This is a genomic window from Amycolatopsis sp. NPDC114503 (assembly GCF_055633655.1).
Window position 1 is genome coordinate 810,454 of record NZ_JBVKDT010000001.1, and the last position, 55,111, is coordinate 865,564.

Consider the following 55,111-nt stretch of genomic DNA (forward strand, 5'->3'; position numbering starts at 1 on the left):
GAGATCAAGGGCCACACCGCAGCCAACGGTGACCAGAGCCTCGCCCAGCAGGGCATGGAAAACCTTCTGCAGCGCACTACCGATATCAACGCGGTGTACACGATGAACGAGCCGATGGGCCGCGGCGCGTACGCGGCACTGAAGGCGCGTGGGCTCAACGGACAGCTCACCGTCGGCTCGATCGACGGCGGTTGCGAGGGCGTGCAGAACGTCAAGAACGGCCAGTTCGCCGTCACCGTGATGCAGTTCCCGCGGAAGATGGCCGAGCAGGGCGTACTGGCGGCGGTCGACTACGCGAAGACCGGGAAGAAGCCGAGCGGGTTCGTGAACACCGGCTCGACCGCGATCACTGACCACCCGATGCCGGGCGTCCCGAGCAAGGACACCGCGTGGGGACTGCAGAACTGCTGGGGAGGCGGGAAATGACCACCGCTACGGTCAACAACCGCGAGCGCGAGACGCTCGGCGAGTTCTTCCTGCGCGCCCCGGCGGTCGGTCCGGCGCTGGCGCTGGTCGTGGCGATCGTGGTGTTTTCCTTTGCCACGGACACCTTTTTCGACCTGGACAATCTGTCCACAGTGGTCCAGCAGTCACTGGTGGTCGGCACGCTCGCACTCGGCCAGACGCTGATCATCCTGATCGCGGGCATCGACCTTTCCAACGCGTCGTCGATGGTCGTGGCGACGCTGGTGATGGCGAAACTGGCGGCAGTCACGAACGTTTTCTTCGCGCTGCTGGCCGGGGTCGCGCTGACTGTCATCGTCGGCCTGTTCATCGGCACCCTGGCGACGCGGATCAAGTTGCCCGCCTTCATCATCACGCTCGGCACGTTCACCGGCCTGACCGCGGTGGCGAAGCTGATCGCGGGCGGACAAGCGGTTCCGGTGTCCGACGGCCTGCTCACCTGGCTCGGCACGAAGCGGTACCTCTTCGGCGGCATCCCGATCACCTACGGCATGACGCTCGCGCTGCTCATGTTCCTCGCCGTCTGGTACGCGCTCACGAAAACCGCGTGGGGCAAGCACGTTTACGCCGTCGGCAACGCGCCGGAGTCCGCGCGGCTGTCCGGGATCAAGGTCAACCGCACCGTGCTGTCGGTCTACCTGGTCGCCGGTCTGTGCTTCGGCATCGCCGCGTGGCAGGCGCTCGGCCGCACGCCGAACGCCGACCCGAACCAGTTCCAGCTAGGCAACCTCGACTCGATCACCGCCGTCGTGCTGGGCGGCACGAGCCTGTTCGGCGGCCGCGGTTCGGTGCTGGGCACGTTGTTCGGCGCGCTGGTCGTGGCGGTGCTGCGCTCGGGACTGACGCAGATGGGCGTGGACGGCAACTACCAGGACCTGGCGACCGGCGCGTTGCTGATCGCCGCCGTGGTCGTGGACCGGATCGCACGGAGGCAGCAGCAGTCATGACCACTACGCAGCAGCAGCCGACCCTTTCCGCGCGCGGCCTGGTGAAACGCTACGGCCGGGTCACCGCCATCGACGGCGCCGATTTCGACCTCTACCCCGGCGAAGTGCTCGCCGTGGTCGGCGACAACGGGGCCGGAAAGTCCAGTCTCATCAAGGCTTTGTCCGGCGCGGTGGTGCCGGACGCCGGAGAGATCAAAGTGGACGGAAAGACCGTCCACTTCAAGTCCCCTTTGGACGCTCGGCACTACGGAATCGAGACGGTGTATCAGGATCTGGCGGTCGCGCCGGCGCTGGACATCGCGTCGAACATGTTCCTCGGCCGGGAAAAGCGGCTGAAGGGCCCGTTCGGCATCGGGCTGCGCAAGCTCGACACCGCGACCATGCGCACCGAAGCGCAGCGGATCCTGGACGACCTCGGCATCAAGGTCAAATCCATTTCACAGCTGGTGGAAACGCTTTCCGGCGGGCAGCGGCAAGGTGTCGCGGTGGCGCGTGCGGCGGCGTTCGGCCGCAAAGCGGTGATCATGGACGAGCCGACGGCCGCGTTGGGCGTCGCGGAATCCGCGAAGGTGCTGGAGCTGATCGGCCGGATCCGCGATCGCGGTCTGCCGGTGGTGCTGATCAGCCACAACATGCCGCACGTCTTCGAAATCGCCGACCGCATCCACGTGCACCGGCTCGGCAAGCGCGTCGCCGTGGTGACGCCGAAGACGCACAGCATGAACCAGGTCGTCGGTCTGCTCACCGGTGCGCTGAAGCTCGATGACAACGGCGAAGTCGTCGAGGTCGCGTCCACCACGCACGCCGGGTTGACCTGACGTGCGAGTGCTGCTGGCGGGATTGTGCACCGTCGATGTCGTACAACGAGTCGCGGAATTCCCGGAGCCGAGCGAGAAAGTGCAGTCGCTGCAGGTGGATGTCGCGGCCGGTGGGCCGGCGACGAACGCCGCGGTGACCGTCGCGGCGCTCGGTGGCGAAGCGACTCTCGTGACGGCTCTCGGCGCACACCCGCTGGCTGCACTCGCGCGCGCTGACCTCGAAGCCTGCGGCGTCGACCTGGTCGACCTCGCCCCAGCGCGTACCCAGGCACCGCCGGTCAGTGCGGTCGTCGTGCGGGACGGCGACGGCGAACGCACCGTCGTCTCCCGCAACGCCGCCGCCGACGAACCGCTGGAACTGCCTGATCTCGCATCGGTTTTCGACGGAGTAGCGGCCGTGCTCGTCGACGGGCACCATCCCGAGCTAGCGCTTGCTGTCGCCCGGGAAGCCCGCGCCCGCGAGATACCGGTAATCCTCGACGCGGGCAGCTGGAAACCGGTACTGGACCAGTTGCTGCCACTGGTCCGCGTGGCAGCCTGTTCCGCGCGGTTCCGTGCTCCCGCACCGAGTTTGGCCGAACGCGGAGTGTCAGTGACGATCACGACGGCGGGCCCGGAGCCGGTCGCCTGGAGCACTACGGAAGACTCTGGGCAGGTCCCCGTGCCGCTCGTCGAAGCGCGGGACACCCTGGGGGCCGGAGACGTGTGGCACGGCGCGCTCGCGTACGCCGTGGCGAACCGGGACAGCGCCGTCCCCGACTGGATCGGATACGCGAACGCGGTGGCCGCGGAACGCGTCCGGCACGTGGGTCCGCGTTCGTGGACCGGGCCGGTCGGAGAACTGGCGAAGAGCAGAGAAGAGGGAGTGCGATGACGGCGTTCGAGGACCTCCTGGCGCGGGCCGAAAAGCTGGCCAAACCGCGGGAGCGGCACGTGCTCGGCATCATCGGCGCGCCCGCCTCCGGCAAGACCACGCTGGCCTGGGCGATCGCCAACGCGCTCGGTTCGCGGGCCGCGGTCGTCGGGATGGACGGTTTCCACCTGGCCCAGGTCGAACTGCAGCGGCTCGGCCGCACCGACCGCAAGGGCGCGCCGGACACCTTCGACGCGGCCGGCTATGTGCACCTGATCCGCCGGCTCGCCGAGGGCCGCGAGACGGTGTACGCACCGGAGTTCCGCCGCGAGATCGAGGAGCCGATCGCCGGCGCGGTCCCGGTCGCGCCCGAGGTGCAGCTGGTCATCACCGAGGGCAACTACCTGCTGCTTCCGGACGACCCGTGGAGCGGCGTGCGGCAGTACCTCACCGAGGCGTGGTTCCTCGCCCCGGACGAGCCGGAGCGGATCGAGCGGCTGGTCTCCCGGCACCGGCGCTACGGCCGTTCGCTGGTCGAGGCCCGGCAGCGCGCGCTCGGCTCCGACCAGCGCAACGCGGACCTGATCGCGAACACCCGCGACCGGGCCGACCTGGTGCTCGAGAACCTGCCGCTGACGAATTTCGCCCTCTGAGCGGGTTCTGAGCAGGTGATGTTCGACGATCCGGCGACGACGGATCCCTACGCCGGCGCGGTCACCTGGGATCGCGCCGGCGACGCCCGGATCGCCGTGTTGTACCCGCTGTACGTCCCGCTCGTGCGCACGCACCTGAACGGGCTGCGAGCGCTGGTCGACCGTCGGCTGACCGAGCCGGCGGAACCCGCCGCGGACCCGAGGCTGGCGCTGTTGGTGGAGCGGATGCAGGACACCACCAGCGAACCGCTGCTCGAACCGCAGGTGCTCGCTGACGTCCGGACCCGGCTGGACTGGGCGTTGTCGGTGCTGCCGGAGCACGGCGGGGTCCTCGAACTGCACACCCCGATGCACCAATGGTGGTGGGGACGGGCGCTGCTCGACGTGTGCACGGCGATCACCGCGCTGCTGGGAGCGTGGCTGCGCGGCGAGGCGGTCGACGGGCAGCACTGTCCGGACGACGCGACGTGGTGGATGTGGATGGCGCAGATGCGCTGGCTCGACGCCCAGTTCGTCGAGCCGCTCAAACCTCGTTCGTAAGGAGTGACCTGTGGGGGTTTTGGTCGTCACCGGCGGCAGCCGGGGCATCGGGGCGGCGATCTGCGAGCTGGCCGCGACCCGCGGTTACGACGTGGTGGTGAACTATTCCGGCGACCCGGCCCCGGCCGAGGAAGTCGCCGAGCGGGTGCGTTCCCATGGGGCGCAAGCGCTTGCGCACCGCGCCGATGTTTCCGACGAACAGCAGGTCAGCGACCTTTTTTCGGCGGCGGCCGAGCTAGGGCCGATCGTCGGCCTGGTGAACAACGCGGGCATCACCGGCAACACCCCGGGCAGGCTCGACGAGCAGAGCGTCGAGACCGTGCGCCGGGTGCTGGACATCAACGTCACCGGCGTTTTCCTGTGCTGCCGGGAGGCGGTGCGGAGGCTGTCGACGCGCTACGGCGGGTCTGGCGGAGCGATCGTGAACGTCTCGTCCACGGCGTCGCGGAACGCGTCAGCGGGCGAATGGGTGCACTACGCGGCGTCCAAAGCGGCGGTCAACACGCTCAGCCTCGGCCTCGCGCGGGAGGTCGCCGACGAGGGAATCCGGGTCAACGTGGTGTCCCCCGGCCTGGTCGAGACCGGATTGCACGCCGCGGCGGGAATGCCGGACCGGCTCGAGCGGCTCAGCGCGAACATCCCGCTCGGCCGCGCCGGCCAGCCGGAAGAGATCGCCGCGGCGGTGCTGTGGCTGTTGTCCCCGGAAGCCTCCTACGCGGTGGGTTCGGTGCTCGAAGTCGGCGGCGGCCGCTGATCTGTCTCGGACAGTGAGACGCCCGGAGACGGGCAGATCACGATTGACCCCGGAACTCGGTGAACTCGCCCGTGGCGGTTGTGCCGGTGTGCGAGTCTGGAACGAGGGGTTGAAAGGACGGCCGCGAAAGTCATGCCCAAGCTCACGTCTGTGCACCATCTGGCGCTCACCGTGACCGATGTGGACCGAAGTGTTCCCTGGTACGTCCGGGTGCTCGACCTCGAGGAAAGCCATCGGCGCGAAGACCCGGAAACCGGGGTGCGCAAAGTAGTTCTGCGTTCGGCGGGAGACGGTTTCTCCGTGGTGCTGGTCCAGCATCCGGACACCGGGAGACCCGCGTTCGACGAAAGACGCACTGGTCTGGACCATGTCGCGTTCTCGGTGTCGTCGCGCGCCGAGGTCGCCGAATGGGAGGACCGCCTGCGCGAGTACGGCGTCTCCTACCTGCCCGCGACGGAATCGCAAACCTTCGCGGGTTCCGCGGTGATCGTGTTCCGCGATCCGGACGGCATCCAGCTCGAAGTCTGGTCCGACCCGGCCTGAAAACTCAGGCGTGCGCGTCGTCGGGTTCGTCGACCGGACGCCGCATTTCCTGGCGGTAGCGCAGCACTCCGTACGCGGTGCCGAACACGAAGAACGCGATGCTCACCCACAGCGCCGCGGTCTTGACCCACGGGATCGCGTCGAGCAGGCCCGCGCCGTAGTAGCCGAGCAGCACCAGCGTCGGCACCCACAGCAGCCCGCCGACGGTGGTGGCGAGCAGGAACCGGCGCGAATCCATCCGCGCGGCACCGGCGATGAGCGGGGCCAGCGTGCGGATCCACGGGATCCACCTCGCCGCGACGATCGCGAAGAATCCCTTGCGGTCCAGGAAAGCTTGCGCGCGTTCGAGGTTGTGCCGGTTGAGCATCCGGCCGCCGCGCCGGGCGATCAGCGTGGTGCCCGCGCCGCGGCCGATGTAGTAACCGATCTGGTTGCCCACCACGGCGGTGAGCAACGCGGCCGCCGACAGCAGCCACGCGTTCAGGTCCGAGCCGTGCTGCGCGAGCACCACGCCCGCGCCGAACAGCAAGGAATCGCCCGGCAGGAACAGCCCGATGATGAGCGCGCATTCGATGAGCACGAACGACAGCACGATGACCCAGACAAGCACCGGGCCGGCGGTGTCCAGCCAGCTCAGGCCGATCCCCGCGGCGTGCGCGGGCTGGGCGGCGTCGAGGTTCACGCGAAGAGCCTACGTGGCTGGGACCGGCTGCAGTACGCAACCATCGAATCCTCCGCATTCGGTGACTTTGGGTATTCCTGGGGTAACCAGACTGTTCACCCTTTTCGCCCAGGACAACGAACAGGCCGCCCGGAACAGTTCCCGGGCGGCCTGTCGCGGTTTTCTCTAGAACTGCGGCAGGGACTCGCCCTGCACCGCCTCGATGTCCAGCTCCACCTTGACGGTCGTGCCGATCGCGGCCACGCCCGCCCGCACCATCGCGCTGTAGTTGATCGCGAAATCGTTGCGGTGCAATTGCGTTTCGGCGTGGAACGCGGCACGCACGCCGCCCCACGGGTCCGGGCCGTGCCCGGTGTAGCGCAGGTCGAGCGTGACGTCGCGGCGTTCGCCGTGCAGCGTCAGCACGCCGCGCAGCGCCCAGTTGTCCGTGCCGAGCTGGGAAAGCCCGGTGCTTTCGAACGTGATGAGCGGATACGCGTCGACGTCGAGGAATTCGGCCGAACGCAGGTGGTCGTCCCGCATCTTGATGCCGCTTTCGATGCTGCCCGCCTTGATCTCGGCGTGCACCGTCGACCGCTCCGCCGGGCGAGCGACCTCGATCCGCCCGGCCACGTCCGGGAACCGCACCTTGATGCTCGCGATGCCCATGTGCCGCGCGGTGGCGACCACCGACGAGTGCATCGGGTCGATCGTCCACGGCCCCTCCGGCGGCAGCTCGACCGCGCCGGAAACCGGCACGAGCGCGATGTCGCCGAGCAGCCCGGCCCCGTCGGAGCCGATCTGCACGGTGCGGGCCAGCGGCGTGTACCCCGGCGCGGTGATCACGGCGGTGTAGACGCCCGGGGGCAGCGGATCGGTGACCACTGCCCCCTTCGCGTCCGTGACCTGCCGCGCGACCTGGCGACCGTTGAGGTCGGTGACCGTGAGCACCGCGTTCTCGACCGGCCATCCGCCGTTCGAGCGCAGCTGTGCGCGCAGGCCCCCGCTCATGACCGGTCGACCAGCTCGTCGAGCGCCTGGTCGTAGCCCAGCCGCACGTCGTGCTGCGCCTCGCCGTCGTTCAGCGTCACCTGGCTGGTGGCGGGCGGGTAGCCGCTCGCCACGACCGTGTAGGACCCGATCGGCAGGTCGCTGACGACATACCGGCCCTCGCTGTCGGTGCGGGCCACCGCCGCGACGTTGCCGTTCGCGTCGAGCACGGTGATCCGCGCGTCCGGCACGATCCGGTCGCCCTCGGTGCGCGCGACGCCCTGGAGCAGCACCGCGCCGGCGAGTTCGACGTCGTGGCGAAGCACGCCGCTGTCCGGCACCGTCAGCGTGACCGCGACCGGGCGGTAGTGCGGGCCGCTCGCGACCAGCGTGTACTGCCCGGCGCCGACGCCGCTGAAGGTGTAGACGCCGTCCTCGGTCGTGATGAACGCGCCGTTGACCTCGCCGCGCGAGTCGGTCAGCGTGACCGTCGCGTTGGCCAGCGGGGTCGCGGTGCCGATCGAACGGACCACGCCGGTCAGCTCGCCGGATCCGGTGAGCGTGACGTCCAGGTTCGCCGGGTGCCCGCCGACCACCACGCTGGAGGCCTGCGGCTGGTGCCCCGGAGCGGACACGATCAGCACGTACGTTCCCGGACCCTGGGTCGGGATCGAGTAGCTGCCGTCGCCGTTGCCGGTCGCCCGCGCCACCTGACGGCCCTGCTGGTCGATCAGGGTCAGCGCGGCCGCGCTCACGTGGCTGCCGTCCTGGCGGCGCACGTGGCCGGTGACCGGGACGCCGCCCGACCCGGTGGTCGTGCCGAATTCGGCGTCGGCCAGCGAGTTGGTGATCGGCATCGGCCGGGCGTCAGCCACTGCCTGCGCGTCGCCGTGGCCGTTGGTCAGAGCGTGCTTGCCGCCCGCTCCGACGAGCACCGGCTCCTTCGGGGCCTCCTCGAACAGCGAACCCGTCTTGAGCTCCGCGGTGTCGTCCGCGGCCGGGACCGGCTCGTCCAGGTTTTCCAGCAGCGCCTCGCCGCCTTCGACCGCGGCCGCCGCCGGGTTCATGCCCGCGAGCGGGATCTCCTTCATGAACAGCAGCACCAGCGTGGCCAGCAGCGCGACGCCGCCGGCGACCCAGAACACCGTGGTGATCGACTCGGTGAAGCCGATCAGGATCGGCGTGCGCACCGCTTCCGGCAGCGTCTGGATGACGCTCGTGTTGCTCGACAGATCGCCGAGATTGGCGCCCCCGCCCGGAGGCAGGTGGCCGCCGAACGCCTTGGTGATGTTGCCCGGCAGCACGTTGAACAGAATCGTCAGGAACACCGCGACACCGGCGGTACCGCCGATCTGGCGGAAGAACGTCGCCGACGCGGTCGAGACGCCCATGTCCTTGCGCGGGCCCGCGTTCTGCACCGCGATGATCAGCGTCTGCATGCACTGGCCGAGGCCGAGGCCGATGATCAGCGCGGCCACCAGCGGGTGCCAGATCGGGGTGTCGTACTTGACCATGGCGAAGAAGAACGCGCCCGCCGCGATCAGGATCGTGCCGACGACCGGGAAGATCTTGTAGCGCCCGGTCTTCGAGGTGATCTTGCCGGAGATGATCGAGCTGGACATGATGCCGACCATCAGCGGCAGCATCAGCAGACCCGATTCGGTCGGCGTGTAGCCCTGCACGACCTGCAGGTACTGCGGGATCATCGTGATCGCGCCGAACATCGCCACACCGACGATCACGCCGCCGATGATGGCCACGGTGAAGGTCGAGTTCTTGAACAGCCGCAACGGAATCAGCGCGGCGTCCTTCATCAGCTTCTCGACGACGATGAACAGCACGACGCCGACGCCGCCGATGATGTACATCCAGATCGACTTCTGGTCGCCCCAGCCCCACTTCTGGCCCTGTTCGGCGACGATCAGGAACGGCACCACGGCGACGACCATGGTGAGCGCGCCCCACCAGTCGATCTTGTGGTCGTGGCGGTTGTGCGGCACGTTCAGGACCTTCGCGACGACGAACATCGCGACGATGCCGATCGGCACGTTGATCAGGAAGACCCAGCGCCAGCCGTGCAGGCCGCCGAGGGTGTCGAAACCGGCGAAGAAGCCGCCGAGCACCGGGCCGAGCACGGTGGACGTGCCGAACACGGCGAGGAAGTAGCCCTGGTAGCGAGCGCGTTCCCGCGGCGGGACCACGTCGCCGATGATCGTCATGGCCAGCGACATCAGACCGCCGGCGCCGAGACCCTGCACCGCGCGGAACGCGGCCAGTTCGTACATCGACGTCGAAGCCGACGCCGCCGCGGAACCGACGACGAAGATCGCGATCGCGGCCAGGTAGAACGGCTTGCGGCCGTAGATGTCGGAAAGCTTGCCGTAGATCGGCGTGGCGATCGTCGAGGTGATCAGGTAGGCCGTGGTCGCCCACGCCTGCAGGTCGAAACCGTGCAGGTCGTTGGCGATCCGGACGATGGAAGTACCCACGATCGTCTGGTCGAGCGCGGCGAGGAACATGCCGCACATCAGGCCGCTGATGATCGTGACGATTTGGCGGTGAGTCAGCCGCGGACCGCTCTCGCCGTCTTCGGCGGGCGCTCCCCCTCGCGACTGAGGTTGCTTTTCAACGGTGGTCATGCGTTCGAGGCCCCCTTGGCCTGTGACACCCCTGAAGTGTCTGACAGAGACGGATTGTTCTTTTCGATACCTGTGTTGAGCCGCGTGAGAAGCCTGTTGAGCGTCTCGCGTTCCTCCTGGCTCCAGTCGTCGAGCACGTCGGCCAGCCACCGGGCGCGGTGCTTGCGGTTTTCGTCGAAGACGCGCAGGCCTTCGGCGGTCGGGGCGAGCAAGCAGGCGCGGCCGTCCTCGGGGTCGGCCTGCCGTTCGACGAGTCCGTGCTGCACGAGCGAGCTGGACTGCCTGCTGATCGTGGAGATCTCGGAGTGCAGGAATTCGGCCAGCTTGCTGGTGCGTTGCGGGCCCTCGTGGACGAGGCAGAAGAGGATCGCGTACGCGGCCCTTTCGATCCCGTCCGGCCCGTGTTTGGCGACCTGTGACTTCGCCTTGGTGATCAAGCGCATGAACCGGACCAGCTCGTGTCCGAGCTGGTCGGCAAGGTCGAGGTCGGCCTCGGGCCTGACGGCGGAGTTCTGAGGTGCCATGTGGGTCTTCCTTGGGATGGAGCAAACCATTGGTTGGCGACTGCAACTAGTTGCCTCAAGCAAGAGTGTGCCCGTACGGCGTATTTCGCAAGCGGCCGACCCCTGGTTGTGTCACATGACACTTTAGTTGCCGCATGCAAGCAGATTTCAACCGGATGGGTATCGTCCGGTTTCTCCCGGTATGCGGACGCCGCTGGTCACTCGGGGTTTCGGGGCGGGAACAGATCCTTCTCGCCGGGCCTTGGTAGGGGTATGACTGACGACACAGCGCTCTACGACCTCATCGCGGCGGGCAAGCAGGGGGTCCTGGCGACCCTGAAGCGGGACGGCCGTCCCCAGCTGTCGACGGTGACGCACTACTTCGACCGGGACGCCCGCCAGCTGCAGGTGTCGATCACGGACACGCGCGCGAAGACGAAGAACATGCGCCGGGATCCGCGGGTGAGCTACCACGTGGCGTCGTCGAATGGGTGGTCGTACGCCGTGGCGGAGGGGCGGGCGGTGCTGTCGCCGGTGGCCTCGTCGCCGGACGACGAGGCGGTGGAGGCGTTGATCGCGCTGTACCGCAAGGTCGCGGGCGAGCATCCGGACTGGGCGGAGTACCGGGCGGCGATGGTGGCGGACCGGCGGCTGGTGCTGACGGTGGAGATCGAGCGGGTTTACGGGCTGGCTCGCTGAGTTTTTCTCCGCGGCGGGGGTTTGCTTGGGCCGGTTCGGGGCTGGCTCTGTGCCGGTTTGGCGGTGAGCGGGCCTCGTGCTGGTTCTGGCGGCGAGGGGCTCGCGTCGGTCCGGCCGGGCTGTCTTCTCGCCGGTTTTCCGGTGCCCTGCCGCGAGTGCCGAGGCCTTAGTCCTTCTGGCGTCCCGCCGCGAGCGCGGCCTTGGCCGGAGTCCCGGCCTCGATCCGATCGGCGATTTCCTCGATCTGCTCCAGCAGGCTGTCGGTCACCTCTTCGCCCAGCGCCGCGCGCATGTAAAGGCCCTCGCCGACCAGCATCACCAGTTCGGCCGCCACCGGGTCCTCGACGTGCTCCAGCATCAGCTCGCGGGTGCGCTCGGTGCAGCGGCGCGACACCTCCGCCGCGACCGGGTCGTTGAGCACCAGGCGGAGCGCGGCCATCGTCGTGCGGTGCAGTGCCAGGTCGCGCGTGACGTCGGTGATCGACGAGCGCAGGTAGTGCCGGACCACGCCTTCCGGCGCGTTGCGCGCGCGTTCTAGGTCCTCGTCGGTCAGCCGCTCCAGGCGTTCGAGCAGGCCGTCGCGCAGGGCGTCCTTCGAACCGAAGTGGTAGAGCAGGCCGCCTTTGGACACCCCGGCGTGCGCCGCGACGGCGTCGAGAGTGATCTCGGCCGGGCCGCGGTCGGCGAGGATGACCTCGTACGAACCGAGGATGCGTTCACGTGCTGAAGGTTTAGGCATCGCCTTGACTATACCGTCCGGACGGTTTACCTTCTACCTCAGGAACGAAACTGTACCGTCTGGACGGTATAAGAAAGGAAGAGTGCGCCATGGTGCGGCGCGGAGGCCAGTGGTGGGCTTTGGCAGTTCTGGTGCTGCCGGTCCTCTTGATCAGCGTGGATGCGACAGTCCTGGGTTTTGCCCTGCCCTACCTCAGCGAGGATCTCGGGCCCACGGGCGCGGAACAGCTGTGGATCGTCGACGTCTACTCGTTCGTCCTGGCCGGATTGCTGGTCTTCATGGGGACGCTGGGCGACCGGATCGGCAGGCGGAAACTGCTGCTCATCGGCGGGGTGGCGTTCGGCGCGGCCTCGGTGCTGGCGGCGTTCGCCACGTCGCCGCTGATGCTGATCGTCGCGCGGGCGCTGCTGGGCGTCGGCGGTGCGACGCTGATGCCGTCCACGCTGTCGCTGATCCGCAGCATCTTCACCGAGGACCGCACGCGGCGCACCGCGGTCGCGATCTGGAGTGCGGCGTTCTCCGGCGGCATGGCGGTCGGCCCGGTCGTCGGCGGCTGGCTGCTCGAGCACTTCTGGTGGGGTTCGGTCTTCCTGATCAACGTGCCGGTGATGGTGCTGCTGCTCGTCGCGGGCCCGTTGCTGCTGCCGGAATTCCGCGACCCGAACCCGGGCCGCTTCGACCCGTGGTCGGCGCTGCTGTCGCTGGGCACGATGCTGCCGGTCGTGTACGGCGTGAAGATCGCCGCGACGTCGGGGATCACCTGGTCGGCCGGTGCCGCGATGGTGGTCGGGCTCGGGCTGGGCGTGGCGTTCGTGCGCCGGCAGCGGCGGCTTGACCAGCCGATGCTGGACCTGGGGCTGTTCGCCAACCGCAAGTTCGCCGGTTCGGTGATCACGAACCTGCTGGGCGTGTTCGCCCTGGTCGGGCTGCTGTTCCTGCTGCCGCAGTACCTGCAGCTGGTGCTCGGACTGAAGCCGCTGGTCGCCGCCTTGTGGATGCTGCCCGCGACGGTCGCCGGCGTCGTCGGCGCCCTGGCAGCCGCCTGGCTCGCCCGGCGGGTCCGGGTGCCGGTCCTGGTCAGCCTCGGCCTGCTGCTCGGCGCGGCCGGCTTCCTGGTCCTGACGACCATCGGAGCCGACGCCGGACTGGCTGCGGTCGTGGTGGCGTTCGTCCTGGTCGGCGGCGGGGTGGCGCTGTCGGAAACCCTCACGAACGACCTCGTGATCTCCGCCGCCCCGGTCAACCGCGCCGGCGCCGCGTCGGCGATCTCGGAAACGGGCTACGAACTGGGCGGCGCACTGGGCACGGCCCTGCTGGGCAGCCTCGCCACGGCGGTCTACCAGTCGGGCCTGCCCGCCACCGCGCCCGCAGCGGCCCACGACACCCTCGGCGGCGCGGTAGCCACCGCGCACGGCATGCCCGCCGCCGAAGGTGCGGAGTTGCTGAGCACCGCCCGCGAGTCCTTCGTGACGGCGTTGCACACGAGCGCGTGGGTGGGCGCCGCGATCCTCGTGTACACGGCACTGCAGGCGTACTTCCTGTTGGGCCGCCGCCGAAACCGTCCCCAGGCGGCTCAGCCGGAGGAGGCCGCAATGTCCGCGTGATTCGGTCCCGTCAGGCAGGCAAACGGTATCCGCCTGCCTGGCGGGCGGCGCAGTTCCGGTTGCGAGGCAAGGAAATGCTCGCAGCCGGGCGGCTGTCCGCCGACGTTTGGCCAGTGCGGGTGTCGTGCCGCGGCCTGCGGGAGTGGCCGCTTGAAACAGGTGGATCGGCTGTCCGGTCGGTCAGCGAGATGCTCGCCGTCCGAGGTTTGGCCGTGCGGGTTCCGTCCGGTCCGCGGAGCGCCGGGATTGGCTGCTGGGTCGAAGTGGGCTCGGCTTTCCTTTGGCCAGTCCAGTGAAGTGCTTGCGGCTCCGCCAGCGTGACCACTAGGCAGGGCGCTGCATCGGCGTCATCTCCGTGGACGGTTTCGGGCCGCTCGGAATAACACTCTGGCCAGCGCCCCCGAATGCCGTCCGGTCTCAGGCGTGCGGGCCTGGGCGGGCACGGATCCCGCCTGTTCAGCCCAGCGAAGCGCTCGCCGCTCGAAGCTCGTCCAGCGCGGCCACCAGATACTCCGCCGGATCGGCGTCATCCCCGCGATCGCTCTCCGACCACTCGAAATAGCCCCGCTTAAAGGCCAGCACTCCCAGTTCGCTCGCGAGCGCCGCCGTCGCCTCGGGCAGGTCCCGGGCGGTCAGGGCGGCGGTCATCGCGGCAGCGAGGCCGACGCTCTTCAGCGCATCCCGCTCCTGGAGCTCCGTGCTGGCCGCGACGGCGGCCTTCAGCCGAGGGGCGAGTTCCCGGTTCATCGGGCCCATCGCGGTCGCGGCGCGGCGCAGGCCGCCCGCGACTGCTTCCAGCGGGCTGGCGTCGGCGGGGGCGTCGGCGATTCCCTCCGCGAGCAGTCTGCTCAGCGTTTCCTGCCCGGCCACCAGCAGCTCTCGCTTGTCCGGGAAATGCCGGAAGAACGTGCTCTTGGTGACGCCGGCGCGCTCAGCGATCTGCGCGACCGTCGTGGCGTCGTAGCCCTGTTCGGCGAACAGGTCGACGGCCGCTACGACCAGCCGTTCGCGTGCTCCGGGTTCCCATCGGGCCATGAAGCCATCCTATGTGACGGGACCTTTATCCCGTCACTCTGGTAGCGTGTGACGGGACAAAGGTCCCATCATTCTAGGGAGAGATCCATGCGCGTGTTCGTTACCGGTGCGACCGGTTTGGTCGGCTCCGCTGTCGTCGCCGAACTGCTGAACAGCGGCCATTCCGTTCTCGCGCTCGCTCGGTCCGCCGCCTCCGTCGCGGCGGCCGAGAAAGCCGGTGCCGAGCCGGTGCGGGGTGCGCTGGCTGATCTGGACGTCATTCGCGAGACCGCGGGCAAAGCCGACGGGGTGATCCACCTCGCCTTCGCCAATGCGTTCAGCAGCGCCGAAGCCCTCGCGAACGCGGTCGCCGAGGAAACGGCGGCGCTCAAGGTGCAGGCTGAGGCGCTCGTCGGAAGCGGCCGGCCGTTGGTCGCGGTTTCGGGGACTCCGTATGCGCCGGGCCGCGCGTCGACTGAGGCTGATCCGGTTACGACCGATGGGCCGGTCGGCGGGCGGGGGCGCACGGTCGCTGAGGTTTTGGGGTTCGCGGATCGCGGGGTCCGGACGTCTGCGGTGCGCCTGCCGCGCACGGTGCACAACAACGGTGAAGGCGGGTTTGCCGGGCTGCTGACCAACATCGCCCGGCAAACGGGAGTGTCCGGTTATCCAGGCGACGGCACGCAGCGTTGGCCGGCGGTACACGCGCTCGACGCGGCGGTTCTCTTCCGGCTCGCTTTGGAGAAGGCGGAACCCGGTACGTCCTGGCACGCTGTCGCCGACGAAGCCGTTCAGGTCGCTGACGTCGCGGCAGTGATCGGACGGCGGTTGGGGCTCCCGGTCGAATCGGTACCGGAGGACACGTACGGCCCGCTCGGTCCGATCTTCGCGACCGATCAACCTTCTTCCAGCGCACACACCCAGCAAGCGCTCGGCTGGGTACCGAAACACCCCCGTCTGCTGTCAGACCTGGAGAACATCCAGAACTGAGTTTGCGGTTCCGGCAAAGAACCTTGTCGTTCAGCGCGGTCAGCGGAATCGTGAACGGTGGAGGTGGTAACGAAAATGGCTCCGTCCGGAGAATCCGAAGCACCGCACGACGCACAGTTCTGGGAAGACCTCTACCGCAGCCGCGAGCAGGTCTTCAGCGGCGAGCCCAACGGCGTGCTCGTCACCGAGGTCGAGGGGTTGCCGCCGGGGCAGGCGTTGGACGTCGGGTGCGGCGAAGGCGGCGACGCGCGGTGGCTGGCCGCGCGCGGCTGGCAGGTGACGGCGCTCGACATCTCGCGCACCGCGTTGCAGCGGGCGGCCGCCGCCAATGCCGGGATCGCTTGGGTGTGTTCGGATCTGGCCGCGAGTCCGGTTCCGGCGAGGGCGTTCGACCTGGTCAGCGTTCAGTATTTCCCGCTGCGGCACGACGACGGCGTATTGCGGAAGCTGCTCGACGCGGTCGCGCCCGGCGGGACTTTTCTCTTCGGGAGTCACGACCCGCGCGACCTGGGGCTGGAGCACTCCGGTTACTGCCAACCCGACGACATCGTGCGGGTTCTCGGCGAGGGTTGGACCGTCCTCGTCAACGAGAGCCGGCCGCGGGTGTCCCCGGCCCCGCCGGGCACGGCGCACACCCGCGACGTCGTGCTGCGCGCCCAGCGGACCAGCTAATATCGGAATTAATATTCCGCACTGCGAACATCCCGGTTTACCATGCGGGAATGAGCAACGACGCCCTCCTCCAGCGGCTTCGGGACGACCTCGGCCCGGCCGCGGTGCTCACCGACGCTGACGTCACCGACGCCTACGCGCGCGACATGATGCCGCTCGCTCCCTCGGGAAAACCGCTGGCGGTAGTGCTTCCGGCGGATACCGCGGGAGTGCAGGCGACTGTCCGTGCCTGTGCCGAAGCGAGAGTCCCCATCGTGCCGCGCGGGGCGGGCAGCGGGCTCTCCGGCGCGGCCAACGCCATCGACGGCTGTGTCGTGCTTTCGCTCGTGAAGCTGAACGAGATCGTCAAGGTCGACGCGGGCAACCGGCTCGCCGTCGTGCAACCGGGCGTCGTCAACCTCGACTTCCGGTCCGCTGTCGAGAAACACGGCCTGTTCTATCCGCCCGACCCGTCCAGCTACGACTGGTGCACCATCGGCGGCAACCTCTCCACCAACGCCGGCGGCCTGTGCTGCGTGAAATACGGCGTGACCACCGATTCGGTGCTCGGCCTCGAAGTCGTCCTCGCCGACGGATCGCTGCTGAAAACCGGCCGCCGCACGGTGAAGGGCGTCGCGGGGTACGACCTCACCAAGCTGTTCATCGGCAGCGAGGGCACGCTCGGCGTCATCACCCAGGCGACCGTCTCGCTGCGGCCGCTTCCGCAGGCCCCGGCCACTTTTGTCGCCGGGTTCACCACCACCGAGGCGGCCGGCGAAGCGGTCGCGCGGGCGGTGCGCGAGGGGCTGGTGCCGTCGCTGCTGGAGATCATGGACGCGGCGTCGATCAAGGCGTCCGAGGCCTACCTCAACACCGACCTCGGCGCGGGCTCGGACTGTCAGGCCCTGCTGCTCGGCCAGTCCGACGCGGGAGGCGAGGCCGCTCGGCGCGAGCTGGCGTTGCTCGAACAGATCTGCACCGACTGCGGTGCCGACCTCGTCTACGCCACAGACGACCTCGAAGAGGGCAAGATGCTGCTGCAGGCCCGCCGCGTCGTGCTGACCGCGCTGGAGACCTACGGCGTCTGGCTCACCGACGACGTCAGCGTGCCCCGCACCCGGATCGCCGAACTGATCCGCGGCTGCGAACGGATCAGCGAAAAGGTCGGGCTCAAGATCGCCGTCGTCGGCCATGCCGGGGACGGGAACATGCACCCGACCATCGTGTACGCGCCCGATTCCGAGGACGAGTTCGCACGCGCTCAACAGGCGTTCGACGAGATCCTCGAGGTCGGCCTGTCCCTCGGCGGCACGGTGACCGGCGAGCACGGCGTCGGCAAGATCAAGCGCGAATGGCTCGCCCGCGAGATCGGCCCGGTCGGGATCCGCGTGCACCGGCAGATCAAACAGGCCCTCGACCCGGAAAACCTCTTCAACCCGGGTTCGATGTTCTCGATGACCGACTGAACCCCCGGCACGACGAAGCGGCGTCCGGAAAGTCCGGACGCCGCTTCGTCGTGGAACCAGGAATCAGTCGCGCACGCGCGGAATCTGCTGCGTGACGTCGGCGGAATCGTCGGCCGGGCGGGCCTTCTTCTCGCGGCGGCTCTTCAGGTACTCGATGGCGATCGGCACCACCGACACCAGCACGATGAGGACGAAGATCGCGTCGACGTTGTCCCGGATGAAGCCGATGTTGCCCAGCAGCGACCCCAGCACGGTGATGCCCGCGGCCCAGAGGATGCCGCCGAGGACCGTGTAGGTGAAGTAGCGCTTCGGGTCCATCCGGCCGATGCCGGCGATCCAGGTGATGAACGTCCGCACGAACGGCACGAACCGGGCCAGCACGACGGCCTTGGGCCCGTGCTTCTCCAGGAAGCTGTGCGTCTTGTCGACGTACTCCTGCTTGAAGAACTTCGAGTCCGGCCTGCTGAACAGCTTCGGCCCGGCGAAGTAGCCGAGGTAGTACCCCACGACGTTGCCCAGCAGCGCGGCGACCGTGACCAGCACGCACACCAGCCACAGCGGAGCCTTCAGCGTGCCGTTCGCGATGAACAGGCCCGCGGTGAAGAGCAGCGAGTCGCCGGGCAGCACCGGGAAGATGCTGCTCTCGATGAAGATGATCAAGCACAGCACGGCGATCACGGGCGCCGTCAGCCCGTTCAGCAGATGCTGCGGGTCCAGCCACGACGGCAGCAGGGACATGGTGGTCACTGTGTTCTGGGCGAGAATCACACCGAAAACGGTACAGGGTGACTCACGGTGGCCTCATCGGGCAAGGAATCGCAGGTCATCGGTGTGGGATCGAGGTTAAGAACTCGGCCCGGGAGTGCCTGCCGGAGTGGCCGTCCGGGCAAGCCGGGGCGGATCCGGGGCTCAGATCAGCGTCAGCAGGCCGATGACGGACCCGGCGGCCAGTCCCAGCAGCACCGCCAGCAGCAGGACCCAGTGCGCGGGCAGCGGGCCGCTCTGCGCCGTCTGCACGGGGCGGCGGACGGTCGCGTCGTCGGCCCCGACCGGCGGGATCGAGCCGGTCGTGCCGGGCGAGGTGTAGTCGGCCGCGTCGAGGGCGGCGCGCTCGCGGGCGAGCGAGTCCGCGCCCGCGCCGGACAACAGCCCGTAGTTGGGCGGCAGTTCGGTGGTCGGGCCGGTCTGCGACGGCGCGCCAGTCTGGGCGGACGACCCAGTGCCCGAGGCGGCGCCGAACGATCCGGTGCCGGAAGCCGGAGCGGCATTGAAGGAGCCGGTTCCGGCGGTACCGGGGCCGGAAATGCCAGGACCGCCCGCCGCGCTGAACGAGCCCGTGCCGGAGGCGCCGGGCTGGACCGTGCTTCGCGCGCCGGTCCCGGAACCGGCGTCGCCCTGCTCTTCGACCGGGTTCGCCGCGACGTGCGGAGCGAAGACGGCTTGTGCACGCAGCGCGTCGGCCAGTAACCGTTCCGGGTCTTTCGGCTCGCTCATCCGCTCCGTCCGCCTGTCGAAGTGCTAGCTCGTCACGTACTCAAGGTAGCCCGGCCCGCCTCGGCCACCCATTCGCCCCGGTGCAGTACCCGGGACGGGCGCAGGTCGTCGTCCAGGATCACGGCGTCCGCGGCGAGGCCGGGGCGCAGTGCGCCGGTGCGGTCGGCGATGCCGAGCAGTTCGGCCGGTCGCGCCGACGTCGCCCGGACGGCGTCCAGCACGTCGAGTTTCGCACCCTTCACGAGGTTGCGGAAGGCGTTGTCCATGGTCAGCGTGCTTCCGGCGAGCGAACCGTTGTCCAGGGTGGCGACGCCGTCGTGGACGTCGACCTCCAGCCTGCCGAGGGTGTAGCGGCCGTCGGCGGCGTCGGTGGCCGACATCGCGTCGGTGATCAGCACCGTCCGGCCGCGGCCCGCGTGTTGCGCGGCCAGCCGCACGACGGTCGGGTGCAGGTGGACCAGGTCGCAGATCAGTTCGACCGTCACGCGCTCGTCGTCGAGCAGCACCCCGACCGGACCCGGCTCGCGGTGGTGCAGCGGGCGCATGCCGTTGAACAGGTGGGTGGCGACCGTCGCACCGGCGTCGATGGCCGGAACCAGCTGGTCGGCGACCCCGTCGGTGTGGCCGATCGCGGCGATCACACCCGACTCGGCGAGCTGCCGGACCGCCTTGACGCCGCCGTTCAGCTCCGGCGCGAGCGTGACCATCCGGATCGAGCCGTGGCCGGCGCGCAGCAGCTTCTCGACGGTGCCGGTGTCCGGCTCGCGCAGAGTGTCCGGATCGTGTGCGCCGCAGCGGGCGCGCGAGATGAACGGGCCCTCCAGGTGGATGCCCGCGAGGTCGCCCTCCTGCACGAGTTCGCGCAGTGCGGCGATCTGCTCGGTGAGCAGGTCGACCGGGTCGGAGACCAGACTCGCGAGCATGGTCGTGGTGCCGTGCCGCCGGTGCGCGCGGACGGCGGTGCGGATCTCGTCCGGGTCGAGCGTCGAGAACGAGGCGCCGCCGCCGCCGTGGCAATGGGTGTCGATGAAACCGGGCACGACCAGTGCCCCGGCGACGTCCACCGTCGCGGCGTCCGGGCTGCTCGGGGGCGTTCCGGTGCCTACCGCGGCGATCTGTCCGCCGGACACGGCGAGCCAGCCGTCGTCGAGTACGCGGTCCGGGGCCACGACGCGGCCGCCCGTGATGACGAAGTCTCCGGGGTGCTTCACGCGGTCCAGCATATATTGGTCTGGACCAGAGAGGGCCGACCAGCGCGAGATTGGTCCGGCCAGGTCACTGAGGCGGCTGCATTGCCTTCTGCAACGCCTCAAGCGCTCGGCTGGCGGTTGACTTCACGGTGCCCTTCGAAATGCCCGCGGCTTCCGAAATCTCCGCTTCGCTCAGCCCGCCGTAGTAGCGCAGTACGAGCACCTCGCGCTGGCGCGGCGGAAGCTTCGACAGCGCGTTGACCACGGCCTGGTGCTCGCTGGAGAGCATCGCGAGGCTTTCGGCGGACCGGGCGTTCACCGCGTGCGGGGGCACGTACTCGCGCGCGGTCTTGCGCCGCCGCAGCACGCTGCGCGATCCGTTGACCACCGCGGTGCGCAGGTAGCCGACCGCCGCGGCGGCGTCGCGCAGCCTGCCCCAATTGCGGTGCAGCCCGGTGAAGGCCTCCTGCACGACGTCCTCGGCCGTGGCCGGCTCGTCGACCAGCAGGATGGCGAGCCGCACGAGCCGCATCCGGTGCTGCCGGTAGAGGTCTTCCAGGTTCAACGGGGCGGTCGGCGGCTGCGCCGGGACCGGCCCGTCCATGGTCCGCAGGTGGCCGAGGGTCGCCTCGACGCTGCGTTCCGCGTTCCCCTCCAGCATGTATCCCCGCCTGTCCTCGACGTGTCCGCTCCGCAGGCCCCAACGCGTGCGCGATAGGCACAGCGTGCACACAGGTTCCGCCCGCGCCTAGCCTATCGGGTTGGCCTCCCGCTGCCACCGCTCGCATGGTGCGTCCGCCCGGCCGTCACCGGTAGCGTCTGCGGCGTCACCGTCGTGTTCACCCCGGGAGTAAGCGCATGGCCTGGTACCTCGTCGAAATCCGCTACGTCCAGGAGAAGCTGGCCGACGTCCGGCCGCGGCACCGGGACTACCTGAAAGAGCACGTCGAGGCAGGCCGGGTCGCCGTCGCGGGCCCGCTCGCCGACAACTCCGGCGGGCTGGTGCTGTGGCAGGCCGAGGACGAGTCGGCGCTGGCCGAGCTGATCGACAACGACCCGTACGCGCTCGAGGGCGTCGTGGCCGAGCGCACCGTCCGCGAGTTCAAGCCGGTGCTCGGCAATTGGGTCCCTGAGCAGGGCTAAAGCTCCAGGACGGCGGGCCCGCGGTCGACGCAGATCCGCACGCGCCCGCCGTCTTCGGCTGCCACTTCGCAGGTGCCGCAGAAGCCTTGGCGACACGAGTACGGCACGTCCGGCAGCACCTCTCGCACAACGTCGAGCGTGGAGCGGTCGGCGGGCACGTCGAGGGTGCGGCCACTGCGGCGCAGGACCACGCGGAACGGTTCGCCGTCCACGATCGGCGGCGGCGAGAACCGTTCGAAATACACCGCGGCGGCGCCCGTGCGGGCCAGGTCGACGCGGACGCCGGTGATCATCGGCACCGGGCCGCAGCAGTACACCGAAGCGCCGGCGGGCATTTCCTCCAGCAGCTCCGCGCCGGACGCCGGGATGCCGAACTCCTTGTCCGGCCGGATCCGCACCCGCTCGGCCGGAAGTTCGTCGAGGAACGGCATCGACTCCCGGTCGCGGCCGGTGTAGACCAGCCGCCAATCCGCGCCGCTCGCCTCCGCGCGGTGCACCATCGGCAGGATCGGCGTGATCCCGATTCCGCCCGCGACGAAGTGGTACGCGGGCGCGTTGACGAACGGGAAAGCATTACGTGGGCCGCGTACCGTGACGCGAGTTCCGGCGGTGAGCGCGTGCACCTCAGCGGACGCGGAACCGATGTAGCGCACGGCAATCCGGTAGTGCGAGAGGTCTGACGGCGAGCCGCACAGCGAGTACTGCCGCACGACTCCCGAGGGCAGGATCAGATCGATGTGCGCGCCGGGACGCCAAGCGGGCAACGGATTTCCGTCGGGACGCACGAGACGCAGGCTCACCACGCCGTCGGCCTCGGCGCGCACGGCGTCGACGACCAACGGCAGCCGACGGTCGACCTCCCGCACCGGCGGACGCCGCCGGCCGGAAACCTCGGCCAGCTTTCGATAAGCCGCGCCGACCGCGACCAAAGTGGACATCAGCCGGTCGCGCCTGCCGCTGCCGTCGAGTCTCGGCGGGAACTGCGGTGCGGTCATCGCGGAGCGTCGGCGGCCTTGGCCGCGGGCGAACTCGCCAGGTACGCCACCGCCTGGTCGGTGTCGCCGGTTTCGGTGGGGTGATAGGACTTCCGGAAGTACGGCCGGATCTCGCGCAGCAGTTCACGCGGTCCCGGCAGCAACCCGAGGCGGGCGGCGCGGCGGTAGGCCCGCCAGTTCGCACGCCCTGGGCGCGTCGGGTCGTTCTTCATCAGGAATCGCGTCCCGCGAAGGAAAACCCATGCCAGTACCGGCGTCACCACGATCATCGAGCGCACTCGCCGACCGTAACGGCCGTCGAGGTGGCAGAACAGGTCGTAGGCCACCGATCGGTGCTCGACTTCCTCGGCACCATGCCAGCGAAGGAGATCCAGCATTGTCTCGTCGGCACCCGCCGCGTCGAGTTCCTTCGCGTCGAGGATCCACTGGCCGAGAAACGCGGTGTAGTGCTCGATCGCGGCGACCAGTGCGAGCCGTTCGATCAGCCACTCCCGGCTCGCTCCGGGCCGGTCGCCGAGCAGCCGCCGAAACATCCACTCCATCTGCGCGATGTAGGGCCGCACGGAAACCCCGGCGGACTCGAGGTGTTCGGCCGCGCCGTCGTGCGCCTGCGCGTGCATCGCCTCCTGGCCGATGAACCCGAGGACGTCCTCCTTGAGCCGCTCGTCGCGGATCAGCGGGACGGCCTGCTTGAACACCTCGACGAACCAGCGTTCGCCTTCGGGCAGCGCGAGATGCAGCACGTTGATGCTGTGCGTGGCCTGCGGCTGCCCGGGAATCCAGTGCATCGGCAGCTTCGACCAGTCGAACTCCACGTCACGCGCGTGGAGCACGATCTGTTCGTGGTCGGCACTCATGACCGGCCGCTCAGCTCGTAGTCGCTCGGCTCGACGCGCCGCGTCTCCAGCCAGTACCGCCAGGTGAAGCCCGGCCAGATCGTCCGGTTGACGCCCTTCGCGTCGAGGTACCAGCTCTTGCAGCCGCCCTGGGTCCACACGCCCTTGACGAGCTTGTCCTGGATCTGCTCCTGGAATTCGTCCTGCACCGACGGCCGCACGTCGAGCGCCGCCGCGCCGCGCGAATCGGCCAGCCGGATCGCGTCGACCACGTAGCGGGATTGCGATTCGATCATGAACACCACGGAGTTGTGGCCGAGCGCGGTGTTCGGGCCGAGCAGGAAGAACAGGTTCGGGAACCCGGACACGGTGATGCCCTTGTGCGTCTGGATTCCTTCGGTGGCCCAGGTTTTCGCGAGATCGCGGCCGCCGACGCCGGTGATGTCGAGGTACTCCAGCGCGTCGGTCACCTTGAAGCCGGTGCCGTAGATGATCGCGTCGACCTCGTGCTCGACTCCGGCGGTGTCGACGATGCTGTGTGCGCGAACCTCGGCGATACCGTCGGTGACGACGTCGACGTTCGGCCGGTCCAGCGCCGGGAAATAGTCATTCGACAGCAGGACGCGTTTGCAGCCCATCGTGTAGTCGGGCGTGACTTTCCGGCGCAGCGCGGGGTTTTTGATGCCCTTCGCGATGTGCCTGCGCGCGAGGATCTCGGCGGCCTGCATGAGTTTCGGATGCCCGTTGAACCCGATCGCGCGGGATTCGAGCATCCAGTACAACGCGTTGCGGTACAGCCGCTGCGTGCCCGGCACGCGCTTGAACAACTGCCTGGCCCAGCCCGGCATCGCGTGGTCCGGCTTCGGCATGATCCACGGCGGCGTGCGCTGGAACAGCGTCAGTTCGCCGACCTCGGGCGCGATCTTCGGCACGAACTGCACCGCGCTCGCGCCGGTGCCGACCACCGCGACCCGCTTGCCCGCCAAGTCGAACTCGTGGTTCCACTGCGCCGAATGCCAGGTCTGGCCCTTGAACTTGGAGATTCCGGGCAGTTTCGGGATCTGCGGGATGTGCAGTCCGCCGACGCCGGCGACGAGGAACTGCGCGGAAAACTCGGCGCCGCCCTTGGTCTCCACCGTCCAGCGGCGTTCGCTCTCGTCCCAGGTCGCGCCGGTGATCTCGACGCCGAACCGGATCTTGTCCCGCAGCCGGTATTTGTCGGCGACGCCCTTGAGGTAGTCGAAGATCTCCGGCTGCGGCGAGAACGACCGGCTCCAGTCCGGGTTCTGCGCGTAGGAGAACGAGTACATGTGCGACTGCACGTCGCACGCGCAGCCCGGGTACGAGTTGTCCCGCCAGGTGCCGCCGACCTCGTCGGCCTTCTCCAGGATCACGTAGTCCCGGATGCCCGCTTTTTCGAGCTGGATCGCCTGGCCGAGCCCGGAAAATCCGGTGCCCACGATCACGACCTTGAACCGCTCGGTCATCTTGTCGGCCTCCGCTGCGCTGGGGGTCTGGCAGCGTTGATGTTACCTCAGGTAACAGTTACTCGAAAGTACTTCCTACTCGTCAGTACTACTCGGCAGGCGATAGACCACCAGTGTCTGCTCCGGCCGCTCGGCCACGTGGAACGCGGCGTGCGTCGCGGTGACCACGCCCAGCCGGGGGTGTCGAAAGCGCTTGTGACCTGCGTGGCTGAACTGGATTTCGTAGTGCGGCCACCACTCGCGCACCTCGGGGCTCGCCTCGGTCAGCTCGGCCACGAGCCGGGTCACGCGCGGGTGCTCGGGATGCCGTCCGGCGATCGCCCGCAGCCGGGCCAGGATGTTGCGCGCCTCCTGCTCCCAGTCGACCAGGACCTCGCGAGCGGCGGGCTCGGTGAACATCCAGCGGACGACGTTCGCGCCCGGTTCGATGTTCCGGAACAGCTCCGCGGCGGCGTCGTTGTACGCGAGCAGGTCGTAACAGATCCCGGTGACGTATGCGGGGTTGTCGCCCAGCATCGCCGGGACGCCCGCCACCTCGGGCGCAGCCTCCTCGGGAGCGTCTTCGGGGGTCTTTCCGCCATCGGCGAGACGGCGTAGGTGGTCCTGTTCGGCGCTGGTCAGCCGGAGCGCGCGGGCGAGGGCGTCGAGCACCTGGTCGGACGGGCGGACGTCGCGGCCCTGTTCGAGGTAGGTGAGCCAGGTGGCGCTGATTCCGGCCAGCAGGGCCAGCTCTTCGCGGCGCAGCCCGGGTGTGCGGCGGCGTCCGGTGATCGGCAGGCCCGCATCGGCCGGGGCGATCCGCTCGCGGCGGCTGCGCAGGAAGGTGCCCAGTTCGACGCTCACCCTAGAACCTCCAGTACCAGAATAAAGCGATTCTGGATACCAGCTTAACGGCGCGTCAGGCTGGTGGCATGCGAGCTTGGACTGTTGCCTCACAAGACGACGACCTGCGTCTCTCCGAGGTCCCGGAACCCGTTCTCCAGGGCGGCGGCGTGGTCGTGGAGGTGCTCGCCGCGCACCTCCCGGCGTATACGAAAGCGGTCGTGACGGGCGGTCGCGGCGGCCTGCTGACCCCGCTGATCCTCGGCCCCTCGTGCATCGGACGCGTGGCCGACGTCGCGCCGGACGTTCTCCACGTCGCGCCGGGCGACATCGTGCTGGACACGGCGCTGCTCAACGCGGGCGACGGCGACGAGATCCTGGTCGGCTGGGTCGGCCTTGGCGGTTCCGGCGGCAACGAGCGCACGGACCGCATGCGCGAGGTGTGGCGCGACGGTGCCTTCGCGGAGAAAGCGTTGTGCGCCAAGGAAACGATGGTCAAACTGCCCGGTGCGGAGAATTACCCCGACCCGGCGCGCCTGGCTTTCTTGCCGTGGCTCTGCGTTGCCGCTGCGGGGCTGCGCACGGCAGGTCCGCTGGCTGGACGCGACGTCGCGGTGATCGGCGCGACCGGTCAGATGGGCGGGGCGGCGGTGATGCTGGCGCTGGCCGAAGGCGCGGCGACGGTGACCGCGGTGGGCCGCAACAAGGTGGCGCTCGACCGGCTGGCCGAACTCGGCCCGCGCGTGCGTGCCCACCAGCTGACCGGCGATCGCGCGACGGACGCGGCGGCGATCGGACCGGTCGACATTGCCCTCGACACTCTCGGTGCCACGCCGACGGCGGACGCGACGATGGCCGCCTACGACAGCCTGCGCGTGCGCGGCACCCTGGTGCTCGTCGGCGGCGTACGCCAGGACCTGACCATTCCGTACGGCGACTTCATGCACCGCAGGCTCACCTTGCGCGGCTCCTGGATGAGCGACGACGAGACGGTGACGAGGGTGTGGAACTTGGTCCGCTCGGGCGTGCTGGACCTCTCCGCGGTGGAGCTGCTGAAGGTGGGCCTCGACGACCCGGAAACCGCGCTTGACCTGGCGGAACGCACTTCCGGGCTGGGCTTCGTGGCCCTCGTCCCCTAGTAGGTGCCGCCGAGTTTCGAGTGGTCCCAGCTCGCGATTTTCGTCGGACGCAGGATCAGCCCGAGCCGCTTCGGCGCCTGCCGTTCGATGAAGGTCCGCAGCTCGTCGGGCACCGACGCGCCCGGTTCGGCTCCGGAGTAGCGCATCATCAGCGCGATTCCCATCGCCGTGACCTGGTCGGTGTCCTCGACGAACTCGACGTCCGCCTCGAACGAAAGCCCGCGCAGCTGGTCGTACGCGTCGCCGCTTTCGATCAGCACAGTCGCTTCGGGCAGCCGTCGCAGGTTCTTCGCCTTCTGCGAGGTGCCATACGTCCACGTCGCGACCCCGCCCTCGTGCGGGTAGTACCAGAGGGCGGTGAGGTGCGGCCTGCCCTTCGGGCCGACCGAGGCCACGTTGATGACCTTCTGCTCGGCCAGGTAGGCCTGCACCTCGTCCGGAGTCATCCGGATCTGGTCGCGACGGGACATGGCGCTCCTCAGTTGCGCTTGGTGGCCGCGCGCCCGCCGTGGCCGTTGACCGACGACTCGAACGCGCCGCGCTCCTCGACGTCCTTCAGCGCGGCCCGGTCCGCTGCCGGCACCCGGGTCCGCGCGCCGAGTTCGACGATCGGCGGCAGGAACGAGCGCAGCAGCTTCAGTCCGCCGACCCAGCGTGGCACGTGGATCGTCCTGGCGCGGCGCAGAATCCCGGCCTCCAGGTCGTCGAGCGCGACGTCCAGCGGGTAGGTCTTGCCGAGCAGGCCGGGCATGCCGGAACGCAGCTTGCCGAACACCGGGTGCGCGTCGGCGCTTTCGACCAGGTCGGTGCGGATCCACGTCGGGTGCGCGACGCCGACTTTCACGCCGAGGTGCGCGACCTCCGCGCGGAGGCTGTTGCAGAACGCCTCGACGCCGGCCTTCGCGGCGGCGTAGTTCGCCATGCCGGGCGCGTGCGTGATCGCGGCGAGCGAGGAAATGCCGAGCAGGTAGCCGCGGCGTTCGATCACGTGCGGCATCGTGACGCGGAACGTGCGCCACACGCCGAGCAGATCGACCTCGATCACCCGCTCGAACGCGGCGCGGTCCACCGAGCGCACGAAGCCGGCGGTCGCGATGCCCGCGTTGGCGATGACGATGTCGATGCCGCCGAAGTGCTCGACCACGCCCTCGGTGACGCGCTCGAGGTCGTCCCAGCTGGTCACGTCGGCTTCCCAGGACTTCGCGTTCGGCCCGATCCGCTTGGCGACCGCCTCCTGCTCGGCGGCTTCGAGCCCGACGAGCGCGACCTTGGCACCGCGCGCGGCGAGCCGCTCGGCCAGGCCGGCTCCGATCCCGCGAGCGGCTCCGGTGATGAGCACGACCTTGCCGTCGACCTGCTTCTGAGCCACGGTGCCCTCCTGAGCCGGTTTTGCCTGTCCGGAGGGCACCGTACAACAACCTACCCGCAGTAAGCTACTGTTCGGTAAGTATCAGTTCGACGCTTCGCCCAAAGCGGTGAGTTCGGCGTCGGTCAGGGTCAGCTCGACCGAAGCGAGCAGGTCAACGAGCTGCTCCGGGGTGCGCGCGCTGGCGATCGGCGCGGCGACGGTCGGCTGCTGACGGAGCCACGCGAGCGCGACACTGGCGACCGAAGCGTGGTGCGCGGCAGCCACTCCGTCCAGCGCGGCGAGCACTCGTTCGCCCCGGGCGTCGAGGTATTTCAGTGCCCGCGGGGCTCGCGGCGAATCGCCCGGCTCGTCCTTCGAGCGGTACTTGCCGGTGAGGAATCCCATGGCCAGCCCGAAATACGGCAGCGTCACGAGGTTCTCGCGGGCGACGAGCGGGGCCAGCTCCCGCTCGTAGTCGCGCTCGACCAGGTTGTAATGCGGTTGCAGGGCAACGTATCGGGCGAGGTTGTTCTGGTCCGAAATGGACAGTGCGGACGCGAGCCGGTCCGGTTCGTAGTTGGACGCCGCGATGTAGCGAACCTTGCCGTCGCGCACGAGCTGGTCGAACGCGACGAGGGTTTCTTCCAGCGGGGTGTCGAGATCGTCCTTGTGCGCGTAGTACAGGTCGATGTGGTCGGTTTGCAGGCGGCGCAACGATTCTTCGACCGCCTCGGCGATGTTCTTCGCGGCGAGGCCGGGCCGCTGATCCCCCGCGCCGACCTTGGTGGCGATCACGACGTCGTCGCGGCGGCCGCGTTTGGCGAGCCAGTTGCCGATGATCGTTTCGGAACCGCCACCGCCGCCATAGGTGTTGGCTGTGTCGAGGAAATTGCCGCCGGCCGCGGTGTACGCGTCGAGAACAGCGAATGACGTGGGTTCGTCCGCTGTGTGGCCGAAGACGTTGCAGCCGAGGTTGAGGCCGTGGATGTCCAGTTCCGTGGAGCCGAGCTTGGTCATGCTTTCGAACCTAATCCGGCCGGGGCGGGAGGAAAACCGGGTTCTCGTGCGTTGGGCGGGACATGGCTATCGAACTGGGCAAGCTAGGCGTTTGGCGGATGTCGACGGCAGTGGACGGCGAGTTCGCCGCCGAGGTGGAGAAACTGGGCTACGGCACGATCTGGCTCGGCGGGTCCCCCGGCGGCGACCTGGCGATCGTCGACGAACTGCTGGCCGCGACCGAGCGGATCAAGGTCGCCACCGGAATCGTCAACATCTGGGCCGACACGCCTGAGGACATCGCGAAGGCCTTTCACCGCATCGAGGGCAAACACCCGGGACGGTTCCTGCTCGGCGTCGGCGCGGGCCACCGTGAGCACACGCAGGAGTACAAGAAGCCGTACGCGGCGCTGGTCGAGTATCTGGACGCACTCGACGCGGCCGGGGTGCCCAAGGAGTCGCTCGCGCTGGCCGCGCTCGGCCCGAAGGTGCTCGAACTCGCCCGTGACCGCACCGCCGCCGCGCACCCGTACTTGACCACTCCGGAGCACACCCGGGCCGCGCGCGAGATTCTCGGGTCCGCCTTGCTCGCACCTGAGCAGAAGGTCGTCTTCGACACCGATCCGGAGCGGGCGCGGGCGACCGGTCGCAAGACCGTGCAGTTCTATCTCGGCCTGTCCAACTACACCGCGAACCTGTGCAAGCACGGCTTCTCCGAAGAGGACATCGCCGGCCACGGCAGCGACCGGCTGATCGACGCGCTCGCCGTCCACGGAGACGGAAAAGCGCTGGCCAAGGGCCTACAGGCGCACCTTGACGCGGGAGCCGACCACATCAGCGTGCAGTCCTTGGACGACGATCCGTTCCCTGCCTACCGGGCAATCGCGGCGGAGCTGCTCTGAATCGCTCCAGTCGGTTTCGTCTCGTGTGAGGTAGGACCGGTCGGCGCGGCCGGTCCACCTCGTACGATGCCGCTGTAGAAGCCAGTCGTCTCGAGGAGGAACCGATGCCCATCGCCACCCCCGAGGTGTACGCGGAGATGCTCGACCGGGCGAAGGCGAACGAATTCGCCTACCCGGCCATCAACGTGACCTCGTCGGAAACCGTGAACGCCGCGATCCGCGGGTTCGCCGAGGCGGAGAGCGACGGGATCATCCAGTTCTCCACCGGCGGCGCGGAGTTCGCGTCCGGGCAGAAGGTGAAGGACATGGTTGTCGGCGCGACCGCGCTGGCCGAGTTCGCTCAGGTGGTCGCGGCGAAGTACGACGTCAACGTCGCGCTGCACACCGACCACTGCCCGAAGGACAAGCTGGACGGCTTCGTCCGCCCGCTGATCGAGATCTCCGCCGAACGCGTCCGCGGCGGCGGGCTGCCGCTGTTCCAGTCCCACATGTGGGACGGTTCGGCCATCGACCTGGACGAGAACCTGGAGATCGCGCAGGAGCTGCTCGCCAAGGCCGCGGCGGCGAACATCATCCTCGAGGTCGAAATCGGCGTCGTCGGCGGCGAGGAAGACGGCGTCGAGGCGGAGATCAACGAGAAGCTGTACACCGCCGAGGGCGACTTCCTGAAGACGATCGACGCGCTCGGCGCCGGCGAAAAGGGCCGCTACCTGCTGGCCGCGACGTTCGGCAACGTGCACGGCGTGTACAAGCCGGGCAACGTGAAGCTCCGCCCGGACGTCCTCAAGGGCGGCCAGGAAGCGGCGGCGAAGAAGCTCGGCCTGGACGCCGGCTCGAAGCCGTTCGAACTGGTCTTCCACGGCGGCTCGGGCTCGCTGCCGGAGGAAATCCGCGAGGCGGTGTCGTATGGCGTGGTGAAGATGAACGTGGACACCGACACGCAGTACGCGTTCACCCGCCCGATCGCGGACCACTTCTTCAAGAACTACGACGGCGTGCTGAAGATCGACGGCGAGGTCGGGAACAAGAAGGTCTACGACCCGCGCAGCTACCTGAAGGCCGCGGAAGCGGGCATGGCGACCCGGGTGGTCGAGGCCTCGCAGGCGCTGGGCTCGGCTGGCCAGAAGCTGGGCTGACAGGGGTTTGTGGCGGGGAGGCCGTCTCGATCTTGTGATCGGGGCGGCCTCCTGCTTTTAGCCCACGAGACCGCTCTTCGCCGCATTCCTGAAACGGCCACTGGGGTGATTTTCGGGTACTTTGGCGGGCTTTTGCGCTGCACCCAGGTCATAGTGTGATCGGAGGGTCACAATGTGCGGGGGGTGCGATGAGTGGGTTTGAGGTCGTGATCGATGCGATCGAGAAGTCGTCTGAGGCCGCGAAGCGGTCCGCAGACGGTGCACGGTCTGTTGATCTGGCGGGCACTCTGGTTGGTGTCGCACAAGGGTTGCCCGGCGGGACGGCCATCGAGGCGGCGCGGATGCTCGGCGACAGGTGGGGGCGAGAGCTGCTTGCCTGGACGAAAAACATGGACGAGTACGCCGACCAGCTTACGGCGGCGGCCCGCCGCTACCGGACGGACGACCAGGCAGCAGCACATGATCTGCGGGTTGTCCCGGTGCACGGCGGACCGAGGCCGGTCTGATGGTCGTGTGGGCGGATGTGCGGCGCTGGAACGCCGCGGCGATCGGCGGAGTTTCTGATGCGCTTAACCAGCGCTGCAACCAGTTGCTCGCGCTGAACGATGATGTGGAGAACGCGGCGAAGTTCGATGGCTGGACGGGTGATGCCGCAGGTGTTGCGTCAGCCAGGGGCAACTCGCTGATCTCGACTCTGGAACGGCGGGTAGCCGAGGCGTCCGCAGTCCGTCGAGGCGCGCACGAGGCGCAAATCGCGGTCGAGCGTATTGCGGCCGTGGTGGCTGAGACCGACGAGCTGGCCCGGACGAACTCGTGGGTGATCGGAGGCGACGGCGCGGTGGTCGCACCGCCGACATCCGGTCCGCCCCCGCCCCCGGACGTGGCAGCACAGCGCGAGAAAATCCGGGTTGAACTCGTGGACCGGGTCGAACAGGTCCTCCGCAGAGCGAACGACGTGGATGCTGACCTAGCCGCGATCCTGACCCGGACGCTGCGCGGGGAGATAACCGAGCGGTATGCAGGCACACTCGCTCAGGCTGCCGCAGCGGGTGCCGCGCAAAGCGGGCTCTCGATCATCGGTCCGCCCGAAGGCGGAACTCCGGGCGACAACAAGGCCTGGTGGGACACCCTCTCCGACACCGCGAAGGCTACGATCCTGCGGGATTCGCCCGATCTGGTCCGCAACCTGGACGGCGTCCCGATCGTGGATCGGGACGCGGCCAACCGGGCGGTGCTCCAGCGGGAGATCGGCAAGCTCCAGGCAGAAGCGACGGAGATCTCCAGAGCCAATCCGAACGACCCGCGGTCCCCGCATCAGACCGATTGGCCAGGCAAGGAAAAGCTCGACGAGATCGCGGGCAAGCTCAACGGCCTGCGTGCGATCGAGGAACGGCTCAACAACATCGGCCCGGGCGGGAGGCAGACTTTCTTGATTGGCTTGGACGCGAGCGGGGACGGCAAGGCAATTGTCTCGGCAGGCAACCCGGACACGGCGAAGAACGTCGCCACCTACGTTCCCGGTACCGGCGCGGAACTTGGCAAGATCAAAGGCGAGATGGACCGTTCCGACCGCATGTTCGACTCCGCGGCGAAGGCCGGGTCGGAGTCCACCGCGGTGGTTTCCTGGGTCGGTTACGACGCACCGGATGATGTGGTGCCCAACGCGATGAGCGGTGACTACGCGGACGACGCGAAGAAAGACCTCGACCGCTTTCAGGACGGGCTCCGGGCGACCCACCAGGGTGCGCCGTCGCACAACACGATGATCGGCCACAGCTACGGAACCACCGTCATCGGCCATGCCGCACGCGACGAGCACCTCAATGTCGACGACATCGTTTTCGTCGCCAGTCCTGGCGTCGGCGTCAACCAGGCCAGCGAACTCGGGATTCCGGCAGAGCACGTTCACTCCACGGTGGATTCGCACGATCCGATCCAGCTCGCGCCTGTGCACGGCATCGAGCCGCAGAACTTCAGCGACGCCGACACGTTCAGCTCGGGACCAAGCGATCCGAAGCAGAGCACCGAAGGGCCGTGGTACGCATTCGGTTACAACGCAGCCGCTCACTCGATGTATTGGGATCCCGGAAACAAGGCGCTCAACAACATGGGGCGCGTTATCGCCGGCCAGCCAACCTTCTAACCGTGAAAAGCCGCCGGAAACCCACCGCCGTGATCTACCTGGCGGCGGTCGCCGTCCTGACGTGGTCTGTGAGCGCGTGCGGTACGGGAGGAGACGGAATGCAACCAACGATCACCCTCGAACAGGCCAACCAGCAGGTTGAGGAGTACTCGAAGAAGGCACGCGAAGCGCTGCCCGCGGAGGCTCGGTACTCGTTGTTCGCATCGGAACAGCGGGGCGACTGCAACGACCCTAGCGACAACGGTCCCAAGAACAGGGTTCTCGCCAGTCGGACCTACCAGGTCGAAGGGCTGGCGAAGGACAAGATCCCCGCGTATTTCGACGCCCTTCGCACCTGGTGGCAGAACCACAACTTCCGGGTGCTCGACAACAATCCGCCGAACGAGTACCTCTGGGTCGAGAACAACGCGGACAGTTTTCGTATGGCGCTTGAAGCTAACCCGCAAGGTGGCTTGTTCCTCACCAGCACTTCACCTTGCGTATGGCCGAACGGAACGCCGATCCCTGAGGCACAGGGGCCCGCCGAACCAATGACCGGAACCGGCGTTGCTCAGGGGGACCCGCGGCCGCCCGAGCCTGCTGCTGGAGCGGAGCCCGGACAACCACGTAAGGCCCGCCAGCGGCCGCGACCAGCAGCCGACGATGAGGAGGATTTCTCACAGACTGACTGGACTGACGACAGCGCGTACTGACTCGTCTGATCAAGTGTTTCCGTTTGCTCGGGAAGGTTGCTCGGCCGCGCGCAATCGTTTTGATCAGTTCGGAGAATGGACTGCCCTGGTTGACGGCTTTGCACCGCATCGGTTGGCTGGACCGTGACGAGGGAGGAACTCCATGGCCTACACCGGAGTAGTGACCACCGGCGGCCCCGCTGACGTGCGGGAGACCAGTGGCTTGACCATCTCGAAAGTCTCGGTCGGCACGATCGACAACAACGCTTACCTGCTGCGCTGCCGCGCCACCGGCGAACAGTTGCTCATCGACGCGGCCGCCGACCCGCAAACCCTGCTCACCCTGGCCGGCGACGACGGTCTCGCGTCGATCGTGACGACGCACCAGCATTGGGACCATTGGATCGTGCTCGCGGAAGTCGCGGAGGCAACCGGTGCCCGAACTTAGGCTGGCCGCGACGACATCGACGGGATCAAGGCACGCATCGGACGGCGACACCATCCGAGTCGGCGAGGTCGAGCTGACGGCGCGGCACCTCGTCGGCCATTCGCCCGGCAGCATCGCGCTCGTTTACCGCGACCCGGAAGGGTTTCCGCACGTCTTCACCGGCGACTCGCTGTTTCCGGGCGGAATCGGGAACACGGAGAAGGACCCGGCCCGGTTTGCGTCGTTGCTTAAGGACGTGGAGGAGAAGATCTTCGGGGAGTTGCCGGATGAGACGTGGTTTTACCAGGGGCACGGCGGCGATTCCACGCTGGGTGCGGAACGTCCGAAGCTTCCCGAGTGGCGTGAACGCGGCTGGTGAACGGTCCGATCACCAATCCGTCACCGAGAGCACCGCCGGGAATTCCTCCGTGAAGTCATCCGTCCGACGTCGAGGCAGGTCAATCACGATCCCCTCCGCCGTCCGCGTCCACGCCAACGGTCGGGAATGCCCTCCCAGCAAGCGGATTCGTGACCGGTCGTTGATCGGAACATCCCCCGGCACAAGAAGCCGCGTGCCCGGCCAATGGAGCGGGATCAGGTTGAACGCGCCCCGCGTCCGCGTGTAGCAGAGGTCGCCGTCCATTGCTCGAATCCACGGAGTCGAACCGTAGATCGCGCGGCCGTACAGGCGTAGCCAGCGGCCCATGTCCAGCAGGCGCGAACTCATCCAGTCCGCGATCGTGCCGTCCTCGCGGGGGCCGATGTTGAGCAGCAGGTTTCCGTTTTTGCTCACCACTTCGGCGAGCAGGCGGATCAGCTGTACGGAGGATTTGATCTTCGCCGGATCCTCGTTTTCGTTGTAACCCCAGGACTTTCCGATGTTCAGGCAGGCTTCCCACGGATCAGGCCGCAGGACGTACTTCTTGTTATCCCCTTCCACAGTCGCGAAATCCGCGTGTGACGCTTCGAAGCGGTCGTTTGCCAGTACGCTCTTCGGGCGCGGGCGGTCGGCGGCGTGCCGGTAGTAGTAGGACAGGATTTCGTCGCTGCGCCAGTCCCACGTCTTCGGCCGGAAGATCGGGCCGCCGCCGAACTCGTGGTAGCCCTGGCCGTCTGCCCAGAGGATATCCGGGTCGTACTGGCCGATCAGGGTTTTCAGGTGTGCGTGCTCGTATTGTGTCACGTAGTCGGTGACTGGGCGGTAGCCGGTGTAGGGGATTTCCGTGCCGGTGTAAGGGTTTCTGGGGGCAGTGTCGAGCGCGGGGTTGTAGAACTCGCCCAGTGAGTAGTAGGGGCCGCGCTTGAGGCGGGAGTGTGCGGCCGCGGAGAAGAGTTCGCCGACCAGGTCGCGGCCTGGGCCGAGGCGGACGGAATTGCGGTCGGACGCGGTATTGCGGAATAGCTGAAAACCGTCGTGGTGTTTGGAGGTCAGGACGAAATACCGGGCTCCGGCTTGTTCGAACAGGCGTACCCAGGAGTGCGGGTTGTAGCGGCGGGCGGTGAAGCGCGGGATGAACTGGTCGTACGCGAAGTCCGCGCCGTAGGTTTTCAGGTGGTGGTCACGGGTTCCGGTGCCGCGCGCGGGATCCGTGACGTTCATGGCGTACAGGTACCACTCGGCGGCGTGTTTGGCGTCGCCCCAAGCCGCGGCTGAGTAAACGCCCCAGTGGATGAAGATGCCGAATTTGGCGCAGCGGTACCACGGGATGGCGGCGGAGGCGGCGGATGCCGGGGTCGCGGTGAGTCCGAGCAGCCCGGCGGCGGCCGCCGCGGCGAGTAGGCTGCGGCGGCTGAGGCCTGCCTGGTCCATGACGCATCCACTCCCGGTTGCGGCGGCGGTCATCGGATGTATTGGTCTTTCAGGGGTACCAGCTCGGCGGGGTGACCGGCAAGCATCCTGTCTGGTCAAGACAGTTGTTCACAAGCATGAACGCGACAGTTGGCCGATTGACTCGACCGGGTGCCCTTCTTATGGTCGAGCGAATACATCAGATCTATTGATAGGTGGCTGTCATGGGCGCAGCATGGGAAACCAGTCGGCGGACGGCGTTGCGCGGCGGGGTAGCCCTTGCAGCACTGGCTGCCACCGCGGGGACCGCGTTCGCCGATCCGAAGCCAGGCCGACGGTTGCCGTTCCTGCTCGACATGGTTCAGAACAACCCCGGTGAGCCGCTGTTTTCCAGTCGCTTCAACGATCCCGCGACGCTGAAGAGCTACGGCTACGACGGTCAGGTGATCAACGAGTTCACCCCGCCGCAAACCGCGATCACCTTCGACACGTTCGACGAGCGAATTTTCCCGGAGAACTCACCGGGGCGCGCCTGGGTTGAAGCGACGGCGAAGAAGATCGACGCACACATCGCGCGAGCGCACGCGGCGGGCATCGCGGCGTATTTCTTCACCGACATCATCGTGCTGCCGAAGCGACTGGTCGAGCTGTACGGCGACCAAATCCTCGACAGCAAAGGCAGAATCAGCTTCGACCGTCCGCTCACCCAGCATATCCACCGACTGATGCTGCGCGAGATCTGCGCACGTTTCCCCGGCCTGGACGGAATTGTCGTGCGCACCGGCGAGACCTACGTGCAGAACGTGCCATTCCACACCGGAAACAACCCGATCACCAACGGCGCCACGAGCCATCTGACGCTGCTCGGCATCCTACGCGACGAGATGTGCTTGCGCGGCAAGCGGGTCTTCTACCGCACCTGGTCCACCGGCAGCGACAAACTGACCAGCGACCCGGACTTCTACCGGCAGGTGACCGACCAGGTCGAAACGCACGAAAACCTGGTCTTCTCGATCAAGCACACCGCGAAGGACTTCTGGCGGACCATCCCGTTCAACCGCACCATCGGCGTCGGAAAACACCGGCAGATCATCGAAGTGGAATGCCAGCGCGAGTACGAGGGAAAGGGCGCGTTCCCGAATTACGTGATCGACGGCGTGGTCAACGGTTTCGAAGAATTCCGCACCCAACCGCGGACCGGCCCGATCGGGCTCGCCGAGGTAGCCGGCAATCCGATCATCGCCGGAATCTGGACCTGGTCCCGCGGCGGCGGATGGCGCGGACCGTATCTCCACAACGAATTGTGGTGCGACCTCAACGCCTGGGTGATCGCCCGCTGGGCCCGCGACACCGGCCTCGGCGAGGAAGGCGCGTTCACCGAATACGCGACGACACGGCTCGGCTTGCGCGGCGACCAAGTCCGCCGCTTCCGTCGGCTAGCGTTGCTATCGGCGGCGGCCGTACTGCGCGGGCACTACAGCGTGGTGCACCCGATGGGCAGGCTGATGTGGACCCGCGACCAGTTTCTCGGCGGCTCCGACAAGGACCTGACCAGCGATTACGATGCAATCATCGCAAAGGGACGGGTCGAACCGGTGCTCGCCGAGAAAGCCCAAGCGGCCCGGATGTGGGACGAAATCGTCGTGCTTTCCGGCACGCTCCCGCTGCGCGATCACGCCGACCGGACGTACCTGCGAGTCTCCGCGCGCTACGGCCAATCCTGGCACCGCGTCGTGCACCACGGCTGGGAAGTAATGCTGCGCGGCTACGCCGGCGGGTACAACAAAGCGGTCATGCGCTACCACCTGGCCCGCTACGACGCGGAATGGCAACGCTGGCAACGACTTTCCGAGACCGAATCATCCTGCGCGACGCTGTACCAGCCGTACAGCTTCGGCCCGAAAGGCCCGGACGGGCTGTACAACGCCGACCCGGACCACGGCATCAAACCGGCCACCGACTACTACCGCCGCCTTCTGTCCAGTTAGGATGGTACGACGCCCCACCACAGAAAATCCCGCGCCCGGGTCGCAGCCACAAGTCGTTGCCGGCTGAGCAACTCGCGCTGTTCCTCTTGCTCCGCAGGGTCTTCCGGCGAAGGATGCGGCAACTGGACAACCAGCACCGCGCGGAAGTCGAGGCCCTTCGCCCGGTGCACGGTCCCGACGTGCAGCCGATCCTCGGCTTCCCCGACGTAACGTTCGAGAGCACGCGCAGGAATCCCCGCAGCTTCCAGGAACCGTCGGCATAGCTCAGCATCCGCATTGCTGAAGGTGATCAGCGCTGTCTCGCCGCGCGGAATGGTCAGCTCGTGGACGGCGGCAGTCAGCGCGCCCGGAAGCTCGGCCTGCGTACCGGTCCACGACCGCACAACGCCGCCCTCGTTGACCGAATCCGCGTCGCGCAGCGCGACCCCCGCCGCACCGTCCAAATCGTCCACCGCGTTGATCCGCCGAGCGAAGTCGAGAATGCCCGCGCGGTTGCGATAGTTGACCCTGAGCACCTCGCCGCGGCCCTGGATCGGGATCCCCGCGTCGGACAGCCGCCAGCCACCGGGGTAGACCTGCTGCTGTCCGTCGCCGACGAGCAGCAGCTGATTCGGGCCGTCGCCGGCGATCGTGCGCAACAGCCGCAGACCGGTCAGTGTCATGTCCTGCGCTTCGTCAACCACGACAGACGCATACGGCTCTTCGAGAGGCTGCCGTTCGAGTTCAGCGCCGGCCCGGGACAACAGGTCGTGAAAGTCGGACAACCCGTTGGCGGCCAGATTTCGCGAGTAGGTCTCGTACAGCTGCCAGACCTTCGAGCGCTGGCCGCGATCCAGCCGGAGCCCTCGTCGAGCACGGTGGATGGACTGGTACTTCTCCAGCGTCGCGATGCCCTGGCCCTTGATGACGCGCTGGACCTCGGTCTCCCAGTAGTCGTAATTCGGCCCCAGCCGCTCAAGGGGCTCGCGATGCTCCTTCCAAGCGCGCGCGAACGCGTCCTTGGTGAGCCGCGGATTGGTGTTCAGCTCGATACCGCGCCGCCCGAGAAACGCCCGGGCCCACGCGTGCAGGCTGACGAACTCCGCCCGGTCCGCGAGCTCCGGAGCCAGCCGCCGGAACGTGGTCTCGTTGACCGGCGGAAGAGTGCGTACGAACGTCGTGAACAGCAGCGGACCGGTGCTCCGGCGTCCGACGTGCCGCATCCGGTGCAGCGCGACCACAGTCTTCCCGGTCCCGGCCGGACCGCTGATCCGCGCCGGGCCCGAGTAGTTGCGCGACGCCAATGCCGCCTGGTCGGGATGGAGGAACGTCATCCACGTCTCGAACGGCCGCTCCACCGCCGCGAGCAGTTGGTCATCCGCGACGCTCTCCGCCGACAGCAGCTCGAACGACCCGGTCTCCTTCTCCGGAGCCGCGATCGTCAGCCACTCGTAGCCACCCAACCGCGAAGCGAGCCCCGAAGCGATCCTGGCGGCTTGCCGAGCGGTCAGATGCACCGTGTCGCGCCGGAAGAGCTGGTCCAGTTTGGCCGCGGGCAACGACCAGAACGGCCCGGCGGCCCCCGGCCGAGACCCCGAGCCGCCGATCGCGACCAGGGTCACCGCGCTCCGGGCGATGCGCTGCCCGCCCGGGCCGGGCAGCCCGGCGAACCGTTCTTCGGCGTCCCGGGCCACCTCGCGCATCGCCGCTTCGTCCGGAGGCGGATCGGTGACAACAACTGCGAACACCCCGGCGCGCCCGATCAGGAAGGCATCGGCGGTTCCCGGGTCCCCGGTGCGCACCGCCAGGTGCCAGCCTTCGGCGGTCCGCTCCAGCAGCCCGGCCAACGTATTGCGCCGCAAAGGATCCCGGAACCGCTCCGCGATCAGCTTCGTGGCCTGCTGCTGGACCTGCCGCCGGGCATGCGCGCTGAGTCCCACCGAACCTCCGCGTTACGCCGCGACCGCGCGCCGCGAAGCCCACCATTCCTTCGCCGGACCAGCCCCAGCCCACAACGCGAACACCGCCACCACAGCGACCAAAGCCGTCCAATACGCCACGGGCGGTGCCGACTCAGTCTGCTGCTCCCCGAGCAGCCAAGGCCGCAACTGTGACTGCACCCAGAACGCGCCGTACCCGAGCACCGTCACCAGAACCGCCCCCGACACCGCAGGCCGCGGCAGCAGGAAGGCCAGATCCACCGCGACCCCGACAGCCAGCAGATAGAACGGCACCGTCGACACCGGGAAGCCCAGCGCCAGCAGCAGCGGCCACATCACGCACCGGTAGGCGACATACGCGCCGGCCACGGTCAGCGCGGCCCAGCGCCGTCCGACGGTCTTGCGCGCCAGCACGAGGATCAGCGCAGAAACCCCGATCCCCCACAGCGGATACACCCACTCCGGGATCGGCATCGTGAAGTGCACCACCGCGGCCCGGTCGACCGGGTGGCCGATCTGGTTGGCGGCGAAGGAAAGCAGCGTCGGCTCCGCCTCGGGCGTGCCGCGTTCCCAGGCCCGCAAGCCGAGGATGCCGTACTCCTGCTGTCCGTTCGGGAAGAAGGTGTTCTCCAGGAAGAACGCCCACAGCGCGAGCAGCACCCCGGTGCGGAAGCGGCCCGGCGGGGCCAGCCGCAGCCAGCCGAGCAGGACGCCCGCCTGCATGATGCCGGTGCCGAGGTACAGCATCATGTGCGACGGGCTCCACGCGGTCAGGTCGAGGCCGTTCACGCGGTGGTTGATCACGTCGAGCGGCGCGGCGACCAGGAACACGATCAGCCCGGCCTGCATGAGCCGCAGCGAGCGCCGGTCGCAGCCGAGGCCGGTGTAGCTGTGGATCGCCACCAGCACGATGATGATCACCGTGCCGACGGTGTTGATCAGGTGCGGCGGGGCGAGGTCGTCGCGCAGCCACTTGAAGTGCCACGACATGTCCCACGACGACCCGACGAGCTTGAACGCGAACGCGGTCAGCCACATGCCGTAACAGAACCGCAGCACCCACGCCGGAGTCGGTGCTCCCGGTGCGCCGCGGTGCCAGTGCGTCGCGAAGAAAAGCCTGGTCTTGCCCACCGGCCCGCGCGGGACCGTGGGGCCGGCGACGTCTTCAACCGCCTTCGTCATAGGCGCCATCATCCACTGCCGCAAGACCCCGCGGCGGGAGAAGGGGCAAAAACCGGGGTTCACCCCTACGGGTGGCGGATTTGCCCCCGCCCGGCCGGGCACGGCAGGGTGTCGGCCCATGATGCCGAAACGAGCCGTCGCCGCCGTGCTGATCGCAGCCCTCGTGCTGGCCGGCGGAGGCGTGCTGACCAGCCTGTTCCTCTGACCGAGGGCAGCGTGGGCACAATGGCGGCATGACGCACAACCTGCTGGGCCCCGAGCCCACGCTGCTGCCCGAGCACACCGAAGCGCAGGCCGCGCTCGACTCCGGGACGGACCCGTCCGCCGTGGCCGCCGAACACCCCGAGTACAGCGAGGCCTGGGCCACGCTCGCCGAACGCGCGCTCGCCGACGGCGAGACCGTCGCCGCGTACGCCTACGCCCGCACCGGCTACCACCGCGGCCTTGACCAGTTGCGCCGCGCCGGCTGGAAGGGCTTCGGCCCGGTGCCGTGGGCACACCGGCCGAATCAGGGTTTCCTGCGCGCGCTCGCTGTGCTCGGCACCGCTGCGGGCCGCATCGGCGAATCCGAGGAGTACGAACGGTGCAAGACGTTCCTCGCCGACTCCGACCCGGCCGCGGCCGAGGCGACCGGGTTGAAGTGACCGGTTCGAAGTGACACGGGCCGCCGGTCGCGCCCCGGAAAACCCGGGCGCGACCGGCCCGTTGCCCACCTTCGGGTGACAGCTAGAGGTGTTCGCATTTGGTGACACCTACAAAGGCGGCCATGCGAGGCACGGCCATGCTCACCCCCCGGATCCGCACCCTCGGCACCGCACTGCGCGAGGCCAGGGTCGACGCCCGTTTCGGACTGCGCGAACTCGCCCGGCGAGTCGGCACCAACCCCGCCCTGGTGTCGAACTGGGAGCTGGGACAACGGGTTCCCGCGCTGGAGGACGTCGCGGGCATCCTCGGCGCGCTCGGCGTCGTGGGCGCGGAGAAACAGCGGATCCTGCAACTGGCGCGCGGCACCGCCGAACCGGGCTGGGTCGCCCGCGGCAAGCAGTCCGACCCGGACCACCTCGGCGGGCTGCTCGCCTGCGAACGCGCCGCGACGTCGGTCGTCGAATGGCAGCCGCTCCTGATACCCGGGCTGCTGCAGATCCCGGATTACGCGCGGGCGCTGTTTCTCGCGGACGGATTGCCGCTGAAGGACGCGGAACGCCAGGCGGAGCTCCGGATGATGCGCCGTCCGCTGGTGGTCGGCCCCGGCGCGATCCCGTGCGAGGTGCTGCTGGGCGAGGCGGCGTTGCGCAATCCGATCGGCGGGCCTTCGACGATGGCCCGGCAGCTGCGGTTTCTCGCCGACCTGATGGCGACGTCGGCGAAGCTGTCGGTCCGCGTCGTGCCCGGCAGCAGCGGCGGGCATTCGGGACTGGCCGGGCGGTTTTGCGTGTACCACGTGGAGGTCGGCGATCCGATCGTCTACTTCGAGCACCAGCACTCGGGGGCCTTCCTCCTCGACGAGGGGAACGACACCTACTGCGAGGTCGCGGACCGGATTCGCGATTTCTCCCTGGACTCCCGCCGATCGGCGGCGTTCGTGCAGCACACCGCACAGCAGTTCCGGGAGCTCGCGCAGGGGAAAACCACGGAGGGGCCTAGGAATACGTTCGGTTAGCCGGGACGTCGGTCGCGATCCGCAGTTCGCTTTGGAGCAGGTTCTTCGACACCGAGAAGCCGTGCCGCACATAGGCCGGTATCGCGCGTTCCGAGGAGTGCACGGTCACCCGCTCCAGCCCGAATTCCGCGGCCAGCCGAAGCGTCGCCTCGATCAGGAGCCCGCCAACGCCGCTGTCGCGTGCTTCCGGCACGACGTACACGCATTGCACGTCGCCGCAGATCCGCGAAAAGTCATGCGGCGTCGGCACTCTGGGGGTGAGGGCGAGAAACGCCATCCCGAGCACTTGCTCGTCCCGCACCGCCACCAGACAACGATGCGTTTCGGCGTGCTCGCGAGCCCAGGCGGCGAACTCGCGCACGAAGGCGGCCCGATCGCGTTCCGGGAGGCCGTCGCGGTCGGCGACCCAGCGCCAGCGCAACGCGGCGACGGCGGGGAGTTCGTCGGCGCGGGCTGGGCGAATCCCGGTGAGCGGTGCAGGAGTCACTTTCGAATTTCCGGACGTCGTGGGTGGCACTCTTGGCATTGTTGCTTGGTGGTCCTCGGGGACGAGGTGACAGTCGTACGGTCAAGCCGTCGAAAGTTCGTCGAGGCCAGCCACGGCGTCGTCGAGAAGCTTGTCCATGTTCGGTTGACTCGCGCGCGAATGGCGATGGACGACGGAGTTGCGTGCGGTTGTGAACCTGACGAACTGCGCAAGGGGTTGCACGGACGTCCCCGGCATCCCGAAGGGCCAGGGGGAGAGATCCGCGAGGACGTGACCAAGTTCCGAAATGAATCCTTCGATGCCTTGGTCGCCAAAGCCGTGGAACGCAAGGTGATCGCCTCAGGCAAGCAGAAGCCATCGAGCTCCTCTGCGGCGAGCTGGACTGAGCCGCGCTGACAGACGAAGGATGGACCCGGCCGGCCGGGGGAGGGTGCCGGCCGGGTCCGAGGTCGTCAGGCGACCGCCGCGAGTTCCCGGATTGGGGTTACCGAGCCGACTACGCGATTTCGGCCGCTGTTCTTCGCCGCATACACCGCGGCGTCGGCCGCGGCCATCACTTCCTCGATGCTTGTCCCGTCCAGCGGGAACGCCGCCACCCCGATCGACGCGGTGCGGTTTTCGATCGCGACCGCCACGCCTTCGTTCGTCTGCGTGGGAATCACCAGCTCGCTGATGCGCTGCCGGATCCGCTCCGCCGTCACGATCGCGTCCTCTTTCGACGTCGACGGCAGCAGCGCGACGAACTCCTCGCCGCCGAACCGGCCGACGAGATCGTGCGCCCGGGTCTCCTGTTTCACTACGGCGGCAACGGCTTTGAGCACGTCATCGCCCGCCAGGTGGCCGTAAGTGTCGTTGATCCGTTTGAAGTGGTCGAGGTCGATCATCAGCGCGCCGAAGCTGCCGTTCTCGCGCTCGGCACGGGAAATCTCGCGCTGCGCGCCTTCCTGCCACGTGGTGGCGTTGAGCAGCTGCGTTTTCTGGTCCGTGGTCGCGAGTTCCTCGAGCCGCTTGATCAGCATCGACCGCTGCAGCACGTACAGCGGCAGGATCACCAGCACCGACAGCAGCGGTTCCTGGCTCAGCACCATCACCAGCAGCCCGCCGACGCACAGGGTCGCCAGCTCCAGCAGGTTGTCGTCCATCGTGCCGAGGCAGGACTCGGCCGTCGCCTTCGCCGGGTCGGTCAGGTACAGACCAAGGCCGGTCAGGGCGGTGTTGACGAGGAAATAGCCGAGCGCGCCCGCCACCACGGTGGTGACGCTGTGGCCGTTCGCGAGATGTCCGGCCAGCGCCGCGCCGAAACCGGACAGGATCATCGTGGTCGCGTTGGCCGCGACGCGGTGCGCCTCACCGGGGCGCGTGCCGTTCCAGCTGCGGAAGGCCAGGTAGACGTAGATGATCACGCCCAGCGCGGCCACCAGCTGCGGCGGCACCAGCAGCGCCGCCGGAAGCAGCCACACCGAGGTCACGGTGATGTGCGGGCCCTGGCTCAACATCCGGCGCTGCCGCTCGATCTGCCGCGTGACCTCGGTCTGCGCGATCGCCAGGCCGGCGAGCATGCCCAGGATCCCGATCTGGCCGAGGCTGACCGGGAACACCAGCGTGCTCACCACCGTGAGCACCGCCGTGACGGCCATGCTCGTCAGCGTGACCGCGACCCACTGCCGCGGCCGAGTCCAGAGCGACCACCGGGAAACCGCATCGCGCAGCCCCAGCCCAGAAAATTCCCCCAATGTGACCATTCTTCCCCCCGGGTCTTGCGCGGATCTCCAGTGACACTCGCCTTACTCACAGTTTCAGACCGTTTGCCGCCTGTCCACAAGGGCCTTAGGTGTGTACATTTTTCCCGAACACGCCGGATGAAGGGTGACCAGCGATGCGCAGCAAGGAACAGTGACCGCGTAGCAGCACCGCAAGGTCGCGCAGGTCAGAGCCTCACGCGCGGGGCATGTCGGGGTAGTCAGGCATGTTCGGCGCGTGTGGCTTCCTTCGCAGACCCGTCTTCAGCCTGCCCGGAAACGGTCCGCTGCCACGCGATCGCGAGCGGAATCGTGATGAGCAGCCCGGCCAGTCCGAAGATCCCGACGGTCGTCTGCGCGCTCACGTGATCCGCGATGACCCCGCCGATCAACGGCGTCACGCCCATCGTCGTGGTCAATCCGGTGTTCGACAGCCCCATCGTCTGCGCCCGGCTCTCGTCCGGAACCGCGACCGTCAGCGACGCCGTCGCCTGCAGCAGCGCGATCGTGCCGAAGCCGCCGGAGATCACGAACAGGATCACCGAGACGATCGCGCCCGGCTGCAGGAAACAGAGCAGCAGCGGGATCGCGGCGAGCGCGGTCATCGGGCCGATCAGCTTCGGCCGGATTCCGGCGGGCACCCAGCGCGTGTAGATGAACGTGAAGATCACGCTGCCCACCGGGTCGGCGGCGAGCAGGAAGCCGATCATTTCGGACCCGCCGCCCGAGGAAGCGACGTACGGCGCGGCAATGCCCTCGTACACCGGCATCAGGCCGGCGAGCCACGTGAAGACCATCAGGGACCGCAACGCACTGGTCGCGAAGGCGACCTTGCCGCCGGCGCTCAGCGAGGAGAGGAACGGCTTGCGCTTTTCCCCGCTGGCCGCGGCGGGACGGGATTTCAGTCCGAAGCGGAGGAAGAGCGCGGAGAGCAGGAACGTGCCCGCGTCGAGCACCAGGGCGAGGCGGGCGTCCATCGTGAGCAGCAGCGCGCCACCGCCGGCGAAACCGAGCAGCTGCGCGGATTGGACCGTCATGCTCCGGATGCCCATGCCGACCACGAAACGGTCGCCTTCGAGCACCTGCGGCAGCAACGCCAACTGAGACGCCTTAAACGGCGGATTCAGCAGCGAAACACATCCGACGAGCACGCATAGCGCCCAGAACGGCAGCCCGGGAATCGCAACGCACAGAATCAATGCCGCGCGCGTGAGGTCGACAGTGACCATGACCGCCCGGCGAGGGAAGCGGTCGGCGAATCCGGTGAGGAAGATGCCGCCCAGCAGCGACGGGAAGAACGTGAGCGCGTAGGTGAGGCCGGTCAGCGTCGCGGAACCCGTGTTGGCGTAGACGAGGACGGACAACGCGACCCGGGCAAGCTGGTCACCGGCGATCGACAGCAGTTCGCCGAACCACATCGCGCGGAACTCGGCGACTCCGAACACCTCGCGGAACGTGACCCGGTGTGGTGCTGTCGTCATGCGTGTTCTCCCCGCTGCTGTGTGCGGACTGTGCCGCACTAGTGACCAACGGGTGACCCTAGATCCTCCTGGTCACGGGCCGGTCACACGAAGTGAGTTGCCAAGCTCAGTGTCTCGTGACTGTTGGTGATTCTCTAGGTTCTTTCGCCGGTATCCGTCAGGTCACGGTCAGTTCGCCACGTGTCCAGACGATAGCGCTCCGCACTCTCCTCCGGGGTCTGTTCGATCTTTGTGGTTTGTGACACATCCGTTCGGGTCGGACGTCCGCAGAGTGGAACGGCCGCCGCCCGGCCACCCGGCCGCGTAGCTTCGCCCGGGTGATCGCTCTCCCGACGTTCACGCTCGCCATCGTGGGCGCCGGACCTCGCGGGGTCGGCGTCCTCGAACGGCTGTCCGCGAACGCCGCCGAACTGCTCGGCGACCGGCAAGCCGAAGTCCACCTCATCGACCCGTTCCCGCCCGGCCCCGGCCGCGTGTGGCGGTACGAGCAGTCGCCGCTGCTGCGGATGAACTCGATGCCCGAGGACGTCACCGTGTTCACCGACGACACCGTCCGGATCGACGGCCCGGTGCGGCCGGGTCCGTCGCTGATCGAGTGGGTGCGGCAGGTGCGCGCGGGCACCCTCGCGTATCCGGTGCCGGACGACGTCCGCGCCGAGTTCGAGGCACTGGCCTCCACGGATTTCCCGACCCGGCGGTTGCAGAGCCGGTACCTGGAGTGGTTCTACCGCAAGGTCGTGGCCGAATTGCCGCCCGAAATCACGGTGATCGAGCACCTCGCCACGGCCGAGAGCATCGACAACGACGAGACCGTGCGGCTTTCCGACGGCACGACGGTGACTGCCGACGCTGTGGTGCTGACGGTCGGCCACCTCGACGCGGTCCCCGATTCTCGCGAACGCGCGCTGGAGGCGTTCGCCGAGCAGCACGAGCTGTCCTACTACCCCGCTGGCTACACCGCGGATGTCGATTACTCCGCCGTGCCCGCCGGAGAACCGGTGCTAGTACGCGGTTTCGGCCTGGCGTTCGTGGACCTGATGCTGTTGCTCACGGAGGGTCGCGGCGGCCGGTTCGAGGAGCTGCCGTGCGGCGGTCTGCGCTACCGCCCGAGCGGTGCCGAACCGGTGCTGCACGTCGGATCCCGGCGCGGGGTGCCGTATCACGCGAAAACCGGCTATCGGCTGCGCGGGAAACCGTTGCAGCTGCCCAGATTCTTTGACAAGCGCGCCATCGACGGCCTGACCGGTCCGCTCGACTTCCGGGCGGACGTGTGGCCGTTGATCGCCAAGGAACTCGCCTGGGCGTATTACACCGAGCTGTTCACGGGACATCCGGACCGCGTGCGCACGGATTTCGCGGTCTTCGCGGACAAATTCGCCGACCTGCCGTGGGGAACGTCCGAAATGGACGATCTGATCGCGGCTGCCGTGCCTGCGCTGGAAGATCGGCTCGACCTGGAGCGGCTGGACCGTCCGTTCGCTGGCCGCCGCTTCGATTCCGGTGAGGAATTCGGGAAAGCGGTGCGGAAATACATCGAGTCCGACCTCGCGCGGCGAGCGGATGTGCACCACAGCGCGGACCTCGGCGCGTTCATGGCACTGCTGTCGGTGATAGGTCAGCTGCCCACGCTGCTCTCGACCGGACGGCTGACCGCCGCTTCCCAAGTGTCCGATATGGACGGCTGGTTCCACGGCTTTTTCTCTTATTACGCAAGCGGTCCGCCACCGCGTCGGCTCGACGAACTGCTCGCGCTCGAAGACGCAGGCGTCGTGTCGTTCCTTGGCGCGGACATTTCGATCGACGCTGACGAGACGGCCCGGACGTTCGTCGCGTCGAGCGCCATTCACCCGGACAAGGTCGCCGCGCGCACGTTGATCGAGGCGCGGCTGCCGGACGCCAGTGTCCCGCGAGTGTCCGATCCGCTGTTGCGCAGCCTGCGGGATACCGGTGCGCTGGCCGAGGAAACCGTGCCGGATGTCGACGGCGCAACGTTGCCGTCCGGACGGATTGCCACGTCGCTCAACGACTTCCGACTGGTCACTGTGGACGGTGGGACGCATCCACGACGGTTCGCGGTCGGTCCGCACACGAGCGTCCGATCAGCGGGCGCTTTCACCCGGCCGCGCACGAATGCGATCTCGTTCCGGCAGAACGACGCCCTGGCAAGGGAAATCCTGCGGCTGGCTAACCCTTGACCGTCGGCGCGATCTGCTGCGCCCACTCCCACGGTGCGGCGGTGTCGCCGGGCAGCGAGTTGAAGTACTCCCAGCCGTCGATGCCGCCGAAGTCCGGGTACTTCTGGACGAGGCTGCCGACGGTGTTCTTCAGTGTCGGCATGTCGACGTACCCGTTGCAGTTAGCGGGATTCGTGACCGTTCCGGCGACGACCTTGCTCGCCGGGACGACGCCGTGGCCGATGATCTGGTCGTAACCCGAGGTGTCCGCCAGCGAGCCCCAGCCGCAGTAGAACTGGGCGTTGAACCAGGAGATCTGGTCGCCGCGCTCACGGTAGAGCCGGTCGTAGTCAAGGCCGGAAAGGCCGCCACCGCCGCTGAGTTCGGTCGCGACCGGCGCGAGGGTGATCAGAAAGTCCGGGCCGAAGTCGCTGCGCAGCGCGTCGATCACCCGGTTCAGCGCGTCGTTCGACATCTGCTCCTCGACGTCGAGGTCGATGCCGGACAGCGAATGGTCGCGGATCAGGTTGCGCAGCAACGGATAGTAAGTGTCGAAGTCCTGCTCCAGGCGCTGGAAGCTGCCTTTCGCCGCACCGCCGACGAAAGCGAGCGCGTGCACGCCTTTGCCTTGCATGGTGGCGAGATCGGCCCACATCTGCGTGAACTTGGCGTCCGACGGCGGATCGTCGTTGAGCGTCATAGTTCCGCCGTCGTTGAGGTGCACGGCTCCGACGATCACGTCGGTGACGCCGGTGTCGTGGTCGGTGAGCCCCAACGGCGAGATGTACGCCCCGTTCTGGTGCGTAGTTTGGTAGTAGACAACGACTCTGCGTCCGGTCGCCGCCGTCGCCGGGACTGCTCCGCAGAGCACCAGGAACACCGCCAGCACCGCCGCCGTGATCTTCCTCATGGTTCGGACCATAGGACGGCGGCGGCGCCCGCGGTAGGGCTGATCGGGTCAGCAGCGTCCCAGCATGTCCGTCAGCGCAGACTTCTCCGCCGAATTCACGGTGAGCTTGAACTTGGCCTTGACCGTCACCCACATTTTGGCGTAGGTGCACCAGTATCCGGTGGACGGCGGCTTCCACTGGTCCGGCGACTTGTCGCCCTTTTCCTGGTTGACGTTGTCGGTCACCGCGATCAGCTGCGGGTCGGACAGATCGTTGGCGTAGGCCTGGCGCTGCGCGGTGGTCCACGAAGACGCGCCGGTGCGCCACGCGTCGGCGAGCGGCACGACGTGGTCGATGTCCACATCGGACGGAGAGCTCCAGGTCGCGCCGTCGTAGGGCGAGGTCCATTTTCCGGACGTCGGATAGCAATCGGAGCCGACCTGGACGTTCGTGCCGTCACGCTTGAGCACCATCTCGCGCGTGTTGCAGCTGTTGCCCTGGTCGATCCAGTGCGGGAACTTGTCGCGGCTGTAGCCGTCCTGCGAACCGTCCGGTTTCACCGTGAGGCCGGCGAGCTGGCTCTTCGCGGTGTCCGCCGACGGGATGCCGGGAGGAGTGGCGTCGGCGACGCCCACCGTGACCGAGCCGAGCAGCGCGACGCCGGCCAGGACGGTCAAGGAGTTGCGAACTGTACGAGTGGTCGGCATATTGCTGCCTTCCTGGTCAGATGCGGGACTGATTCACCTTTGACCACGAAAGTGGCGTGCGCAACACCGTCAGGTGACGGGAAACCGACCTTCTGTAAACGGAAAGTCACCGAGAGTCCAAGTTTCCTTGACCCTCGTCCGGCGCCGCTGGGTCAGCCGCGGACCGCGCGGAGGTCGGCTGTGTGCCGGTACCAGGTCCGCCGGGTGATCTCGCGTTCCTGCGGTACACCGTCGATGACCAGCGAAGACGTCGGAACGCAGCCGAGCTGGAAGGCGCGCCCGCGAAAGGTCGCGGACCGTTTGAGGAGCTTCCCGCGGGTGATTCGGGCGGTGACGCCGGAGTCGTCCGGTGCGACCTCGATGCCGGAAACCACTCCGTCGAAAGCCACCTGTTCGTCGCAATACGCCTGGCCCTTGACATCGCGCAGGGTCGCGTGCCCGAGGAGCACGCCGCCGGTGTCGTCGCGCACGAGCGAACTCTCGGCGTCCTCGCCCTTCCAGGCGAGCGCGAACGCCTCGTCCGGGTCCGAAGGCAGCCGCCAGCGCGCGGCGACGCGAGAGCCGGCCTCGGTGGCCACGAAACCGACGGACACGCCCGGGAGGAGTTCGCGGCGCATGAGACGCACCACCACGGCGGCGAGGTCGGCGTCGGAGCCCAGCACGACGAGCCGGTCGTGTTCCCCCAGCAAGGGGTCGATTTCCGCCTTGCCGGGACGGTGTCCGGCGTGCACCAGCGGGACGTCGCCGAGCCGTGCGGGGAGATCCGCCGCGGTGCCGCAGGCCACCACTATTCCGCGCACTCCGGCGTCCTCCGTTAAAGTCATGCACCGGCATTTACCAGCGCCACCCGTGCCCCCGTCCGGGGTCACTATTCCTATTGCCGAACACCTGGAGTGTCACATGCCGGCCATCGTGCTGATCGGTGCCCAGTGGGGGGACGAGGGCAAGGGCAAGGCCACCGACCTGCTCGGCGACCGCGTCCAGTGGGTCGTCCGCTACCAGGGCGGCAACAACGCGGGCCACACGGTCGTGCTGCCGAACGGCGAGAACTTCGCGCTGCACCTCATCCCGTCGGGGATCCTGACGCCGGGCGTGACGAACGTCATCGGCAACGGCGTGGTCATCGACCCTGGCGTGCTGCTGGACGAACTGGCCGGTCTCGAGGAGCGCGACGTCGACACCAGCAAGCTGCTGATCTCGGCCGACGCGCATTTGATCATGCCGTACCACGTGGCGATCGACAAAGTCACCGAGCGCTATCTCGGCAGCCGCAAGATCGGCACCACCGGCCGCGGCATCGGCCCGTGCTACCAGGACAAGATCGCCCGCGTCGGCGTCCGCGTGCAGGACCTGCTCGACGAGAAGATCTTCCGCCAGAAGGTCGAGGCGGCACTGGAATTCAAGAACCAGGTGCTGGTCAAGGTCTACAACCGCAAGGCGCTCGACGCGGACCAGGTCGCCGACGAGGTGCTCGCGGCGGGCGAGAAGTTCGCGCACCGCATCGCCGACACCCGGCTGCAGCTGAACCAGGCGCTGGAGCGCGGCGAGACGGTGCTGCTGGAGGGTTCGCAGGGCACGCTGCTCGACGTGGACCACGGCACGTACCCGTTCGTCACGTCGTCGAACCCGACGTCCGGCGGCGCGAGCGCGGGGTCGGGCATCGGCCCCGGCCGCATCACGACCGTGCTGGGCATCCTGAAGGCCTACACGACCCGCGTCGGCTCCGGCCCGTTCCCGACCGAACTGGACGACGAGTCCGGCGAGTACCTGCGCAAGCAGGGCGGCGAATTCGGCGTCACCACCGGCCGCTCGCGGCGCACCGGCTGGTTCGACGCGGTGATCGCCCGCTACGCGGTGCGGGTCAACGGAATCACCGACTACTTCCTGACGAAGCTGGACGTGCTGTCCGGCCTGGAGAAGGTCCCGGTGTGCGTCGGCTACGAGGTGGACGGCTTCCGCACCTCGGACATGCCGATGACCCAGACCGACGTGCACCACGCGGTCCCGATCTACGAAGAGCTGCCGGGCTGGTTCGAGGACATCTCGAACTGCCGCACCTACGACGAGCTGCCGGCCAACGCGCGGGCTTACGTCGAGCGGATCGAGGAGCTGTCGGGCGCCCGGGTTTCGGCGATCGGCGTCGGTCCGGGGCGCGAGCAGACGATCGTGCGGCACGAGTTCGCCTGATCTTTTTCGCTTGAGCGGCCAGGCTGGTTTCGTACCGGCCTGGCCGTTTTTGTCAGCGAACCGTTGTGGTGACTGGGGTTTGATTGCGGAACAGGTCGAGAACCGGGCAGTGCTCGTCCACCGCGCGGCGGAGCTGTTCGTAGACCTCGGGCGCGGCCGGGCCGTCGAGTTCCACGGAGACTCGGACGTCGCTGAAGCCGGGTCGGGTCGATTCGTCGAAGCCGAAGAAGCCGTGCAGGTCGAGGTCTCCGTCCACCTTCACGCGGACTGCGTCCAGCGGGATGCCGAGGCGGGCCGCCCAGAACTGGTACGTGATCACCTGGCAGGAGCCGAGCGAGGCCAGCGCGTACTCGACCGGGTTCGCCGCCTGGTCGGTGCCGCCGAGGGCGGGCGGTTCGTCGACGGTGAAGGCGTGGTCGCGCACCCGGACGTCCACCACAGTCGCCGTGTTCGGGGCCAGTGCGTGGTCGACGCTGAACGACACCGCCGCGTTGTGCCGGTCCGTTTGCACGGCTTGGCGGGTGCCGTCGATGACGTCGGTCAGTGACATCGGTCCTCCTGGGGTCGTCGGGCGTCCAGGGTGCGGGTCCGCCGCCGCGGCGGGCAGGGGCTCTCGTCGGCTGAGAACGCGGCTGGCACAAAGCCGTGCGCTTGTTTCGGCTGGTGAGAAACCGGTGGTGCGGCTGAATAGTTTGAAGACATGAGCGTCGGACTGACCTTGCCCGCCCTTCCGCGGGAAAACATCACCGTGACCGAGGTGCTGGACCAGGCACGCGAGGCCGAGGAGGCTGGCGCGTCGTCGATCTGGTTCGCCCAATTGCCCTGGGGCCACGACGCGCTGACGGTGGCCGCGCTGGCCGGACAGGTGACTTCCCGGGTCGAGATCGGCACGTCGGTGGTGCCGATTTATCCGCGGCATCCGCTGGTGCTGGCCGCTAGCGCGCGCACCGCGAGCGAGGCGTCCGGCGGGCGGTTCACTCTCGGCATCGGCCTTGGAGCGAAGAACTTTCTCGAACCCGTCTACGGCACGCCGTATCCGCCGCCGGTGCGGCACCTGCGGGAGTACCTGACCGTCTTGCGCGCGGTGTTCGCCGGGGAACAAGTCGACTTCACCGGCTCGACGGTGGAGGCGCATCTGCTGGAGCCAGCACCGGCGTCGCCGATTTCAGTGCTCGTCGCCGCGATGGGGCCGCAGGTGTTGCGCGTCAGCGGGGAACTGGCGGACGGCACGCTGCCGTACCTGGCCAGCCCGCGAGCTCTTTCGAACCTGATCGTGCCCGGGATCGGTCCTGGCAAGCGAGTGATCGCCGCCGTTCCGGCTGTGGTGACCAGCGACGTCGATGCGGTGCGCGAAATCGCGGCGCGGGAACTCGGTCTCTACGGTTCGATCCCGTCGTACCAGCGCATTCTGAAGGAGGGCGGCGTCGAAAGCGCGGCTGAGTTGGTGCTGATCGGCGACGAGGAGACGGTCGCCGCCGGCGTGCAGCGCTATTTCGACGCAGGCGCGACCGACGTCCTGCTCACCCAGACCGCCCTGCACACCGACGAGGACCGGCGGCGCACCTGGCGGCTGACGGGCGAGCTCAACTCATCCGGTTCGTAAGGGTTGTCGTCACGGACATTTCCTCCAGATCGAGCTCGCGCAGCACCTTCTGCAGGACGTCGTCGTCAAGGCGGCCGGCGCGGTTCTCCTCGATCATCGCCGCACGCTGGGTGATCAGGAGTTCCCGCCGCGCCTTGGCGAACTGCGCCTGCGGACTGTCTCGGCGTTCCTCGCCGGACAGGGTGATCGCAGCCTGCGCGAACCGGTAACGGGTGTCCACCACGCGTTCCAGCCGTTGTTCGAGCCGCTTCATTTTCTCCGGCTCTATGTCCAATGTGGACAGCTGGTCGCGGGCGAGCTCGCGCAGCCGTTCGTGCGCGGCCTTCTGCGCGACCTTGCGCGCGGCCAGCTCCTCGGCCTGGTCGCGGGCGTCCTCGTCCGGGTCCCGGACTTTGAGCAGCCGGATCAACGGCGGCAGCGTGAGACCTTGGATCAGCACCGTCCCGACCGCGACGGAGAACGCGAACAGCTGGATCTCGGCGCGCCCAGGCGTATCCGCCGGAACACCGGACGCGGCGGCGATGGTCACGACGCCGCGCATACCGGTCCAGGAGATCACCGCCAGCGAACGCCAGGCCGGCGGATCGTGCTTGGTGCGTCTGAGAAGTTGCAGCGACCGAGGCAGATAGCTGGACAGGAACACGGCGGGTATCCGCACGAACATCGTGGCGAGCAACACGACGACCGCGGACAACGCGAGCGTCCCGTTGTCCCGCGCGGCATGCTGCGCCCCGTCGAGCACGAACGGCAGTTGCAACCCCATCAAGGCGAACACCAGCGCCTCGAGCATGACGTCGATCGACGCCCAGACAGACCGGTCCTGCACCCGCGTCGCCGGTGACGCCCGCAGCGACCGGTGCCCGAGGAACAGCCCCGCCGTGACGACCGCCAGCACGCCGGATCCGCTGAACTCGGCCCCGAACGGATGCAGATGCTCCGCGGTGACGTACGCCGCGAACGGCACCACGATCCCGAACGCCGATTCGAGCAGCGGATCGTCCAGCCTCGTGCGGATCAGCTCGACGACCCCGCCCGCGACCAGCCCGA

General features: G+C 68.2%; 55 protein-coding genes and 1 pseudogene (2 of these 56 running past the window's edge). 28 read left to right on the top strand and 28 right to left on the bottom strand.

Annotation, left to right across the window (positions count from 1 at the left end; genetic code table 11):
* From ACZ7OI_RS03945 to ACZ7OI_RS03980, 8 genes are all read left to right on the top strand, one after another.
* A protein-coding gene (locus ACZ7OI_RS03945; RefSeq protein WP_470262690.1) for a substrate-binding domain-containing protein crosses the window boundary here: on the top strand, positions 1–426 show its 3' end. Its footprint begins 594 nt before the window's first position; 426 of the gene's 1,020 nt are visible here — the last part of the coding sequence; the start codon falls outside the window, past its left edge; it ends in the stop codon at positions 424–426.
* A complete protein-coding gene (locus ACZ7OI_RS03950) occupies positions 423–1,412 on the top strand; it encodes an ABC transporter permease (protein ID WP_470262691.1) in 990 nt (329 codons plus the stop codon). Before ACZ7OI_RS03945 ends, ACZ7OI_RS03950 begins: the two co-directional genes overlap by 4 nt.
* The gene (locus ACZ7OI_RS03955) at positions 1,409–2,230 is read left to right on the top strand and encodes an ATP-binding cassette domain-containing protein (protein ID WP_470262692.1); all 822 of its coding nucleotides are present in this window, start codon (positions 1,409–1,411) and stop codon (positions 2,228–2,230) included. The genes ACZ7OI_RS03950 and ACZ7OI_RS03955 overlap by 4 nt, the downstream gene beginning before the upstream one ends.
* Before the next feature lies 1 nt (position 2,231).
* Complete coding sequence (locus tag ACZ7OI_RS03960) at positions 2,232–3,104, top strand: PfkB family carbohydrate kinase (protein WP_470262693.1); 873 nt, start codon at positions 2,232–2,234, stop codon at positions 3,102–3,104.
* Positions 3,101–3,736, top strand: a complete 636-nt coding sequence (locus tag ACZ7OI_RS03965) for a nucleoside/nucleotide kinase family protein (RefSeq protein WP_009084950.1) — start codon at positions 3,101–3,103, stop codon at positions 3,734–3,736. The genes ACZ7OI_RS03960 and ACZ7OI_RS03965 overlap by 4 nt, the downstream gene beginning before the upstream one ends.
* Positions 3,737–3,754: 18 nt before the next feature.
* Positions 3,755–4,276, top strand: coding sequence for a hypothetical protein (locus tag ACZ7OI_RS03970; RefSeq protein ID WP_470262694.1), 522 nt, complete (start codon positions 3,755–3,757; stop codon positions 4,274–4,276).
* A gap of 10 nt (positions 4,277–4,286) precedes the next feature.
* Complete coding sequence (locus ACZ7OI_RS03975) at positions 4,287–5,030, top strand: SDR family oxidoreductase (protein ID WP_470262695.1); 744 nt, start codon at positions 4,287–4,289, stop codon at positions 5,028–5,030.
* A gap of 132 nt (positions 5,031–5,162) precedes the next feature.
* Positions 5,163–5,573 carry a VOC family protein gene (locus tag ACZ7OI_RS03980; protein ID WP_470262696.1) on the top strand — a complete coding sequence of 137 codons (411 nt, stop codon included), beginning with the start codon at positions 5,163–5,165 and terminating at the stop codon, positions 5,571–5,573.
* Positions 5,574–5,577: 4 nt separating this feature from the next.
* Here ACZ7OI_RS03980 and ACZ7OI_RS03985 read toward each other — a convergent pair whose 3' ends face one another.
* From ACZ7OI_RS03985 to ACZ7OI_RS04000, 4 genes are all read right to left on the bottom strand, one after another.
* Positions 5,578–6,255 (bottom strand): DedA family protein, encoded by a 678-nt coding sequence (locus tag ACZ7OI_RS03985; protein WP_037808846.1) that lies wholly within the window; start codon positions 6,253–6,255, stop codon positions 5,578–5,580.
* A 165-nt stretch (positions 6,256–6,420) separates the two neighbouring features.
* Positions 6,421–7,245, bottom strand: a complete 825-nt coding sequence (locus ACZ7OI_RS03990) for a YceI family protein (protein ID WP_470262697.1) — start codon at positions 7,243–7,245, stop codon at positions 6,421–6,423.
* The gene (locus ACZ7OI_RS03995; protein WP_470262698.1) at positions 7,242–9,863 is read right to left on the bottom strand and encodes an MFS transporter; all 2,622 of its coding nucleotides are present in this window, start codon (positions 9,861–9,863) and stop codon (positions 7,242–7,244) included. The genes ACZ7OI_RS03990 and ACZ7OI_RS03995 overlap by 4 nt, the downstream gene beginning before the upstream one ends.
* The gene (locus tag ACZ7OI_RS04000; RefSeq protein ID WP_470262699.1) at positions 9,860–10,387 is read right to left on the bottom strand and encodes a MarR family winged helix-turn-helix transcriptional regulator; all 528 of its coding nucleotides are present in this window, start codon (positions 10,385–10,387) and stop codon (positions 9,860–9,862) included. Before ACZ7OI_RS04000 ends, ACZ7OI_RS03995 begins: the two co-directional genes overlap by 4 nt.
* A 252-nt stretch (positions 10,388–10,639) precedes the next feature.
* Here ACZ7OI_RS04000 and ACZ7OI_RS04005 point away from each other — a divergent pair, with 252 nt between their 5' ends.
* Positions 10,640–11,065, top strand: coding sequence for a PPOX class F420-dependent oxidoreductase (locus ACZ7OI_RS04005; RefSeq protein WP_470262700.1), 426 nt, complete (start codon positions 10,640–10,642; stop codon positions 11,063–11,065).
* Between the two features lie 166 nt (positions 11,066–11,231).
* On the opposite strand, the gene ACZ7OI_RS04010 is transcribed toward ACZ7OI_RS04005, so the two are convergent.
* Positions 11,232–11,804, bottom strand: coding sequence for a TetR/AcrR family transcriptional regulator (locus ACZ7OI_RS04010; protein ID WP_470262701.1), 573 nt, complete (start codon positions 11,802–11,804; stop codon positions 11,232–11,234).
* A gap of 89 nt (positions 11,805–11,893) precedes the next feature.
* On the opposite strand from ACZ7OI_RS04010, the gene ACZ7OI_RS04015 reads away from it, so the two are divergent.
* Complete coding sequence (locus ACZ7OI_RS04015) at positions 11,894–13,408, top strand: MFS transporter (RefSeq protein ID WP_470262702.1); 1,515 nt, start codon at positions 11,894–11,896, stop codon at positions 13,406–13,408.
* Between the two features lie 456 nt (positions 13,409–13,864).
* Here the strand turns inward: ACZ7OI_RS04015 and ACZ7OI_RS04020 are convergent, their stop codons facing one another.
* Positions 13,865–14,443 carry a TetR/AcrR family transcriptional regulator gene (locus ACZ7OI_RS04020; protein ID WP_470262703.1) on the bottom strand — a complete coding sequence of 193 codons (579 nt, stop codon included), beginning with the start codon at positions 14,441–14,443 and terminating at the stop codon, positions 13,865–13,867.
* 87 nt (positions 14,444–14,530) lie between these two features.
* On the opposite strand from ACZ7OI_RS04020, the gene ACZ7OI_RS04025 reads away from it, so the two are divergent.
* The 3 genes from ACZ7OI_RS04025 to ACZ7OI_RS04035 all read left to right on the top strand — a co-directional run bounded on the left by ACZ7OI_RS04025 (position 14,531) and on the right by ACZ7OI_RS04035 (position 17,529).
* Complete coding sequence (locus ACZ7OI_RS04025; RefSeq protein ID WP_470262704.1) at positions 14,531–15,412, top strand: NAD-dependent epimerase/dehydratase family protein; 882 nt, start codon at positions 14,531–14,533, stop codon at positions 15,410–15,412.
* A 75-nt stretch (positions 15,413–15,487) separates the two neighbouring features.
* The gene (locus ACZ7OI_RS04030; protein WP_470262705.1) at positions 15,488–16,084 is read left to right on the top strand and encodes a class I SAM-dependent methyltransferase; all 597 of its coding nucleotides are present in this window, start codon (positions 15,488–15,490) and stop codon (positions 16,082–16,084) included.
* Between the two features lie 50 nt (positions 16,085–16,134).
* Positions 16,135–17,529, top strand: coding sequence for an FAD-binding oxidoreductase (locus ACZ7OI_RS04035; RefSeq protein WP_470262706.1), 1,395 nt, complete (start codon positions 16,135–16,137; stop codon positions 17,527–17,529).
* A 63-nt stretch (positions 17,530–17,592) separates the two neighbouring features.
* Here ACZ7OI_RS04035 and ACZ7OI_RS04040 read toward each other — a convergent pair whose 3' ends face one another.
* The 4 genes from ACZ7OI_RS04040 to ACZ7OI_RS04055 form a co-directional block, all read right to left on the bottom strand.
* Positions 17,593–18,297 carry a DedA family protein gene (locus ACZ7OI_RS04040; RefSeq protein WP_470262707.1) on the bottom strand — a complete coding sequence of 235 codons (705 nt, stop codon included), beginning with the start codon at positions 18,295–18,297 and terminating at the stop codon, positions 17,593–17,595.
* A gap of 141 nt (positions 18,298–18,438) precedes the next feature.
* Positions 18,439–19,023 carry a hypothetical protein gene (locus tag ACZ7OI_RS04045; RefSeq protein ID WP_470262708.1) on the bottom strand — a complete coding sequence of 195 codons (585 nt, stop codon included), beginning with the start codon at positions 19,021–19,023 and terminating at the stop codon, positions 18,439–18,441.
* A gap of 32 nt (positions 19,024–19,055) precedes the next feature.
* On the bottom strand, positions 19,056–20,246 hold the full coding sequence (gene nagA, locus ACZ7OI_RS04050; protein WP_470262709.1) for an N-acetylglucosamine-6-phosphate deacetylase: 1,191 nt from the start codon (positions 20,244–20,246) through the stop codon (positions 19,056–19,058).
* Positions 20,247–20,298: 52 nt separating this feature from the next.
* Positions 20,299–20,874 carry a SigE family RNA polymerase sigma factor gene (locus tag ACZ7OI_RS04055; protein ID WP_051172562.1) on the bottom strand — a complete coding sequence of 192 codons (576 nt, stop codon included), beginning with the start codon at positions 20,872–20,874 and terminating at the stop codon, positions 20,299–20,301.
* Between the two features lie 197 nt (positions 20,875–21,071).
* Here ACZ7OI_RS04055 and ACZ7OI_RS04060 point away from each other — a divergent pair, with 197 nt between their 5' ends.
* Positions 21,072–21,356 (top strand): YciI family protein, encoded by a 285-nt coding sequence (locus ACZ7OI_RS04060; protein WP_470262710.1) that lies wholly within the window; start codon positions 21,072–21,074, stop codon positions 21,354–21,356.
* On the opposite strand, the gene ACZ7OI_RS04065 is transcribed toward ACZ7OI_RS04060, so the two are convergent.
* The 4 genes from ACZ7OI_RS04065 to ACZ7OI_RS04080 form a co-directional block, all read right to left on the bottom strand.
* Positions 21,353–22,351, bottom strand: a complete 999-nt coding sequence (locus tag ACZ7OI_RS04065; RefSeq protein ID WP_470262711.1) for a PDR/VanB family oxidoreductase — start codon at positions 22,349–22,351, stop codon at positions 21,353–21,355. The two genes, ACZ7OI_RS04060 and ACZ7OI_RS04065, sit on opposite strands and share 4 nt — an antisense overlap.
* Positions 22,348–23,208, bottom strand: coding sequence for a metal-dependent hydrolase (locus tag ACZ7OI_RS04070; protein ID WP_470262712.1), 861 nt, complete (start codon positions 23,206–23,208; stop codon positions 22,348–22,350). The genes ACZ7OI_RS04065 and ACZ7OI_RS04070 overlap by 4 nt, the downstream gene beginning before the upstream one ends.
* Positions 23,205–24,674, bottom strand: coding sequence for a flavin-containing monooxygenase (locus ACZ7OI_RS04075; RefSeq protein ID WP_470262713.1), 1,470 nt, complete (start codon positions 24,672–24,674; stop codon positions 23,205–23,207). The genes ACZ7OI_RS04070 and ACZ7OI_RS04075 overlap by 4 nt, the downstream gene beginning before the upstream one ends.
* A gap of 75 nt (positions 24,675–24,749) precedes the next feature.
* Positions 24,750–25,517, bottom strand: coding sequence for a helix-turn-helix transcriptional regulator (locus ACZ7OI_RS04080; RefSeq protein WP_470262714.1), 768 nt, complete (start codon positions 25,515–25,517; stop codon positions 24,750–24,752).
* Between the two features lie 68 nt (positions 25,518–25,585).
* Between ACZ7OI_RS04080 and ACZ7OI_RS04085 the strand changes: the two genes are divergently transcribed.
* Positions 25,586–26,635 (top strand): zinc-binding dehydrogenase, encoded by a 1,050-nt coding sequence (locus ACZ7OI_RS04085; protein WP_470262715.1) that lies wholly within the window; start codon positions 25,586–25,588, stop codon positions 26,633–26,635.
* Here ACZ7OI_RS04085 and ACZ7OI_RS04090 read toward each other — a convergent pair.
* The 3 genes from ACZ7OI_RS04090 to ACZ7OI_RS04100 form a co-directional block, all read right to left on the bottom strand.
* Positions 26,632–27,105 (bottom strand): pyridoxamine 5'-phosphate oxidase family protein, encoded by a 474-nt coding sequence (locus ACZ7OI_RS04090; protein ID WP_470262716.1) that lies wholly within the window; start codon positions 27,103–27,105, stop codon positions 26,632–26,634. The genes ACZ7OI_RS04085 and ACZ7OI_RS04090 overlap by 4 nt on opposite strands.
* An 8-nt stretch (positions 27,106–27,113) precedes the next feature.
* Positions 27,114–28,004 (bottom strand): SDR family oxidoreductase, encoded by an 891-nt coding sequence (locus ACZ7OI_RS04095; protein WP_470262717.1) that lies wholly within the window; start codon positions 28,002–28,004, stop codon positions 27,114–27,116.
* 81 nt (positions 28,005–28,085) lie between these two features.
* On the bottom strand, positions 28,086–29,000 hold the full coding sequence (locus tag ACZ7OI_RS04100; protein WP_470262718.1) for an aldo/keto reductase: 915 nt from the start codon (positions 28,998–29,000) through the stop codon (positions 28,086–28,088).
* A 62-nt stretch (positions 29,001–29,062) separates the two neighbouring features.
* Here ACZ7OI_RS04100 and ACZ7OI_RS04105 point away from each other — a divergent pair, with 62 nt between their 5' ends.
* The 6 genes and pseudogenes from ACZ7OI_RS04105 to ACZ7OI_RS04130 all read left to right on the top strand — a co-directional run bounded on the left by ACZ7OI_RS04105 (position 29,063) and on the right by ACZ7OI_RS04130 (position 34,637).
* A complete protein-coding gene (locus tag ACZ7OI_RS04105) occupies positions 29,063–29,881 on the top strand; it encodes an LLM class F420-dependent oxidoreductase (RefSeq protein ID WP_470262719.1) in 819 nt (272 codons plus the stop codon).
* Positions 29,882–29,985: 104 nt separating this feature from the next.
* Complete coding sequence (gene fbaA / locus ACZ7OI_RS04110) at positions 29,986–31,017, top strand: class II fructose-bisphosphate aldolase (RefSeq protein WP_470262720.1); 1,032 nt, start codon at positions 29,986–29,988, stop codon at positions 31,015–31,017.
* Positions 31,018–31,205: 188 nt separating this feature from the next.
* Positions 31,206–31,523 carry a hypothetical protein gene (locus ACZ7OI_RS04115; RefSeq protein WP_470262721.1) on the top strand — a complete coding sequence of 106 codons (318 nt, stop codon included), beginning with the start codon at positions 31,206–31,208 and terminating at the stop codon, positions 31,521–31,523.
* Positions 31,523–33,160: an alpha/beta hydrolase gene (locus ACZ7OI_RS04120; RefSeq protein ID WP_470262722.1), complete on the top strand. Its 1,638-nt coding sequence runs from the start codon at positions 31,523–31,525 to the stop codon at positions 33,158–33,160. Before ACZ7OI_RS04115 ends, ACZ7OI_RS04120 begins: the two co-directional genes overlap by 1 nt.
* A gap of 98 nt (positions 33,161–33,258) precedes the next feature.
* Positions 33,259–33,852: a hypothetical protein gene (locus tag ACZ7OI_RS04125; protein WP_470262723.1), complete on the top strand. Its 594-nt coding sequence runs from the start codon at positions 33,259–33,261 to the stop codon at positions 33,850–33,852.
* 142 nt (positions 33,853–33,994) lie between these two features.
* Positions 33,995–34,637, top strand: a pseudogene (locus tag ACZ7OI_RS04130) (MBL fold metallo-hydrolase).
* 9 nt (positions 34,638–34,646) lie between these two features.
* Here the strand turns inward: ACZ7OI_RS04130 and ACZ7OI_RS04135 are convergent.
* The gene (locus tag ACZ7OI_RS04135; RefSeq protein ID WP_470262724.1) at positions 34,647–36,068 is read right to left on the bottom strand and encodes an alpha-L-fucosidase; all 1,422 of its coding nucleotides are present in this window, start codon (positions 36,066–36,068) and stop codon (positions 34,647–34,649) included.
* 203 nt (positions 36,069–36,271) lie between these two features.
* Here ACZ7OI_RS04135 and ACZ7OI_RS04140 point away from each other — a divergent pair, with 203 nt between their 5' ends.
* Entirely contained in the window at positions 36,272–38,035 is a 1,764-nt protein-coding gene (locus tag ACZ7OI_RS04140) for a hypothetical protein (RefSeq protein WP_470262725.1), read from the top strand.
* Here the strand turns inward: ACZ7OI_RS04140 and ACZ7OI_RS04145 are convergent.
* Both ACZ7OI_RS04145 and ACZ7OI_RS04150 read right to left on the bottom strand, forming a co-directional pair.
* On the bottom strand, positions 38,032–39,954 hold the full coding sequence (locus ACZ7OI_RS04145) for a UvrD-helicase domain-containing protein (RefSeq protein WP_470262726.1): 1,923 nt from the start codon (positions 39,952–39,954) through the stop codon (positions 38,032–38,034). The genes ACZ7OI_RS04140 and ACZ7OI_RS04145 overlap by 4 nt on opposite strands.
* Before the next feature lie 12 nt (positions 39,955–39,966).
* Positions 39,967–41,136: a hypothetical protein gene (locus tag ACZ7OI_RS04150; RefSeq protein WP_470262727.1), complete on the bottom strand. Its 1,170-nt coding sequence runs from the start codon at positions 41,134–41,136 to the stop codon at positions 39,967–39,969.
* 233 nt (positions 41,137–41,369) lie between these two features.
* On the opposite strand from ACZ7OI_RS04150, the gene ACZ7OI_RS04155 reads away from it, so the two are divergent.
* Positions 41,370–41,780, top strand: coding sequence for a DUF3151 domain-containing protein (locus tag ACZ7OI_RS04155; RefSeq protein ID WP_470262728.1), 411 nt, complete (start codon positions 41,370–41,372; stop codon positions 41,778–41,780).
* 122 nt (positions 41,781–41,902) lie between these two features.
* The gene (locus tag ACZ7OI_RS04160) at positions 41,903–42,796 is read left to right on the top strand and encodes a helix-turn-helix domain-containing protein (RefSeq protein ID WP_470262729.1); all 894 of its coding nucleotides are present in this window, start codon (positions 41,903–41,905) and stop codon (positions 42,794–42,796) included.
* On the opposite strand, the gene ACZ7OI_RS04165 is transcribed toward ACZ7OI_RS04160, so the two are convergent.
* Positions 42,777–43,283 carry a GNAT family N-acetyltransferase gene (locus ACZ7OI_RS04165; RefSeq protein WP_470262730.1) on the bottom strand — a complete coding sequence of 169 codons (507 nt, stop codon included), beginning with the start codon at positions 43,281–43,283 and terminating at the stop codon, positions 42,777–42,779. The two genes, ACZ7OI_RS04160 and ACZ7OI_RS04165, sit on opposite strands and share 20 nt — an antisense overlap.
* A gap of 48 nt (positions 43,284–43,331) precedes the next feature.
* Between ACZ7OI_RS04165 and ACZ7OI_RS04170 the strand changes: the two genes are divergently transcribed.
* Entirely contained in the window at positions 43,332–43,679 is a 348-nt protein-coding gene (locus tag ACZ7OI_RS04170) for a hypothetical protein (protein WP_470262731.1), read from the top strand.
* Between the two features lie 56 nt (positions 43,680–43,735).
* Here the strand turns inward: ACZ7OI_RS04170 and ACZ7OI_RS04175 are convergent, their stop codons facing one another.
* Positions 43,736–45,025, bottom strand: coding sequence for a GGDEF domain-containing protein (locus ACZ7OI_RS04175; RefSeq protein WP_470262732.1), 1,290 nt, complete (start codon positions 45,023–45,025; stop codon positions 43,736–43,738).
* A 218-nt stretch (positions 45,026–45,243) separates the two neighbouring features.
* Positions 45,244–46,503, bottom strand: a complete 1,260-nt coding sequence (locus ACZ7OI_RS04180; RefSeq protein WP_470262733.1) for an MFS transporter — start codon at positions 46,501–46,503, stop codon at positions 45,244–45,246.
* A 317-nt stretch (positions 46,504–46,820) separates the two neighbouring features.
* On the opposite strand from ACZ7OI_RS04180, the gene ACZ7OI_RS04185 reads away from it, so the two are divergent.
* Positions 46,821–48,698, top strand: coding sequence for an FAD/NAD(P)-binding protein (locus ACZ7OI_RS04185; RefSeq protein WP_470262734.1), 1,878 nt, complete (start codon positions 46,821–46,823; stop codon positions 48,696–48,698).
* Here ACZ7OI_RS04185 and ACZ7OI_RS04190 read toward each other — a convergent pair.
* From ACZ7OI_RS04190 to ACZ7OI_RS04200, 3 genes are all read right to left on the bottom strand, one after another.
* A complete protein-coding gene (locus tag ACZ7OI_RS04190; protein WP_470262735.1) occupies positions 48,688–49,587 on the bottom strand; it encodes a glycosyl hydrolase family 18 protein in 900 nt (299 codons plus the stop codon). The two genes, ACZ7OI_RS04185 and ACZ7OI_RS04190, sit on opposite strands and share 11 nt — an antisense overlap.
* A 48-nt stretch (positions 49,588–49,635) precedes the next feature.
* Positions 49,636–50,274: an HNH endonuclease family protein gene (locus ACZ7OI_RS04195; RefSeq protein WP_470262736.1), complete on the bottom strand. Its 639-nt coding sequence runs from the start codon at positions 50,272–50,274 to the stop codon at positions 49,636–49,638.
* 152 nt (positions 50,275–50,426) lie between these two features.
* On the bottom strand, positions 50,427–51,098 hold the full coding sequence (locus ACZ7OI_RS04200; protein WP_470262737.1) for a hypothetical protein: 672 nt from the start codon (positions 51,096–51,098) through the stop codon (positions 50,427–50,429).
* Between the two features lie 76 nt (positions 51,099–51,174).
* Between ACZ7OI_RS04200 and ACZ7OI_RS04205 the strand changes: the two genes are divergently transcribed.
* Positions 51,175–52,461, top strand: a complete 1,287-nt coding sequence (locus ACZ7OI_RS04205) for an adenylosuccinate synthase (RefSeq protein WP_037808782.1) — start codon at positions 51,175–51,177, stop codon at positions 52,459–52,461.
* 52 nt (positions 52,462–52,513) lie between these two features.
* On the opposite strand, the gene ACZ7OI_RS04210 is transcribed toward ACZ7OI_RS04205, so the two are convergent.
* Entirely contained in the window at positions 52,514–53,011 is a 498-nt protein-coding gene (locus ACZ7OI_RS04210) for an OsmC family protein (protein WP_470262738.1), read from the bottom strand.
* Positions 53,012–53,161: 150 nt separating this feature from the next.
* Here ACZ7OI_RS04210 and ACZ7OI_RS04215 point away from each other — a divergent pair, with 150 nt between their 5' ends.
* Positions 53,162–54,064, top strand: coding sequence for a TIGR03564 family F420-dependent LLM class oxidoreductase (locus ACZ7OI_RS04215; RefSeq protein WP_470262739.1), 903 nt, complete (start codon positions 53,162–53,164; stop codon positions 54,062–54,064).
* On the opposite strand, the gene ACZ7OI_RS04220 is transcribed toward ACZ7OI_RS04215, so the two are convergent.
* Positions 54,045–55,111, bottom strand: the 3' portion of a protein-coding gene (locus ACZ7OI_RS04220) for a Na+/H+ antiporter (protein WP_470262740.1). 571 nt of this gene lie beyond the right edge of the window; the window shows 1,067 of its 1,638 coding nt (coding positions 572–1,638); its start codon lies off the right edge, out of view — the gene reads right to left on this strand; its stop codon occupies positions 54,045–54,047. The two genes, ACZ7OI_RS04215 and ACZ7OI_RS04220, sit on opposite strands and share 20 nt — an antisense overlap.

Coding starts and splice junctions, on each gene's coding strand:
- ACZ7OI_RS04150 (WP_470262727.1), bottom strand. CDS start 41,136: ATGACGAAGGCGGTTGAAGACGTCGCCGGCCCCACGGTCCCGCGCGGG.
- ACZ7OI_RS04010 (WP_470262701.1), bottom strand. CDS start 11,804: ATGCCTAAACCTTCAGCACGTGAACGCATCCTCGGTTCGTACGAGGTC.
- ACZ7OI_RS04060 (WP_470262710.1), top strand. CDS start 21,072: ATGGCCTGGTACCTCGTCGAAATCCGCTACGTCCAGGAGAAGCTGGCC.
- ACZ7OI_RS03965 (WP_009084950.1), top strand. CDS start 3,101: ATGACGGCGTTCGAGGACCTCCTGGCGCGGGCCGAAAAGCTGGCCAAA.
- ACZ7OI_RS04115 (WP_470262721.1), top strand. CDS start 31,206: ATGAGTGGGTTTGAGGTCGTGATCGATGCGATCGAGAAGTCGTCTGAG.
- ACZ7OI_RS04090 (WP_470262716.1), bottom strand. CDS start 27,105: ATGTCCCGTCGCGACCAGATCCGGATGACTCCGGACGAGGTGCAGGCC.
- ACZ7OI_RS04035 (WP_470262706.1), top strand. CDS start 16,135: ATGAGCAACGACGCCCTCCTCCAGCGGCTTCGGGACGACCTCGGCCCG.
- ACZ7OI_RS03955 (WP_470262692.1), top strand. CDS start 1,409: ATGACCACTACGCAGCAGCAGCCGACCCTTTCCGCGCGCGGCCTGGTG.
- ACZ7OI_RS03990 (WP_470262697.1), bottom strand. CDS start 7,245: ATGAGCGGGGGCCTGCGCGCACAGCTGCGCTCGAACGGCGGATGGCCG.
- ACZ7OI_RS04175 (WP_470262732.1), bottom strand. CDS start 45,025: ATGGTCACATTGGGGGAATTTTCTGGGCTGGGGCTGCGCGATGCGGTT.
- ACZ7OI_RS04000 (WP_470262699.1), bottom strand. CDS start 10,387: ATGGCACCTCAGAACTCCGCCGTCAGGCCCGAGGCCGACCTCGACCTT.
- fbaA (WP_470262720.1), top strand. CDS start 29,986: ATGCCCATCGCCACCCCCGAGGTGTACGCGGAGATGCTCGACCGGGCG.
- ACZ7OI_RS03995 (WP_470262698.1), bottom strand. CDS start 9,863: ATGACCACCGTTGAAAAGCAACCTCAGTCGCGAGGGGGAGCGCCCGCC.
- ACZ7OI_RS04160 (WP_470262729.1), top strand. CDS start 41,903: ATGCGAGGCACGGCCATGCTCACCCCCCGGATCCGCACCCTCGGCACC.
- ACZ7OI_RS04075 (WP_470262713.1), bottom strand. CDS start 24,674: ATGACCGAGCGGTTCAAGGTCGTGATCGTGGGCACCGGATTTTCCGGG.
- nagA (WP_470262709.1), bottom strand. CDS start 20,246: ATGCTGGACCGCGTGAAGCACCCCGGAGACTTCGTCATCACGGGCGGC.
- ACZ7OI_RS03980 (WP_470262696.1), top strand. CDS start 5,163: ATGCCCAAGCTCACGTCTGTGCACCATCTGGCGCTCACCGTGACCGAT.
- ACZ7OI_RS04065 (WP_470262711.1), bottom strand. CDS start 22,351: ATGACCGCACCGCAGTTCCCGCCGAGACTCGACGGCAGCGGCAGGCGC.
- ACZ7OI_RS04015 (WP_470262702.1), top strand. CDS start 11,894: ATGGTGCGGCGCGGAGGCCAGTGGTGGGCTTTGGCAGTTCTGGTGCTG.
- ACZ7OI_RS04085 (WP_470262715.1), top strand. CDS start 25,586: ATGCGAGCTTGGACTGTTGCCTCACAAGACGACGACCTGCGTCTCTCC.
- ACZ7OI_RS04215 (WP_470262739.1), top strand. CDS start 53,162: ATGAGCGTCGGACTGACCTTGCCCGCCCTTCCGCGGGAAAACATCACC.
- ACZ7OI_RS04195 (WP_470262736.1), bottom strand. CDS start 50,274: ATGCCGACCACTCGTACAGTTCGCAACTCCTTGACCGTCCTGGCCGGC.
- ACZ7OI_RS04070 (WP_470262712.1), bottom strand. CDS start 23,208: ATGAGTGCCGACCACGAACAGATCGTGCTCCACGCGCGTGACGTGGAG.
- ACZ7OI_RS04020 (WP_470262703.1), bottom strand. CDS start 14,443: ATGGCCCGATGGGAACCCGGAGCACGCGAACGGCTGGTCGTAGCGGCC.
- ACZ7OI_RS04210 (WP_470262738.1), bottom strand. CDS start 53,011: ATGTCACTGACCGACGTCATCGACGGCACCCGCCAAGCCGTGCAAACG.
- ACZ7OI_RS04180 (WP_470262733.1), bottom strand. CDS start 46,503: ATGACGACAGCACCACACCGGGTCACGTTCCGCGAGGTGTTCGGAGTC.
- ACZ7OI_RS04135 (WP_470262724.1), bottom strand. CDS start 36,068: ATGGACCAGGCAGGCCTCAGCCGCCGCAGCCTACTCGCCGCGGCGGCC.
- ACZ7OI_RS03970 (WP_470262694.1), top strand. CDS start 3,755: ATGTTCGACGATCCGGCGACGACGGATCCCTACGCCGGCGCGGTCACC.
- ACZ7OI_RS04055 (WP_051172562.1), bottom strand. CDS start 20,874: ATGCTGGAGGGGAACGCGGAACGCAGCGTCGAGGCGACCCTCGGCCAC.
- ACZ7OI_RS04140 (WP_470262725.1), top strand. CDS start 36,272: ATGGGCGCAGCATGGGAAACCAGTCGGCGGACGGCGTTGCGCGGCGGG.
- ACZ7OI_RS04200 (WP_470262737.1), bottom strand. CDS start 51,098: ATGACTTTAACGGAGGACGCCGGAGTGCGCGGAATAGTGGTGGCCTGC.
- ACZ7OI_RS04205 (WP_037808782.1), top strand. CDS start 51,175: ATGCCGGCCATCGTGCTGATCGGTGCCCAGTGGGGGGACGAGGGCAAG.
- ACZ7OI_RS04100 (WP_470262718.1), bottom strand. CDS start 29,000: ATGACCAAGCTCGGCTCCACGGAACTGGACATCCACGGCCTCAACCTC.
- ACZ7OI_RS04120 (WP_470262722.1), top strand. CDS start 31,523: ATGGTCGTGTGGGCGGATGTGCGGCGCTGGAACGCCGCGGCGATCGGC.
- ACZ7OI_RS04045 (WP_470262708.1), bottom strand. CDS start 19,023: ATGAGCGAGCCGAAAGACCCGGAACGGTTACTGGCCGACGCGCTGCGT.
- ACZ7OI_RS04190 (WP_470262735.1), bottom strand. CDS start 49,587: ATGAGGAAGATCACGGCGGCGGTGCTGGCGGTGTTCCTGGTGCTCTGC.
- ACZ7OI_RS04105 (WP_470262719.1), top strand. CDS start 29,063: ATGGCTATCGAACTGGGCAAGCTAGGCGTTTGGCGGATGTCGACGGCA.
- ACZ7OI_RS04005 (WP_470262700.1), top strand. CDS start 10,640: ATGACTGACGACACAGCGCTCTACGACCTCATCGCGGCGGGCAAGCAG.
- ACZ7OI_RS04155 (WP_470262728.1), top strand. CDS start 41,370: ATGACGCACAACCTGCTGGGCCCCGAGCCCACGCTGCTGCCCGAGCAC.
- ACZ7OI_RS04030 (WP_470262705.1), top strand. CDS start 15,488: ATGGCTCCGTCCGGAGAATCCGAAGCACCGCACGACGCACAGTTCTGG.
- ACZ7OI_RS04025 (WP_470262704.1), top strand. CDS start 14,531: ATGCGCGTGTTCGTTACCGGTGCGACCGGTTTGGTCGGCTCCGCTGTC.
- ACZ7OI_RS04125 (WP_470262723.1), top strand. CDS start 33,259: ATGCAACCAACGATCACCCTCGAACAGGCCAACCAGCAGGTTGAGGAG.
- ACZ7OI_RS03950 (WP_470262691.1), top strand. CDS start 423: ATGACCACCGCTACGGTCAACAACCGCGAGCGCGAGACGCTCGGCGAG.